Source organism: Escherichia sp. KTE159 (assembly GCF_000408805.1).
Taxonomy (GTDB): domain Bacteria; phylum Pseudomonadota; class Gammaproteobacteria; order Enterobacterales; family Enterobacteriaceae; genus Escherichia; species Escherichia marmotae.
Genome location: NZ_KE137293.1, coordinates 57,672 through 112,083, shown reverse-complemented (window position 1 = coordinate 112,083; position 54,412 = coordinate 57,672). Strand labels below are relative to the sequence as shown.

Sequence of the window (54,412 nt, the reverse complement as noted above, 5' to 3'; positions counted from 1 at the left end):
CCATTTTTTTACTTTTTTGAACGGAGCGTAAAAACAGGCTGCACTGGCCGCGCCGATCAAATGCCAAAAAATCCCCATCGTAATCGCGTTACTCATTTTCTTATCCTCATCATTTTTCGTCGCGTCACATCTCCGACGAGATGAGTGTAAAAATCGTGCAGTCGATTAACCTTTCGCCTGTTGCCGCCGTTGCCGATTTACTGGCAATCACGGCATTAAGTGGGTGATTTGGCTCACATCTCTGGCATTTTCCTGCAAAACCATATCCTTACGAAAAGTACGGCATTGATAATCATTTTCAATATCATTTAATTAACTATAATGAACCAACTGCTTACGCGGCATTAACAATCGGCCGCCCGACAATACTGGAGATGAATATGAGCTACACCCTGCCATCCCTGCCGTATGCTTACGATGCCCTGGAACCGCACTTCGATAAGCAGACCATGGAAATCCACCACACCAAACACCATCAGGCCTACGTCAACAACGCTAACGCGGCGCTGGAAAGCCTGCCAGAATTTGCCAACCTGCCGGTTGAAGAGTTGATCACTAAGCTGGATCAACTGCCAGCAGACAAGAAAACCGTTTTGCGCAACAACGCAGGCGGCCATGCTAACCACAGCCTGTTCTGGAAAGGCCTGAAAAAAGGCACCACCCTGCAGGGCGATCTGAAAGCGGCTATCGAACGTGATTTCGGTTCCGTTGATAACTTCAAAGCAGAATTTGAGAAAGCGGCAGCTTCCCGCTTTGGTTCCGGCTGGGCATGGCTGGTGCTGAAAGGCGATAAACTGGCGGTGGTTTCTACTGCTAACCAGGACTCCCCGCTGATGGGCGAAGCTATCTCTGGCGCTTCCGGCTTCCCTGTTCTGGGTCTGGATGTGTGGGAACACGCTTACTACCTGAAATTCCAGAACCGCCGTCCGGACTACATTAAAGAGTTCTGGAACGTGGTGAACTGGGACGAAGCAGCGGCACGTTTCGCCGCGAAAAAATAATCGCATATTGCCTGCTGCAATGAGGCGTTAACGCCATTTGCCAGCATAAAAAACAAACCATCGCAGATAGCGGTGGTTTTTTTGTGATCAATTTCAAAATAAAAACAATGATCCTATAAAAATAAAACAACGTTTCAATTGGTGTGGTTTTGATCACTTTTATTGCTCTGTTGAATGTCTATCTTCGTTTCCATCAACACTGATGCACCGTGAAGGACGTATGCATCAGCCTATAAAAATATGCCGATAGGTGATGAAAATGCAGATAAAACGCACGATAGAGAAAATCCCAGGGGGGATGATGCTCATCCCGTTGTTCCTTGGCGCACTGTGTCACACCTTCTCGCCAGGGGCGGGAAAATACTTTGGCTCATTCACTAACGGGATGATTACCGGCACGGTGCCGATTCTGGCGGTGTGGTTTTTCTGCATGGGGGCGTCGATCAAATTAAGCGCGACGGGAACGGTGTTGCGTAAATCCGGCACGTTGGTGGTAACCAAAATTGCTGTTGCATGGGTGGTTGCGGCAATTGCCTCGCGCATTATTCCCGAACATGGCGTTGAAGTCGGATTCTTTGCCGGACTTTCAACGCTGGCGCTGGTGGCGGCAATGGATATGACCAACGGCGGGCTTTACGCTTCGATCATGCAACAGTATGGCACCAAAGAAGAGGCCGGAGCGTTTGTGTTGATGTCGCTGGAGTCCGGGCCGCTCATGACGATGATTATTCTGGGAACCGCCGGAATTGCCTCGTTCGAACCGCATGTTTTTGTCGGTGCGGTATTACCTTTCCTCGTAGGCTTTGCGTTAGGGAACCTTGACCCTGAGTTGCGAGAATTTTTCAGCAAAGCAGTCCAGACGCTGATCCCGTTCTTTGCCTTTGCATTGGGCAATACCATTGATTTAACCGTGATTGCTCAGACTGGTTTGCTGGGGATCTTGCTGGGTGTGGCGGTGATTGTCGTGACCGGTATTCCATTGATTATTGCTGATAAGTTGATTGGTGGTGGCGATGGTACTGCCGGAATTGCGGCTTCCAGTTCTGCCGGTGCTGCGGTGGCTACGCCGGTACTGATTGCAGAAATGATCCCGGCCTTTAAACCTATGGCTCCAGCAGCAACCTCACTGGTGGCAACGTCGGTGATTGTGACTTCGATTCTGGTGCCGATTTTGACTTCTGTCTGGTCGCGTAAAGTTAAAGCCAGAGTGGCGAAGATCGAAATATTAGGTGCGGTGAAATAATCCCCCATCCATTTAAATCAAGGGGCCGGATGGTTTGTCGTCATCCGGCTTCTTGCGTTATCTGACAAAGACCTCGTCAATTGTTCGACATTCACTTTCGCTTAACTCGCCACCCGCATTGCGTGATACTCCAGTGCAATAACCAAACTTACGCGATACCACCGTCTTGATAGTAGTGACAAAATCCTCACCAATGGCGTAGATGGACATATAAGTGCCAATCTGTTGCTGAATCTCTTGTAAAGCCGCCAGGTCGCCGCGTTTGAAGGCTTCACGGGCTTCGACAAACAGTTCCGGCATAACGTTGTTCAGGCCGGATATTATCCCCGCGCCACCGGCTAGCAGATTAGGAATGTAATACTCGTCATAGCCCGAAAGTACAGCAAAATCAGAACGAACAGACTGTGTTGCCTGAATCATGCTGCGGGTGTGCGACTGGCAATCGACAGTGTCTTTAATCCCGGCAAAGTGAGGAAATTCACTCGCCAGCGTGGCGACCAGGTCTGGGGTTAAATCACAACCGGTCCGCGCCGGGAAGTTATATGCGAACCATTTTCCCCGTAACTCGCGACCCAGATGGCGGAAATAGCTTAATAATTGCTTCGCCGTCTGGCCGTAGTAGTAAGGCGGCAGGATCATCACTGCATCATAGCCTGTGCGATACGCTTCTTGTGCCATCACCAGTACATCGTGAGTGCATGTGGAAGAAACGTTAGCGACCATTTTTAATGTGCTCATGGTACGCGCCTCGCGGATAAGCATGAGTCTCTCTTCGAGGGTGAAAGAGGCAAATTCACCAATGCTGCCCATCAGCAATATCACATCAATGTTGGCTTCCGTTAATCGCTGCAGATGTCGCTTCAGCCCGTTAAGATCCACATTACCGTCTTTATCCATTGGCGTAATGGAAGGACACCAGACGCCAGAAAACTGTGTTTGCTCGGTCACGTTGAACACTCCTTATAATGAAATGGCGTTTCAAATTCATCTCATTGATAACATTTCTAAGGCGTCATCATGTGAACCGTGCTCTCATTTTGCGCGCCTGACGTAAAATAAATATGGTCTAATGGGGAAATTTCTCGGTGGAGAGGGAACAGATGCGATATCCAGTTGATGTATACGCAGGCAAGGTTCGGGAATATCCGGAAAGCCGTCCAAGTGCGATTGCGAAAATCCAGGTCGATGGCGAGTTGATGTTGACAGAGCTGGGGCTGGAAGGTGACGAGCAGGCAGAGAAGAAAATTCATGGCGGACCAGACAGGGCGCTGTGTCACTATCCTCGTGAACATTATCTTTATTGGGCGCGGGAATTTCCGGAACAGGCGGATTTGTTTGTTGCGCCTGCGTTTGGTGAAAACCTCTCAACCGACGGTCTGACGGAAAGCAATGTTTATATTGGCGATATTTTCCGCTGGGGCGAGGCTTTGATTCAGGTTACCCAACCGCGGTCACCGTGCTTTAAACTCAATTATCATTTTGACATCAGCGATATGGCGCAGTTGATGCAAAATGCCGGAAAAACTGGCTGGTTATATAGCGTGATTGCGCCGGGGTTGATATCTGCAGATGCGCCGCTGGAGTTGGTTTCCCGCGTCAGTGATGTCACCGTGCAGGAGGCAATAGCCATTGCTTGGCATATGCCGTTTGATGATGAGCAGTATCACCGTTTACTCTCCGCTGCCGGGCTGTCGAAAAGCTGGACGCGGACGATGCAGAAGCGCCGACTTAGCGGCAAGATTGAAGATTTTTCGCGGCGTTTGTGGGGAAAATAAAAAGCGGAGAGTAGGCCTGATAAGACGCAACCAGCGTCGCATCAGGCGTCCGCTCAAATGCCGGATGCGGCGTAAACGCCTTATCCGGCTTATAAAAGCTGCCCTGCGCGGTGTTTAGCTCCGCTTATACAGCGGCAGCCAAATTACCAGCCGTAAACCGCCCAGCGGACTGTCTTCAGCTTTCACCCAACCACGGTGCTGCTGGATGGCGGTTTCGACAATCGCCAGCCCCAGACCCGTACCGCCAGATTCACGATCGCGCGCTTCATCGGTGCGATAAAACGGACGGAAAATCTGTTCGCGATCTTCCGGGCTAACGCCAGGACCATCGTCATCCACCGTAATGGTGATACCGTCTTTATCTACCGCGAAGCCCACTTCAATCTTCGTATGGGAATAACGCAGGGCATTACGGACAATGTTTTCCAGCGCACTTTCCAGGGCATTTGGGTTGCCGTACAGCGGCCACGGCCCTGGCGGGAAGTTAACGGTAAACGACTTGCCCATCTGCTCCGCTTCGAACGCTGCGTTATCCAGCACTTCGCTCCACAACTGGTTGGCTTTGATGGTCTCGCTTACCAGCGCGTTTTTCTGCTGATTACGTGACATCACCAACAGGTCGTTGATCATGCTGTCCAGACGTTGTGCTTCGGTTTCAATGCGCTCCAGTTCCTTACTTTCGCCACTACGACGGCGTAGTAACGCCGTACCCAGTTGCAGACGCGTCAGCGGCGTGCGCAGCTCGTGAGAGATATCAGAAAGCAGGCGCTGCTGGGAGGTCATCATGCGTTCCAGCGCAGTCACCATCTGGTTAAAACTGGCACCTGCGGCAAGAAATTCTTGTGGCCCCGCTTCCAGTTCCGGGTGCTGACGTAAGTTCCCCTGAGCGACTTCATCGGCAGCGTTTTTCAGCTTGCGCGCCGGTTTTGCCAGACTCCAGGCCAACCACAACAGCAACGGCGTACTGACCAACATGGTGACAATTAACAGTAATAGCGGGCGGTCAAACAGTAAGTTGATGAAATCGGATTGAGAACTGCTGGCCGGGCGAATCAGATAGAGCTGGTAATTATCTTCACCGTCGCGCACAGAGAACGGCCCGACCAGTTCCACGCGACCATACTTTTTCTTCTGCGGGTGATCGGCGTTATCCGCCTGACCAATAAAGTTGCGAATGATCTGCATTTCGCTGCGTTCAGCACCGATCACGCGGCCTTCGGTGGTTACCAGTAATAAACGCTGACCAGGTGGTGCCCATTTATCAATGGCACGGAACAGGCGACGCCACCACATTAAATCGTTGGGGGGATCGTTCGCCAGTTCCGCTTCGACATGCTGCTCAATCATCAGCCCCTGACGCTGTTCGCTATCCAGAAGCTCGGTCATCTGGCGTGAATCGAGCTTGGGTAACATCAAAACCAGCATCAACACCAGCGCCAGCGTCAGCCAGAAGATGGCGAAGATGCGCGCGGTTAAACTGCCTATCATGAAGCAGAAACCATCAGATAGCCGCGACCACGCAACGTTTTAAACCACGGATGCCCGTCTTTGCGATCCGGCAGCTTACGGCGCAGGTTGGAGATGTGCATATCGATAGCACGGTCGAAAGGCGTCAGGCGTTTGCCCAGCACTTCCTGGCTTAAATGCTCGCGAGAAACTACCTGGCCCAGATGCTGCGCCAGCAAATAGAGCAGGGTAAATTCAGTACCGGTTAACTCCAACGTTTGTCCGTCGAAGCTGGCTTCCTGACGACCTGGATTCAGCACTAACGCATCTACTTCCAGCGTCGGTGAACCGTTGTCGCTATTTTGCTGTTGCTCGCTCCAGTGCGAACGGCGCAGGATCGCGCGAATACGTGCAACCAGCTCACGATCATTAAACGGTTTCGGGAGATAGTCATCCGCGCCCAGCTCAAGGCCAAGAACGCGATCAAGTTCACTGCCGCGCGCTGTTAACATAATGACAGGCGTCTGGTGTGTCTGGCGAAGTGCCTTCAATGTATCGATACCATTTTTCTTCGGCATCATCACATCAAGCAAAAGTAAATCAATGCTGTCGTCCAGAAGATCAAGCGCCTGTTCTCCATCATGGGCAACAATCACGTCGAAACCTTCCATCTCGAGCAGTTCCTTTAACAGGGACGTTAGCTCTCGGTCATCATCAACTAACAAGATTTTATTCATTCTTTAATTACCTCCGAGGCAGAAATTACGTCATCAGACGTCGCTAATCCATGACTTTACGTTGTTTTACACCCCCTGACGCATGTTTGCAGCCTGAATCGTAAACTCTCTATCGTTGAATCGCGACAGAAAGATTTTGGGAGCAAATGATGCGCATAGTTACCGTTGCCGTCATGGCCTCAACGCTGGCAGTCAGTTCACTAAGCCACGCTGCTGAAGTCGGTTCAGGCGATAACTGGCATCCGGGCGAAGAACTTGCGCAGCGCAGTACGCAGAGCCATATGTTCGACGGCATAAGTTTAACCGAACATCAGCGTCAGCAGATGCGAGATCTTATGCAACAGGCCCGGCACGAACAGCCTCCTGTTAATGTTAGCGAAGTGGAGACAATGCATCGCCTTGTCACCGCAGAAAATTTTGATGAAAACGCTGTGCGCGCTCAGGCAGAAAAAATGGCGAAAGAGCAGATCGCTCGCCAGGTTGAGATGGCTAAAGTCCGCAACCAAATGTATCACCTGTTAACGCCGGAGCAGCAAGCGGTTTTAAACGAGAAACATCAACAGCGAATGGAGCAGTTGCGCGACGTGACGCAATGGCAAAAAAGTTCATCGTTGAAGCTATTGAGTAGTAGCAACTCACGTTCCCAGTAGTAAACCCTGTTTTCCTTGCCATAGACACCATCCCTGTCTTCCCCCACATGATGTGGGGGTTTTTTTTATCAATCACTTACATACAATCAAAAGTAAAAACAGTCACTTATCGAAAGCTGTAAGGGTTTGGAGTGGTTTCAAAACTTCTTGAGTGTGGACACTATGTGGACACTCGGAAGGGAAAATTATAACGTCACTCCGCCTTTTAGAGGATTCAGCGCGACGGCATTCTGTAGGTAGTCCGGCGCAAGATGCGCGTAGGCCATCGTCTGCTGGATGCTCGCATGTCCCAGAATCTGTTGCAGTGCAATTATATTGCCCCCATTCATCATGAAATGGCTTGCGAATGTATGCCGCAGGATGTGGGTTGCCTGATTGGGTGGTATATCAGGTTTCACTCTGCGTAAAATCCCGCAAAACTTCTCATAATCAACTTTGAACAATTTGGCGCTGGCCTCCTCTTTAACTTTTTTCTCTAGTTCCTCAGAAATCGGCACGGTTCGCTTTTTACCGTTTTTGGTTTTCAAAAAGGTAACTCTACAACTTGTAATCTGCGCTGGTTTTAGCGTGGCAACTTCCGTCCATCTTCCGCCAGTGCTTAGGCATAAAAGCGCGACCAGTAAGTCATCACCAACCAAAACATTTAACAGTTTTTCGATTTCTGATTTTTCCAGAAACGTCATTTCCGGATTGGTCTCCGCCAGTGGCGGCAGTCCGTGAATTGGATGTTGCCCGGAAAATTCATCCAATTGAATTAATTTAGTGAACATGCCTGACAATCGGTACATGTCACGATTTATCGTTGCAGCACTAATGCCATCACGTAGCCGCACGGAGCGATAATCCATCAAAGCCCTTTTACTCATCCGGCTAACTGGTATATCACCTATTCCACTGATAGTTTTGAGCAGATGATTAAACTCTTTTGTTCCATGCTCATGGTTTTGTCCGTGATATTTCCACCAGATGTCCAATAACTCAGTCAACGTTCGGCGGTCTGCTCGCTGGCCTCCCCATTCTTTCTGGCTGGCATTGGCAATTGTGTATCGCTCAAATGCAACTGCTTCAGCCTTTCTCTCAAACTTCCTGCGGATGCGTTTTCCATCGCGACCGCGAGGTCTAATGTCCACTTCATAGCGACCATCATCGAGCTTCTTAATTGCCATAAGAAAGCCCTCCGGCGCTGTATTCACCATTCTGGAAGCAAATGGTGAAAATGTAATCTTTATATAGAGTTAGCCAATCCTTTTCGCGGAGAGGCTGGATTCTGTTGACTCTGGCCCAATGTGTGCGAGAGCCGGTGCGATTTGTCCTGCTTCCGGCGCTGTTTTATCTGTCATAAGCCATAGTGTGTATTTTTGAAACTGAGGTGTGTTGGTGACTTGCAACACAACTTGGATGCCTGGGTCTTGATGCCCTCCCTCGTAATTCTTTAGCGTCCCTAATGCTATTCCACTGATTTCACTGAATTTTGCTTGAGTTAGCCCTTCCGATTTTCTTATTGCTCTTAATTTCTGTGCGATATTCATTTGACATAGTCCTGACTTAATGACTATATTCCCCGAAAAAGGTCATTAATCCAGAACCTTTTCGGGCGCGAGTCCAGCGCCGCTTAAACGGTTTCAAGCGGTTTTTAAGGGGCTGGATCCTATGAGGGTAACATAGATGGAAGCGAATGATTATGTGATCAAGTACCCGCTCGATGCGGTACATGCGGAAAAATTTGCAGATTTATTGGGTAAACCAAAAACCGCAGTTACAGAAATGATCAAGGCTAACAAGCTACCGGTTATTGAGCTTCGAGATCCAAATAAGCCTAAGGCTCGTGCCGGTGAGAAATGGGTTTTCATTCCAGAGTTTAATCGCGCTGTACGTGAGGCGTTTTATAACCGGCCGGTTGAACAGCGTGATGCATGGCTTTTGTGGATGGGGTTGTGATTATGAGTGAACCGCGTTGTATTGCTCAGTTACTGCGTAACGAAAGCCCCAGGGCGATTGACTTCACCATCACCCACGGGAAGGGGCGCAAGGGAATCATTATCCGTACCAAAAAACAGAGTCCGTTAAAAAAGGCTCTGACCTTTCTGAAAAGCCGGAGGGTCTGGAAATGACAGTGATGACACTTAATCTCGTCGAAAAACAGCCAGCAGCTATGCGCCGGATAATTGGTAAGCATCTGGCCGTCCCTCGCTGGCAGGAGACATGTGATTATTATAATCAGATGATGGAACGTGAACGGCTAACGGTTTGCTTCCATGCGCAGTTAAAACAACGTCACGCAACGATGCGTTTCGAAGAAATGAACGATGTCGAACGTGAACGGCTGGTTTGTGCAATTGATGAATTGCGTGGGGCATTCTCAAAACGCCGTCAGGTCGGTGCAAGTGAGTATGCATATATTAGTTTTTTAACAGTCAGCCAGCGTCGTACTTTATTTATGCATGCACGACTGACAGAAAAAGAATTCAACCAGCCATACTGGCGAATTAATGAAGAATCATGTTACTGGCGTGATGCTTTATTCCGTGCATTACGTGAATTATTCAGTCTGTTTGAGTATGCACCGACAATTCTGACATCGGTAAAACCAGAGCAATATCTGCATTAAGTAATTAACCAGAGTTTTTAACGCACTTAATTGTGCGGGGCTTCTTTTTGCCTGGAGAAAGTCATGCATACAGTTTCTGAAAATCAGTGCGGTAAATACGCATTACTGCTGCAACAGGCCAGAACCGAAGCACAGGCCGATGCAGCGACGCGCTTTTTTTCTCATCTTGACGCCATGATTCGCCACATCACAAAGGCGGAGTTATCCCGCGTGGAGATAGTCGAGCTGCTCAGTCAGGAGTCGGAAAAATTTCACAACATCGGATTGTCTCGCGGGGAGGTGCTTTGATGTCCTGTTCTCGTTCAGTTGTTTTACTGAACAATGCCTTAAAAATCGCCGTTATGAAAAATGGCGATTTGTCTCTTATTCAACTTGGTCTTGATAAAGAAAAACGCGAAATAACTGAATCTGTTATCGCGATTTATCAGAGTGAATTAAACCTCCTGTCTGATGTGGTCAATTTACTTGTTAAACGCGCTGTATTCCACAAGCAAATTTCCTCCGTGGATGAACTGACGAAATTAACGACAGAAATCGCCAGCTATTGCGCTGATGAATTTAAAAAACTGAACGACAAAAGGAACTGGTAATGCCGGACAACGTAGATTTTATTCAGGAACAACAGGCTGAATTACTGGAGCGCCAGATTAACGCGGCAAGGGTAAAACATTGCGGTGCTTCTGCGCTGGTTTGCGAAGAGTGTGATGCGCCAATACCTGCTGCCCGTCGTGCGGCTTATCCGTCAGCCACGCGTTGTGTTTCCTGTCAGTCAGTCTTTGAAGCAAAAAACAAACATTACCGGAGAACGGCATGAGTATTCGTATTGAAATTGGCGAACGTTATGTCGTTACCAGTGACAGCTTTCAGTTTATTCTCCACGAGAAAAAGAGAGCGGAAAGCGGTAAAAACGCCGGTCAGGAATGGCTGGCGGTGGTTGGTTATTACCCGAAATTAAGCCAGCTCGTTTCCGGCCTGATGCATCACGATATTCTGACCGGAAGCGCAAAGTCTTTTGCTGATTTAAACGCGCAGGTTGAGCAACTCAGCAAGCGTTGCTCAGAGGCTTTTGGCTCATATGGCCGTTAAAGCCTCCGGGCGTTTTGTCCCTCCGTCAGCATTTGCCGCAGGCACCGGTAAGGCGTTTACCGGTGCTTATGCATGGAACGCGCCACGCGAGGCTGTCGGGCGCGAAAGACCCCTTACACGTGACGAGATGCGTCAGGTGCAAGGTGTTTTATCCACGATTAACCGCCTGCCTTACTTTTTGCGCTCGCTGTTTACTTCACGCTATGACTACATCCGGCGCAATAAAAGCCCGGTGCACGGGTTTTATTTCCTCACATCCACTTTTCAGCGTCGTTTATGGCCGCGCATTGAGCGTGTGAATCAGCGCCATGAAATGAACACCGACGCGTCGTTGCTGTTTCTGGCAGAGCGTGACCACTATGCGCGCCTGCCTGGAATGAATGACAAAGAGCTGAAAAAGTTTGCCGCCCGTATCTCATCGCAGCTTTTCATGATGTATGAGGAACTCAGCGATGCCTGGGTGGATGCGCATGGCGAAAAAGAATCGCTGTTTACGGATGAGGCGCAGGCTCACCTGTATGGTCATGTTGCTGGCGCTGCACGTGCTTTCAATATTTCCCCGCTCTACTGGAAAAAATACCGTAAAGGACAGATGACCACGAGGCAGGCGTATTCTGCCATTGCCCGTCTGTTTAACGATGAGTGGTGGACTCATCAGCTCAAAGGCCAGCGCATGCGCTGGCATGAGGCGTTACTGATTGCTGTCGGGGAGGTCAATAAAGACCGTTCTCCTTATGCCAGTAAACATGCCATTCGTGATGTACGTGCACGCCGCCAGGCAAATCTGGAATTTCTTAAATCGTGTGACCTTGAAAACAAGGAAACCGGCGAGCGCATCGACCTTATCAGTAAGGTGATGGGCAGTATTTCAAATCCAGAAATTCGCCGGATGGAGCTGATGAACACCATCGCCGGTATTGAGCGTTACGCCGCCGCAGAGGGTGATGTGGGGATGTTTATCACGCTTACCGCGCCGTCAAAGTATCACCCGACACGTCAGGTCAGAAAAGGCGAAAGTAAAACCGTCCAGCTAAATCACGGCTGGAACGATGAGGCATTTAATCCAAAGGATGCGCAGCGTTATCTCTGCCGTATCTGGAGCCTGATGCGCACGGCATTCAAGGATAATGATTTACAGGCCTACGGTTTGCGTGTTGTTGAACCACACCACGACGGAACGCCGCACTGGCATATGATGCTTTTTTGTAATCCACGCCAGCGTAACCAGATTATCGAAATCATGCGTCGCTACGCGCTCAAAGAGGATGGCGACGAAAGAGGAGCCGCGCGAAACCGTTTTCAGGCAAAACACCTTAACCGGGGCGGTGCTGCGGGGTATATCGCGAAATACATCTCAAAAAACATCGACGGCTATGCACTGGATGGTCAGCTCGATAACGATACCGGCAGGCCGCTGAAAGACACTGCTGCGGCTGTTACCGCATGGGCGTCAACGTGGCGCATTCCGCAATTTAAAACGGTTGGTCTGCCGACAATGGGGGCTTACCGTGAACTACGCAAATTGCCTCGCGGCGTCAGCATTGCTGATGAGTTTGACGAGCGCGTCGAGGCTGCACGCGCCGCCGCAGACAGTGGTGATTTTGCGTTGTATATCAGCGCGCAGGGTGGGGCAAATGTCCCGCGCGATTGTCAGACTGTCAGGGTTGCCCGTAGCCCGTCGGAAGACGTTAACGAGTACGAAGAAGAAGTCGAGAGAGTGGTCGGCATTTACGCGCCGCATCTCGGCGCGCGACATATTCATATCACCAGAACGACGGACTGGCGCATTGTGCCGAAAGTTCCGGTCGTTGAGCCTTTGACTTTAAAAAGCGGCATCGCCGCGCCTCGGAGTCCTGTCAATAACTGTGGAAAGTTCACCGGCGGTGATGCTTCGTTACCGGCTCCCACACCTTCTGAACACGCCGCAGCAGTGCTTAATCTGGTTGATGACGGTGTTATCGAATGGAATGACCAGGAGGTCGTGAGGGCGCTCAGGGGCGCATTAAAACACGACATGAGAACACCAAATCGTCAGCAAAGAAACGGAAGCCCGTTAAAACCGCATGAAATTGCACCATCGGCCAGACTGACCCGGTCGGAAAGAATGCAAATTACCCGTATCCGTGTTGACCTTGCTCAGAACGGTATCAGGCCTCAGCGATGGGAGCTTGAGGCGCTGGCGCGTGGGGCAACCGTAAATTACGACGGGAAAAAATTCACGTATCCGGTCGCTGATGAGTGGCCGGGATTCTCAACAGTAATGGAGTGGACATAATGGCAAAAATTCACGAGGTAAAGCTGCACGCAAAATATTTCGACCTTGTGCTGGAAGGACATAAACGTGCAGAGTTTCGGAAAAATGACCGTAATTATGAGCGCGGGGACACGTTGATTTTGCATGAATGGGTGCAGGGTGTGTATACGGGGCGAAAGGTTGAAGCCCGGATAACAGATGTTACTGACCTGTCAGACTGGCTGGAAGATTATGTCTTGCTAAGTATTGAGCGGCTTAATACAGGCGCATATGAGATTGTGAACTGGAAAGAACTTAGTGAGCGTGGTCTGGTATTCAGAATTAATCATGAAATTATGCATCAGCTCGGCCTTGCTGTTATGTATGAACCAGAGACGGGGATGTCTGGCGGGGCAATGGTTGCCACGGATGGAGCATGGAACTATTCAGATGAACAGATGGAGCGTGCACAGCAAAACGGGTGGCTTGGATAATGCACAGAATACCAGGCGAGATACCGCACCATAAAACTAAAAATATCAAGCTGATGGCTATTGTTCAGCGTTTACAGCGGATTATGGTCAACGAAAATCTGACGCCCGATGAGCTGGTCGTGTGTGCCGAAATAGTCCGGGATAATTACGGGCGGTTTAACCATATCGGTCAATCAAGAGTTACGCCACCACCACGCAGACGATAGAGAACGCCGCCAGTCGTGAAACTTGTTTTCAGGGCTGGCGGGGTTGAACAACGAGCGGAGCGAGGCGTTAGACTTCATCTGGAATTTCCATCATCATTCTTCTTTTTCATAACCTGCATTTATCTTGAGTGGAACACATGGCAACGCTTGATGAAGTCTTTTGGAAGTTCGGTTACACCTCAGAAGCTGCACAATTGTTGGAAGTTGAACTGATTAATGTCCTTATCGAACATGAAATGAAGCAAGGCGAAGACATTCCAACATTAAAAGAAAAATTCTTAAAATTTGATAAGTTAACATTAGGCAGACTAAGCAATTTATTGCGTAAAAAAGGGGTGGCAGATGATGAAACGCTACAACATGTAGAACTGGCTCTATCAGCTCGAAACTACTTGGCACATGATTTTTTTCGCGCTCATAATTTCGCCAAAGATACCCCAGCAGGACGGCAAAAAATGCTCGATGATTTACAAAAAACACACAACATTATTTTTGAGGCATACCGGAAAGTACTGCTAATTAGTGGCATCAAAATTCCACCTTTAGAAGATGATTAGCCGACGCCCGCAATAGTTGCATTATTCTGCATGGCTTTTAAGGGGCGGATCTACGTGACCACCGCCAGTACTGGTGCGTCTCCAGTGTGTTCGTGCACTTGCATTAAAATCGACCCATAAAGCGGGCAGGCGAGGCGGGGAAAGCACTGCGCGCTGGCGGTGGTGCTGATTTTATTTTTTCAGTGTCTGAGCGCGTCGTGATGGCGTTTAGATTGTGCGCTGGGGCGTTGCTGTGTCTGCGGGCTGTTTTGTGCTGTGGTGAGCGTGTGAGGGCGTGATGACGGGGTGTAAAAAAGCCGCCCGCAGGCGGCGATGTTCAGCCGTTGTCAGTGTCCAGTGAGTAGTTTTTAAAGCGGATGACCTCCTGACCGAGCCAGCCGTTTATCTCTCGGATCCTGTCCTGTAACGGGATAAGCTCATTGCGGACAAAGACCTTTGCCACTTTCTCAATATCACCCAGCGACCCGACGTTCTCCGGCTTGCCACCCATCAACTGAAAGGGGATGCGGTGCGCGTCCAGTAGGTCAGCGGCGCTGGATTTTTTGATATTAAAAAAATCGTCCTTTGTCGCCACTTCACTGAGCGGGATAATTTTGATGCCGTCTGGCTTTCCCTGTGGGGCATAGAGAAACAGATTATTAAAGTTATTGCGTCCTTTCGACTTGGCCATGTTTTCGCGAAGTGAGTCAATGTAATCGCGATCCTGCAATGCGTCGGTGATATACATGATATATCCGGCATGTGCGCCGTTTTCGTAATACTTGCGGCGGAACAGTGTGGCCGACTCATTCAGCCAGGCAGAGTTAAGGGCGCTGAGATATTCCGGCAGGCCGTACAGCTCCTGATTAATATCCGGCTCCAGCAGGTGAAACACGGAGCCGGGCGCGAAAGGTGTCGGTTCGTTGAAGGACGGCACCCACCAGTAAACATCCTCCTCCACGCCACGGCGGGTATATTTTGCCGGTGAGGTTTCCAGTCTGATGACCTTACCGGTGGTGCTGTATCGCTTTTCCAGAAACGCATTACCGAAGACCAGAAAATCCAGCACAAAGCGGCTGAAATCCTGCTGGGAAAGCCACGGATGCGGGATAAATGTCGAGGCCAGAATATTACGTTTGACGTAAATCGGTGAGCTGTGATGCACGGCAGCACGCAGGCTTTTTGCCAGACCGGTAAAGCTGACCGGCGGCTCATACCATCTGCCGTTACTGATACATTCGACGTAATCCAGAATGTCACGGCGGTCGAGTACCGGCACCGGCTCGCCAAAGGTGAATGCTTCCATTTTCGGGGCGCTGGCGGTGATTGTTTTTGCCGCAGGTCGAGGTGTTTTCCCTTTTTTCTTGCTCATCAGTAAAACTCCAGAATGGTGGATGTCAGCGGGGTGCTGATACCGGCGGTGAGTGGCTCATTTAACAGGGCGTGCATGGTCGCCCAGGCGAGGTCGGCGTGGCTGGCTTCCTCGCTGCGACTGGCCTCATAGGTGGCGCTGCGTCCGCTGCTGGTCATGGTCTTTCGGATAGCCATAAACGAGCTGGTGATGTCGGTGGCGCTGACGTCATATTCCAGACAGCCACGGCGGATAACGTCTTTTGCCTTGAGCACCATTGCGGTTTTCATTTCCGGTGTGTAGCGGATATCGCGCGCGGCGGGATAGAACGAGCGCACGAGCTGGAACACGCCGACACCGAGGCCGGTGGCATCAATTCCGATGTATTCGACGTTGTATTTTTCGGTGAGTTTGCGGATGGATTCAGCCTGGGTGGCAAAGTCCATGCCTTTCCACTGGTGACGCTCAAGTATTCTGAATTTGCCACCGGCCACCACCGGCGGTGCCAGCACCACGCATCCGGCGCTGTCGCCACGGTGTGACGGGTCGTAACCAATCCATACCGGGCGGGAGCCGAACGGATTGGCGGCAAAGGGTGCATAGTCTTCCCATTCTTCCAGCGTGTCGACCATGCAGCGTTGCAGCTCCTCGAACGGGAACACCGATGCCTTGTCGTCAACAAATTCACACATGAACAGGTTTTTAAAATCGTCGGCGCTGTTTTCGCGTTTAAGCTGCTCAATGTCGAACAGCGTGCAGCCACCTTTCAGGGCGTCCTCAATGGTGACAATCTGCCGCCACTGGCCGTCCGCACAGAGAAGACCTCCGGCAAGGGCGTTATGACTGACGTCGATTTCCACGCGTTCGGCGGCGCTGGCGCGTCCCCGGTTGAACAGTTCACCCGACCAGAACGGGTAGGCGTCGTGCGCCAGCGTGGACGGGGTGGAGAAATAGGTCGAGCGCAGGTGGCTCTGTGAGGCCATACCTGATGCCACCTTACGCAGTACCTGAAAATTCGGGATCCAGAAAATCTCGTCGACGTACAGGTCGCCGTTATGGCTCTGCGCGGTGTTGGAGTTGGTGCCGAGAAAAATCAGTTTTGCGCCGTTATTGCCCAGGACAATCGGGTCACCGGTCAGGTCAACGTCAACCAGACGGGCAAAGGCGATGATGTATTCGCGGAACACATACGCCTGCGTTTTACTGGCCGACAGAAAAATCTGGTTATGGCCGGTTTTCAGGGCGCGCAGCAGCGCCTCGCGGGAAAAATAAAACGTTGCGCCAATCTGGCGGGATTTCAGGATATCGCGGATGCGGTGCTCAAGCCCGGCGCGATACCAGTGCAACTGATAGTCGAAAGACTGCTCAAAGAAAATCTGCTCCAGCTTTTCGATGGCCTCGTCACTGAAAAAATTCTTTTTCGGTTTGCGACGCCCGCCTTTGTTGCGGTTAGCGACGTTCGGATTAAGGTCTGCCTCGTTGCCGGTCTGACTGTAGCGGTTGACCCGCGCCAGTCGTTCAATCTGGCGTCCCAGCAGGTCAATTTCCTTGAAGTCACCGCCGGTTTTCTGCGGTTTGATAATGAGCTGGGTCAGTCGCGCTTCCAGACTCATTTCGACACGGCTGATGGGGGCAACGCTGTCCCAGCCGTCGCGCTGTTTCCAGCTCTGCACCGTCGGGCGTTTCATCTGCAACATGGCGGCAATCTGCGGCACGGAAAATCCCTGCCAGTACAGCAGCGCCGCCTGACGACGCGGGTCGTGTAAAAGAGTGGTGTCTGTGGTGATGGTCATGAATACCTCGCCGTGATGAATACACGGCAAGGCTACTGAGTCGCGCCCCGCGATTCGCTAAGGTGCTGTTGTGTCAGTGATAAGCCATCCGGGACTGATGGCGGAGGATGCGCATCGTCGGGAAACTGATGTCGACATGTGACTCCTCTAATCACTATTCAGGACTCCTGACAATGGCAAAAAAAGTCTCAAAATTCTTTCGTATCGGCGTTGAGGGTGACACCTGTGACGGGCGTGTCATCAGTGCGCAGGATATTCAGGAAATGGCCGAAACCTTTGACCCGCGAGTCTATGGTTGCCGCATTAACCTGGAACATCTGCGCGGCATCCTGCCTGACGGTATTTTTAAGCGTTATGGCGATGTGGTCGAACTGAAGGCCGAAAAGATTGACGATGATTCGGCGCTGAAAGGCAAATGGGCGCTGTTTGCGAAAATCACCCCGACCGATGACCTTATCGCGATGAACAAGGCCGCGCAGAAGGTCTATACCTCAATGGAAATTCAGCCGAACTTTGCCAACACCGGCAAATGTTATCTGGTGGGGCTGGCCGTCACCGATGACCCGGCAAGCCTCGGCACGGAATACCTGGAATTCTGCCGCACGGCAAAACACAACCCCCTGAACCGCTTCAAATTAAGCCCTGAAAACCTGATTTCAGTGGCAACGCCTGTTGAGCTGGAATTTGAAGACCTGCCTGAAACCGTGTTCACCGCCCTGACCGAAAAGGTGAAATCCATTTTTGGCCGCAAACAGGCCAGCGATGACGCCCGTCTGAATGACGTGCATGAAGCGGTGACCGCTGTCGCTGAACATGTGCAGGAAAAACTGAGCGCCACTGAGCAGCGCCTCGCTGAGATGGAAACCGCCTTTTCCTCACTTAAGCAGGAGGTGACTGACAGGGCAGATGAAACCAGCCAGGCATTCACCCGACTGAAAAACAGTCTCGACCACACCGAAAGTCTGACCCAGCAGCGCCGCAGTAAAGCCACCGGCGGTGGCGGTGACGCCCTGATGACGAACTGCTGACCGGCGTCAGTCAGTCCGGGAAAACCTTCACGATTAACCCTTAATTTCAGGAAAAACTATGCGCCAGGAAACCCGCTTTAAATTTAATGCCTACCTGTCACGTGTTGCCGAACTGAACGGCATCGACGCCGGTGATGTGTCGAAAAAATTCACCGTTGAACCGTCGGTCACCCAGACCCTGATGAACACCATGCAGGAGTCCTCTGATTTCCTGACCCGCATCAACATTGTGCCGGTCAGCGAAATGAAAGGGGAAAAAATTGGCATCGGTGTCACCGGCTCCATCGCCAGCACCACCGACACCGCCGGTGGCACCGAGCGTCAGCCGAAGGATTTTTCGAAGCTGGCGTCAAACAAGTACGAATGCGACCAGATTAACTTCGATTTTTATATCCGCTACAAAACGCTTGACCTGTGGGCGCGTTATCAGGATTTCCAGCTCCGTATCCGTAACGCCATTATCAAACGCCAGTCCCTTGATTTCATCATGGCCGGTTTTAACGGCGTGAAGCGTGCCGAAACCTCTGACCGCAACAGTAATCCGATGCTGCAGGATGTGGCGGTCGGCTGGCTGCAGAAATACCGCAATGAAGCCCCGGCGCGCGTGATGAGCAAGGTCACTGACGAGGAAGGTCACACGACCTCTGAGGTCATCCGCGTGGGTAAGGGCGGTGATTATGCCAGCCTCGATGCACTGGTGATGGATGCGACCAACAACCTGATTGAGCCGTGGTATCAGGAAGACCCTGACCTTGTGGTGATTGTGGGGCGTCAGCTACTGGCGGACAAGTATTTCCCCATCGTTAACAAGGAGCAGGACAACAGCGAGATGCTGGCCGCTGACGTCATCATCAGTCAGAAACGCATCGGTAACCTGCCAGCGGTACGCGTCCCGTACTTCCCGGCGGATGCGATGCTCATCACGAAGCTGGAAAACCTGTCCATCTACTACATGGATGACAGCCATCGCCGCGTGATTGAGGAAAACCCGAAACTCGACCGCGTGGAGAACTACGAGTCAATGAACATTGATTACGTGGTGGAAGACTACGCCGCCGGTTGTCTGGTGGAAAAAATTAAGGTCGGTGATTTCTCCACACCGGCTAAAGCGACCGCAGAGCCGGGAGCGTAACCGATGACGAGTCCCGCACAGCGCCACATGATGCGGGTCTCGGCAGCGATAACCGCGCAGCGGGAAGCCGCCCCGCTGCGACATGCAACTGTCTATGAGCAGATGCTGGTTAAGCTCGCCGCAGACCAGCGCACACTGAAAGCGATTTATTCAAAAGAGCTTAAGGCCGCGAAAAAACGCGAACTGCTGCCGTTCTGGTTGCCGTGGGTGAACGGAGTACTGGAGCAGGGCAAAGGTGCACAGGATGACATTCTGATGACGGTCATGCTGTGGCGTCTGGATACCGGCGATATTGCCGGTGCGCTGGAGATTGCACGTTATGCCCTGAAGTATGGTCTGACCATGCCGGGTAAACACCGCCGCACCCCGCCGTACATGTTCACCGAGGAGGTGGCGCTCGCGGCCATGCGCGCCCACGCTGCCGGTGAGTCTGTGGATCCCCGCCTGCTGACGGACACCCTCGAACTGACCGCCACGGCTGACATGCCTGATGAAGTGCGCGCAAAGCTGCACAAAATCACCGGTCTGTTTCTGCGTGACGCTGGTGATGCCGCAGGGGCGCTGGCGCACCTGCAACGTGCGACACAGCTCGACTGTCAGGCAGGCGTCAAAAAAGAGATTGAACGACTGGAGCGGGAGCTGAAACCGAAGCCGGAGCCAAAAGCGGCCACCCGCGCCCCGCGTAAGACCCGGAGTGCGACACCGGCAAAACGTGGACGCCCGAAAAAGAAAGCCAGTTAACAACCGAATGCGCCCCGCGCCAGGGCGGCACGCCGGTCAGTGACGGTGAATCACCTGACACTGCACCGGCGTCCACCGCCCGACTTTTCAGAGGTAGTCATGATGACGCTGATTATTCCGCGAAAGGAGGCTCCTGTATCCGGTGAGGGTACGGTGGTCATCCCGCAACCGGCAGGCGACGAGCCGGTGATTAAAAACACGTTCTTTTTTCCCGATATCGACCCGAAGCGCGTCCGGGAACGTATGCGCCTTGAGCAGACCGTCGCCCCCGCCCGTCTGCGTGAGGCCATCAAGTCAGGCATGGCTGAAACGAATGCGGAGCTGTACGAGTACCGCGAACAGAAAATTGCTGCCGGTTTTACGCGTCTGGCGGACGTCCCGGCGGACGACATCGACGGTGAAAGCATCAAAGTTTTTTACTACGAGCGCGCCGTGTGTGCGATGGCGACCGCGTCGCTTTATGAGCGTTATCGCGGCGTGGATGCCAGTGCGAAAGGCGACAAGAAGGCCGACAGCATTGACAGCACCATTGATGAACTGTGGCGGGATATGCGCTGGGCGGTGGCGCGTATCCAGGACAAGCCGCGCTGCATCGTGAGTCAAATCTGATGAAGACCTTTGCGCTACAGGGCGACACGCTCGACGCCATTTGTGTCCGGTATTACGGGCGCACTGAGGGCGTGGTTGAAGCCGTGCTCGCCGCAAATCCGGGACTGGCTGAACTGGGTGCGGTGCTGCCACACGGCACCGCCGTCGAACTGCCCGACGTTCAGACCGCGCCCGTGGCTGAAACTGTCAATCTGTGGGAGTAACGCATGACAGCAGAAGAAAAAAGCGTCCTGTCGCTTTTCATGATTGGGGTGCTGATTGTTGTCGGCAAGGTGCTTGCCGGTGGTGAACCCATCACCCCGCGTCTGTTTATCGGGCGCATGTTGCTCGGTGGTTTTGTCTCGATGGTTGCCGGTGTTGTTCTGGTGCAGTTTCCTGACCTGTCACTGCCTGCGGTGTGCGGCATCGGCTCCATGCTGGGTATCGCCGGTTATCAGGTGATTGAGATTGCCATTCAGCGCCGCTTTAAGGGCAGGGGGAAACAGTAATGCCGGTAATTAACACGCATCAGAATATCGCCGCCTTTCTCGACATGCTGGCGGTGTCCGAAGGGACGGCGAATCATCCGCTGACGAAAAACCGGGGCTATGACGTGATAGTCACCGGACTGGACGGGAAGCCGGAAATTTTCACCGACTACAGTGACCACCCGTTCGCGCATGGCCGACCGGCGAAGGTGTTTAACCGTCGCGGTGAAAAATCCACGGCCTCCGGTCGCTATCAGCAGCTTTACCTGTTCTGGCCGCATTACCGCAAACAGCTTGCCCTGCCGGATTTCAGTCCGTTGTCACAGGACAGACTCGCCATTCAGTTGATCCGCGAACGCGGTGCACTGGATGACATCCGGGCGGGACGCATTGAGCGCGCCATTTCACGCTGTCGCAATATCTGGGCGTCCCTGCCGGGTGCCGGTTACGGTCAGCGTGAGCATTCACTGGAAAAACTGGTCACCGTCTGGCGTACCGCTGGCGGCGTACCGGCTTAAACGGAGTAAACACCATGAAGAAATTATCCCTTTCACTGATGCTGAACGTGTCGCTGGCGCTGATGCTGGCACTGTCCCTGATTTACCCGCAGAGCGTGGCCGTCAATTTTGTCGCTGCCTGGGCGATTCTGGCAACGGTTATCTGTGTGGTTGCCGGTGGTGTCGGCGTTTATGCCACTGAGTATGTGCTGGAACGCTACGGGCGGGAGCTGCCACCGGAGTCGCTGGCCGTGAAGATTGTCATGTCGCTGTTTTTGCAGCCGGTGCCGTGGTGCAGACGGGCGGCGGCTCTGGTGGTGATGGTGGCGACATTTATCTCGCTGGTCGCTGCCGGGTGGATTTTTACCGCGCTGATTTATCTTGTGGCGTCGGTGTTCTTCCGGCTGATACGTACGGCCTGCCGTCAACGTCTTGAGGAGCGGGAACCATGTCAAAGCTGATGATTGTGATGGTTGTGTTGTTATCGCTGGCGGTGGCGGGGCTGTTTCTGGCGAAGCATGAAAACGCCAGCCTGCGCGCCTCGCTGGACAGGGTGAACAACGTCGCCAGTGAACAGCAGACGACCATCACCATGCTGAAAAATCAGCTTCATGTTGCCCTCACCAGGGCAGACAAAAACGAGCTGGCGCAGGTGGCACTGCGTCAGGAACTGGAGAACGCCGCGAAGCGTGAAGCACAGCGCGAGAAAACCATCACGAGGTTACTCAATGAAAACGAAGATTTTCGCCGCTGGTACGGTGCTGACCTGCCTGATGCTGTGCGCCGGTTGCACCAGCGCCCCGCCTGCACCGACGCCAGTGATTGTCCCCAACGCCTGCCCGAAAGTGAGCCTTTGCCCGATGCCGGGCAGTGACCCGGAGACGAACGGTGATTTAAGTGCCGATATCCGGCAGCTTGAGAACGCGCTGGCACGCTGTGCCAGCCAGGTAAAAATGATTAAACACTGTCAGGACGAAAACGATGCTCAAACCCGACAGCCTGCGCAGGGCGCTGACTGATGCCGTCACGGTGCTGAAAACCAGTCCAGAGATGCTTCGGATATTCGTGGATAACGGGAGTATTGCCTCCACGCTGGCGACGTCGCTGTCATTCGAAAAGCGTTACACGCTCAATGTCATTGTGACCGACTTTACCGGTGATTTTGACCTGCTCATTGTGCCGGTGCTGGCGTGGCTGCGGGAAAATCAGCCCGACATCATGACCACCGACGCAGGCCAGAAAAAGGGCTTCACGTTTTATGCAGACATCAACAATGACAGCAGCTTTGATATCAGCATCAGCCTGATGCTGACCGAGCGCACGCTGGTCAGTGAGGTGGACGGCGCGCTGCATGTGAAGAATATCCCGGAACCTCCGCCGCCGGAGCCGGTCACCCGCCCGATGGAGCTGTATATCAATGGCGAACTGGTGAGCAAGTGGGATGAATGAGTTTAAGCGTTTTGAAGACCGGCTGACCGGACTGATTGAGTCTCTGTCACCGTCAGGGCGTCGGCGACTGAGTGCCGAACTGGCAAAACGTCTGCGACAGAGTCAGCAGCGTCGGGTGATGGCACAGAAAGCCCCGGACGGCACACCCTATGCGCCACGCCAGCAGCAGAGCGCCAGAAAAAAGACCGGTCGTGTTAAGCGAAAAATGTTTGCGAAACTTATCACCAGTCGTTTTTTGCATATCCGCGCCAGCCCGGAACAGGCATCAATGGAGTTTTACGGCGGGAAGTCACCGAAAATTGCGAGCGTGCATCAGTTCGGTCTGTCAGAAGAAAACCGGAAAGACGGTAAGAAAATTGATTATCCGGCGCGTCCTCTGCTCGGCTTTACCGGTGAGGATGTGCAGATGATTGAAGAGATTATCCTGGCTCACCTCGACCGTTAGTTGTGCCATTCCCGACACCTCATCGTCACATTGCCGCCGGTATGACCCGGCGGCATCCTTCCCGTTATGAACACTCTCGCAAATATTCAGGAACTCGCGCGCGCACTGCGCAACATGATTCGCACCGGTCTTGTCGTCGAAACCAACCTTAACGCCGGTCGCTGCCGTGTGCAGACCGGCGGCATGTGCACCGACTGGCTTCAGTGGCTGACCCATCGCGCCGGGCGTTCGCGCACGTGGTGGGCACCTTCCGTGGGGGAACAGGTGCTGATTCTGGCCGTGGGCGGTGAACTCGACACGGCGTTCGTTCTGCCGGGGATTTATTCCGGTGATAACCCCGCGCCGTCTGCGTCGGCGGATGCCCTGCATATCCGTTTCCCTGACGGGGCGGTGATTGAGTATGAACCCGAAACCAGTGCGCTCACGGTAAGCGGAATTAAAACGGCCAGCGTGACGGCTTCTGATTCTGTTACTGCCACGGTGCCGGTGGTCACGGTGAAAGCATCAACCCGCATCACCCTGAACACACCGGAAGTGGTCTGCACCAACAAGCTGATTACCGGCACGCTGGAAGTGCAGAAGGGCGGGACGATGCGCGGCAACATCGCGCATACCGACGGGAAATTCACGTCTAACGGCGTTCAGGTGGATGACCACGGTCACGGTGGTGTTAAGTCAGGAGACAACTGGACACAGGGGACAAAATGACAGCGCGTTATCTCGGAATGAATCGCAGTGATGGCCTGACTGTCACTGACCTTGAGCATATCAGCCAGAGTATCGGCGATATCCTGCGCACACCGGTCGGCTCACGGGTGATGCGTCGTGATTACGGCTCGTTGCTGGCATCAATGATTGACCAGCCGCAGACCCCGGCGCTTGAGTTGCAGATTAAGGTCGCCTGTTACATGGCAGTGCTGAAATGGGAACCCCGCGTCACCCTGTCATCCGTCACCACGGCGCGCAGCTTTGACGGGCGAATGACGGTCACGTTAACCGGCCAGCACAACGACACCGGCCAGCCACTTTCGTTAACCATCCCTGTGAGTTGAAACCATGCCGATTATCGACCTGAACCAGCTACCCGCACCGGATGTGGTCGAGGAGCTGGACTTTGAAACCATTCTCGCCGAACGCAAGGCGACACTGATTTCCCTTTATCCGGAAGACCAGCAGGAGGCGGTCGCCCGTACCCTGACGCTGGAATCTGAGCCTCTCGTCAAACTGCTGGAGGAAAATGCTTATCGTGAGCTTATCTGGCGTCAGCGTGTGAATGAGGCTGCACGGGCGGTGATGCTGGCCTGTGCAGCCGGTAATGACCTTGATGTGATTGGTGCCAATTACAACACCACACGCCTGATTATCACCCCGGCAGATGATTCGACCATCCCGCCGACACCGGCAGTGATGGAATCTGACACTGATTATCGTCTGCGTATTCAGCAGGCGTTTGAAGGTTTAAGCGTCGCCGGGTCGGTGGGTGCCTATCAGTATCATGGTCGCAGTGCCGACGGGCGTGTCGCGGATATCTCTGTCACCAGTCCGTCTCCGGCCTGCGTCACCATCTCTGTGCTGTCACGTGAAAATAACGGTGTCGCATCCGAAGACCTGCTGGCAGTGGTGCGTAACGCCCTTAATGGCGAGGACGTCAGGCCGGTGGCCGACCGAGTGACCGTGCAGTCTGCCGCCATTGTTGAATACCAGATAAACGCCACGCTGTACCTTTACCCTGGTCCCGAAAGCGAACCCATCCGCGCCGCCGCCGTGAAAAAACTGGAAGCATACATCACGGCACAGCACCGGCTGGGGCGCGACATCCGTCTGTCTGCCATTTATGCCGCTTTGCATGTGGAAGGTGTGCAGCGTGTCGAACTGGCTGCACCACTGGCCGACATCGTGCTCAACAGTACGCAGGCGTCTTTCTGTACCGAATACCGCGTCGTGACCGGAGGCTCGGATGAGTGATTCGCGCCTGCTGCCGACCGGCTCATCACCGCTTGAAGTTGCCGCCGCAAAAGCCTGTGCGGAAATTGAAAAAACACCGGTCAGTATTCGTGAGCTGTGGAACCCGGACTCCTGTCCGGCAAATCTGCTGCCGTGGCTGGCGTGGGCGTTTTCGGTCGACAGGTGGGATGAAAAGTGGCCGGAAGCGACAAAACGCGCCGTTATCCGCGATGCCTATTTCATTCATTGTCATAAAGGCACTGTCGGCGCAATCCGGCGTGTGGTGGAGCCGCTCGGCTATCTCATTAACGTAAAGGAATGGTGGGAGACAAACGACCCGCCCGGAACCTTCCGCCTTGATATCGGCGTACTGGAAAGCGGCATCACGGAGGAGATGTATCTGGAAATGGAACGGCTGATTGCCGATGCCAAACCCGCAAGTCGCCACCTTATCGGTCTGAACATTATCCAGGACATTCCCGGCTATCTGTATACAGGCGGTGTGGTCTGTGATGGTGATGTTATTACTGTTTATCCCGGATAAGTGAGAAACAATGAGCACGAAATTTAAAACCGTTATCACTACTGCCGGAGCCGCAAAGCTGGCAGCCGCCACTGTCCCCGGCGGGAAAAAAGTAAACCTGTCTGCAATGGCCGTGGGTGACGGTAATGGCAAATTGCCGGTGCCGGATGCCGGTCAGACGAAACTGGTGCATGAGGTCTGGCGTCACGCTCTGAATAAAGTCAGCGTGGATAATAAGAATAAAAACTATATCGTGGCTGAACTGGTTGTACCGCCCGAAGTGGGCGGCTTCTGGATGCGTGAGCTTGGTCTGTATGACGATGCCGGAACACTGATTGCGGTCGCTAACATGGCAGAAAGCTATAAGCCTGAACTGGCTGAAGGCTCCGGACGTGCGCAGACCTGCCGCATGGTCATTATTGTCAGTAACGTGGCGTCCGTTGAGCTGAGTATTGATGCCAGCACAGTGATGGCGACGCAGGATTACGTCGATGACAAAATCGCAGAGCATGAGCAGTCCCGCCGCCATCCTGACGCCACACTGACAGAAAAAGGTTTTACTCAGTTAAGCAGTGCAACAAACAGCACCAGTGAGTCATTGGCGGCAACGCCAAAAGCGGTCAAGGCAGCAAATGACAACGCAAATTCACGTCTGGCGAAAAATCAGAATGGTGCAGATATCCAGGATAAATCAGCTTTTCTGGAAAATGTTGGCGTTACCAGCCTGACGTTTATGAAAAACAATGGCGAAATGCCGCTTGATGCTGATCTGAATACATTTGGTCCTGTTAAGGCTTATTCAGGTATCTGGTCTAAAGCAACATCCACCAACGCAACACTGGAGAAAAATTTCCCTGAAGACGGTGCAGTCGGTGTGCTTGAGGTATTCAATGGCGGTAATTTTGCAGGAATGCAGCGTTATACCACCAGAACAGGCAATGTTTATATGCGCAACCTTTCTGGCACCTGGAATGGCTCAGACGGTCCGTGGAGTTACTGGCGTCAGATTCAGTCTGCAACACGCCCCCTGAGCACAACCATTGACCTGAACACGCTCGGAGGCGCAGAGCATCTTGGTTTATGGCGAAACAGTAGTGGCTCAATCGCTTCATTTGACCGCAACTATCCGGAAGAAGGAAGTTATGGTCAGGGACTCCTTGAAGTTCTTGAAGGTGGTGGTTACTCGCGAACGCAGCGTTACACGACCCGTCGTGGAAATGTTTATGTTCGCTGTCTTTCGGCCTCGTGGGATGCAGAGAACCCACAGTGGGAGCCGTGGTCAAGAGTGGGCTACCAGTCAGAAAGCCGTTATTACGACGGTGATTTGAATGATGTAACCTCACCAGGTATTTACAGCGTTACAGGTAAAGCGACCAATGGTCCAATACTGGACGGAAACGGCGTGACAGTCCTCGGTATTCTGGAAGTGTTGAGGCGCTTTGATGGTGTTAACGTATGGCAGCGTTATACAACTGCCGGAACAGGTGCAACCCTTAAAGGTCGCACGTTTGAGCGCGTCTATACCGGCAGCTCGTGGAGCGAATGGCGGGAAGTCTACACCTCGTATTCACTTCCCCTGAATCTGGGTATCGGCGGTGCTGTGGCAAAGCTCACCAGCCTGGACTGGCAGACCTACGACTTTGTGCCGGGCAGTCTGATAACCGTTCGGCTTGATAACATGACCAACATTCCCGACGGTATGGACTGGGGCGTCATTGATGGCAACCTGATAAACATCGCAGTGGGTCCGAGTGATGATTCCGGTACGGGGCGCTCAATGCATGTATGGCGCAGCACTGTAAGTAAAGCGAACTACCGCTTTTTTATGGTGCGTATTTCAGGAAATCCGGGAAACCGCACGATCACCACAAGACGTGTTCCAATTATCGACGAAGCCCAGACATGGGCAGCGAAACAGACATTCAGCGGTGGTCTTTCAGGCGAACTGTCCGGCAATGCTGCTACAGCGACAAAGCTGAAAACGGCAAGGACAATTAACGGCGTAAAATTTGACGGGTCGGCAAATATCGAAGCGTTTCCGCCAGGTGTTCCGTTGCCGTGGCCATCAGATACACCACCTGCGGGCTATGCAATTATGCAGGGGCAGACGTTCGATAAGGCTGCATATCCGAAACTGGCTATAGCCTATCCTTCAGGTGTTATTCCAGATATGCGCGGCTGGACAATCAAGGGCAAACCCGCCAGTGGGCGAGCCGTATTGTCACAGGAGCAGGACGGGATTAAATCGCATACTCACAGCGCCAGTGCGTCAAATACGGATTTGGGAACGAAAACGACCAGTTCATTTGATTACGGCACGAAGACGGTCAGTACGTTTAACCACGGCACAAAATCAACGAACAATACGGGCAATCATACGCACACTGTCGGTGGTGTTTATGGCGGCGACTCTGTCGGTGGAAAACAGCGTGTACAGGCTTCAGGAAACAATCAGGTGTCCAGCACAGCCGGAGCGCACGCCCATACGGTGGATATTGGTCAGCATAACCACACTGTAGGTATTGGTGCCCATGCACACACTGTGGCCTTGGGTGCGCACGGACACACCATCACGGTAAATGCTACGGGTAATACCGAAAACACCGTCAAAAACATCGCATTTAACTATATTGTGAGGCTTGCATAATGGCTTTCAGAATGAGTGCAGAAGCACAAACTATCCGCGTTTTCAATTTACTTGATGGAACCAATGAATTTATTGGTGAAAGTGACGCATATATTCCGCCGCATACAGGTCTGCCTGCAAACAGTACAGATATTGCACCGCCTGATATTCCTGCTGGTTATGCAGCCGTTTTCAATGCAGATGAAATGAAATGGGAACTGATGGAAGACCATCGCGGAAAGACTGTCTATGAAACGAAAACGGGAGCAGCCATTTATATTTCTGAACTTGGCGCATTACCTCCAGACGTGACAGCCATTTCCCCGGATGGGGATTATCAGAAATGGAACGGAAATGCGTGGGTGAATGATGAGAATGCAGAGCGTGATGCGCTTGTCAGAGCGGCTGACTCTCAGAAGAAAGAGCTGATTGCATATGCAGGTGAAATTATTGCCACGCTGCAGGATGCTGTCGATTTAGATATGGCTACCGAGGAAGAAAAGTTAAGCCTGACACACTGGAAAAAATACCGTGTGCTACTGAATCGCGTTCAGCCGGAAAATGCCCCGGATATTGAATGGCCGGAACTACCGCAATAAACACAGGCGGGCTGATTGCCCGCCTTTTCTTTACCGGTGGTTGTGCTGTTGATTAGCCAACCGGGACAAATAGCCTGACATCTCCGGCACAACTGAAAATACCACTCACCCATTAACCACGGAGTTAAACGGATGAGTGACTATCATCACGGCGTGCAGGTGCTGGAGATTAACGACGGCACCCGTGTCATTTCCACCGTATCCACCGCCATTGTCGGCATGGTCTGCACGGCCAGCGATGCGGATGCGGAAATCTTCCCCCTCAATAAACCGGTGCTGATTACCAATGTGCAGAGCGCAATTGCAAAGGCCGGTAAAAAAGGCACGCTGGCGGCGTCGTTGCAGGCCATCGCTGACCAGTCAAAACCAGTCACCGTTGTCGTGCGTGTTGAAGACGGCACCGGCGACGACGAGGAAACGAAACTCGCGCAGACCGTTTCCAATATCATCGGCACCACTGACGAAAACGGTCAGTACACCGGACTGAAAGCCCTGATGGGGGCTGAGTCGGTTACCGGCGTTAAACCGCGCATTCTTGGTGTGCCGGGGCTGGACACCAAAGAGGTTGCCGTCGCACTGGCATCGGTATGCCAGGAACTGAATGCATTCGGGTATATCAGCGCATGGGGCTGTAAAACCATTTCCGAGGTGAAAGCCTACCGCCAGAATTTCAGCCAGCGTGAGTTGATGGTCATCTGGCCGGATTTCCTCGCATGGGATACGGTCACCAGCACCACCGCCACCGCGTATGCCACCGCCCGTGCGCTGGGTCTGCGCGCTAAAATCGACCAGGAGCAGGGCTGGCATAAAACGCTGTCCAACGTCGGGGTAAACGGTGTTACTGGCATCAGCGCATCTGTATTCTGGGATTTGCAGAAGTCCGGCACTGATGCTGACCTGCTGAACGAGGCAGGCGTCACAACGCTGGTTCGCCGCGACGGTTTCCGTTTCTGGGGTAACCGTACCTGCTCCGATGACCCACTGTTCCTCTTTGAAAGCTACACACGCACCGCGCAGGTACTGGCTGACACGATGGCTGAGGCGCACATGTGGGCTATTGATAAGCCCATCACCGCAACGCTGATTCGCGACATCGTTGACGGCATAAATGCCAAATTCCGTGAACTGAAAAGCAACGGTTATATCGTGGATGGCACATGCTGGTTCAGTGAAGAAGCCAATGATGCGGAAACCCTCAAGGCCGGAAAACTGTATATCGACTACGACTATACCCCGGTGCCTCCTCTCGAAAACCTGACCCTGCGCCAGCGTATTACTTCAAGATACCTGGCAAGTCTGGTCACCTCGGTTAACAGCAATTAAGGAGCCTGACCGATGGCAATGCCGCGCAAACTCAAGTTAATGAACGTCTTTCTGAACGGCTACAGCTATCAGGGCGTCGCGAAGTCCGTCACGCTGCCAAAACTGACCCGTAAGCTCGAAAACTATCGCGGTGCGGGGATGAACGGCAGCGCACCGGTAGACCTCGGCCTTGATGACGATGCGCTGTCAATGGAGTGGTCGCTCGGGGGCTTCCCGGATTCGGTTATCTGGGAACTTTACGCCGCAACCGGTGTGGATGCCGTGCCGATTCGTTTTGCAGGCTCTTACCAGCGTGACGATACCGGCGAAACGGTGGCCGTCGAAGTGGTCATGCGTGGCCGTCAGAAAGAAATCGACACCGGCGAGGGTAAACAGGGAGAAGACACCGAGTCGAAAATCTCCGTGGTCTGCACCTATTTCCGGCTGACGATGGACGGTAAGGAGCTGGTCGAAATCGACACCATCAACATGATTGAGAAGGTGAACGGCGTCGACCGGCTGGAGCAACACCGCCGCAATATCGGCCTGTGATTTTCATCCGGTCAGCCTGGCTGACCGGTTAACCCTGATTCAGAAGTGAGAAAACCATGAACAAAGAAAATGTGATTACCCTGGACAATCCGGTCAAGCGTGGTGAGCAGGTTATCGAACAGGTCACGCTGATGAAACCCAATGCCGGGACGCTGCGCGGTGTCAGTCTGGCTGCGGTCGCAAACTCCGAAGTCGATGCACTGATTAAAGTGCTGCCGCGCATGACGGCACCGATGCTGACCGAGCAGGAAGTCGCCGCGCTGGAACTGCCTGACCTTGTGGCCCTGGCCGGTAAGGTGGTCGGTTTTTTGTCGCCGAACTCGGTGCAGTAACGTTTCCGAAAAATCTCTCGGTCGATGACCTGATGGCGGATGTGGCAGTGATATTTCACTGGCCGCCATCAGAACTGTATCCCATGAGCCTGACCGAACTCATCACATGGCGCGAAAAGGCGCTCCGGCGAAGCGGAAACACGAATGAGTAACAATGTAAAATTACAGGTATTGCTCAGGGCTGTTGACCAGGCATCCCGCCCGTTTAAATCCATCCGCACAGCGAGCAAGTCGCTGTCGGGGGATATCCGGGAAACACAAAAATCACTGCGCGAGCTGAACGGTCACGCATCCCGTATTGAGGGATTTCGCAAGACCAGCGCACAGCTTGCCGTGACTGGTCATGCACTTGAAAAGGCACGGCAGGAAGCCGAAGCACTTGCCACACAGTTTAAAAACACTGAACGTCCGACCCGTGCTCAGGCGAAAGTGCTGGAATCCGCAAAGCGTGCGGCGGAGGACTTACAGGCGAAATATAACCGCCTGACGGATTCCGTTAAACGCCAGCAGCGGGAACTGGCCGCTGTGGGAATTAATACCCGCAATCTTGCACATGATGAGCAGGGACTGAAAAACCGTATCAGTGAAACCACCGCACAGCTTAACCGTCAGCGTGACGCGCTGGCGCGTGTCAGTGCGCAACAGGCAAAACTTAATGCAGTAAAACAGCGTTATCAGGCCGGAAAGGAACTGGCCGGAAATATGGCCTCAGTGGGCGCTGCCGGTGTGGGGATTGCGGCGGCGGGAACGATGGCTGGTGTTAAGCTGCTGATGCCCGGTTATGAGTTTGCGCAGAAAAACTCAGAATTACAGGCCGTGCTCGGAGTGGCAAAAGACTCTGCCGAAATGGCCGCGCTCCGCAAGCAGGCGCGCCAGCTCGGCGATAATACCGCCGCCTCGGCGGATGATGCAGCAGCAGCTCAAATCATCGTGGCTAAATCAGGAGCGGATAAAAATGGCATCCTGGCACAAACACCGGCCATTTTGAATATGTCACTGGCAAACAAGAAAACGATGGAGGAAAACGCCACTTTACTTATTGGGACAAAATCGGCATTCGGGCTTGCTGACGATAAGGCTTCCCATATTGCTGATGTTATTTCAATGACGATGAATAAATCGCAAGCCACATTCGAGGGACTAAGTGATTCACTTACCTATGTCGGGCCAGTGGCAAAAGATGCAGGTGTCAGCCTGGAAGAAACAGCAGCAATGTTAGGTGCATTACACGATGCAAATATCAGTGGGTCTATGGCTGGCACAGGAAGTCGAGCAGTACTGAGTCGTTTGCAGGCACCAACCGGGAAAGCGTATGACGCTATTAAAGAGCTTGGCGTAAAGACAACTGACAGCAAAGGTAATACGCGACCTGTCTTTTCAATTCTGAAAGAAATTCAGCGGAGTTTTGAAAAAAATAAACTAGGAACAGGGCAGCGCGCTGAATACATGAAAACAATATTCGGCGAAGAGGCCAGCTCATCAGCAAGTGTATTAATGACAGCAGCAGCCAGCGGCAAGCTGGATAATCTGACCAGGTTGATTAAAGAATCTGACGGTAAAACAGAAGAACTGGTTAAGGTTATGCAGGATAACCTCGGCGGCGACTTTAAATCGTTTCAGTCAGCGTATCAGGCTGTTGGCACTGACCTGTTTGACCAGCAGGAAGGCGCACTGCGTAATCTCACGCAGACGGCCACAAAGTATGTGTTAAAACTCGACGGCTGGATCCAGAAAAACAAATCACTGGCGTCAACCATCGGCCTCATTGTCGGTGGTGCACTGGCGCTGATTGGTGTCATCGGTGCCATTGGCCTCGTAGCCTGGCCAGTTATCACCGGCATCAATGCCATTATCGCAGCAGCAGGCGCAATGGGGGCAATCTTCACGACGGTTGGCAGTGCCGTTATGACGGCCATCGGGGCGATTAGCTGGCCGGTAGTGGCCGTGGTGGCCGCCATTGTCGCCGGGGCGTTACTTATCCGTAAATACTGGGAGCCTGTCAGCGCATTTTTTGGCGGTGTGGTTGAAGGGCTGAAAGCGGCATTTGCGCCGGTGGGGGAACTGTTCACGCCACTTAAACCGGTGTTTGACTGGCTGGGTGAAAAGTTACAGGCCGCGTGGCAGTGGTTTAAAAACCTGATTGCCCCGGTCAAAGCCACCCAGGACACCCTGAACCGTTGCCGTGACACGGGCGTCATGTTCGGGCAGGCACTGGCTGACGCGCTGATGCTGCCGCTTAATGCGTTCAACAAACTGCGCAGTGGTATTGACTGGGTACTGGAAAAACTCGGTGTCATCAACAAAGAGTCAGACACACTTGACCAGACCGCCGCCAGAACTCAAGCCGCCACGTATGGCAGCGGTGGTTATATTCCGGCGACCAGCTCTTATGCAGGTTATCAGGCTTATCAGCCGGTCACGGCACCGGCTGGCCGCTCTTATGTAGACCAGAGTAAAAACGAATATCACATCAGCCTGACGGGTGGTACTGCGCCGGGGACACAGCTCGACCGCCAGTTACAGGATGCGCTCGAAAAATACGAGCGGGACAAACGTGCGCGCGCCCGTGCCAGCATGATGCATGACGGTTAAGGAGGTGACGAAAAATGATGCTCGCGTTAGGTATGTTTGTTTTTATGCGCCAGACGCTGCCACACCAGACCATGCAGCGTGAATCAGATTATCGCTGGCCGTCAAATTCCCGTATCGGTAAACGGGATGCCTACCAGTTTCTCGGTGTGGGTGAGGAAAACATGACGCTTGCCGGTGTGCTTTATCCCGAACTGACCGGCGGAAAGCTGACGATGACCACGCTCAGGCTGATGGCAGATGAAGGCCGGGCGTGGCCGTTGCTGGATGGCACTGGCATGATTTACGGCATGTATGTCATTAGCAAGGTGAGTGAAACAGGGAGTATTTTCTTTGCAGACGGCACACCCCGAAAAATTGATTTTACGCTGTCGCTCACCCGCGTTGATGAATCACTGGCCGCGCTTTATGGCGATATCGGTAAACAGGCGGAGTCGCTCATCGGTAAGGCTGGCAGTATGGCGACCAGATTCACAGGTATGACGGGGGCGGGATAATGCTGGATGCGCTGACATTTGATGCAGGCAGTACGCTGACGCCGGATTACATGCTGATGCTCGACAGCAGGGATATTTCCGGCAATATCAGCGACCGTCTGATGAGCATGACTCTGACGGATAACCGGGGCTTTGAGGCTGACCAGCTTGATATTGAACTGAACGATGCCGACGGGCAGGTCGAGCTGCCGATTCGTGGCGCTGTCCTGACGGTGTATATCGGCTGGAAAGGTTTTGCCCTGGTATGCAAAGGGAAATTTACCGTTGATGAGGTAGAACACCGGGGCGCGCCGGATGTGGTCACCATCCGCGCCCGGAGTGCAGATTTTCGCGGGACGCTCAATTCCCGCCGGGAAGGCTCCTGGCATGACACCACGCTCGGTACGATTGTTGAGGCGATAGCCTCCCGTAACAAGCTGGAAGCCAGTGTTGCTCCGTCACTGGCCGGAATTAAAATCCCGCACATCGACCAGTCGCAGGAGTCTGATGCAAAATTCCTGACCCGCCTTGCTGAACGCAACGGCGGTGAGGTGTCGGTAAAAATGGGAAAACTGTTATTTCTTAAGGCGGGGCAGGGGGTGACGGCCAGCGGTAAGAAAATCCCGCAGATTACCATAACCCGCAGCGACGGCGACCGCCATCATTTTGCGATTGCTGACCGTGGAGCCTATACCGGCGTAACGGCAAAGTGGTTACACACCAAAGACCCGAAGCCGCAAAAGCAGAAGGTAAAACTGAAACGCAAAAAGAAAGAGAAACACCTGCGCGCACTGGAGCACCCGAAAGCGAAACCAGTCACGCAGAAGAAAGCGCCAAAAGTACCGGAAGCGCGCGAAGGTGAATACATGGCCGGTGAGGCTGACAACGTTTTTGCCCTGACCACGGTATATGCCACGAAAGCACAGGCCATGCGTGCCGCCCAGGCGAAGTGGGATAAACTGCAACGGGGTGTGGCGGAGTTCTCCATCAGCCTGGCTACCGGTCGGGCAGATATTTACACGGAAACACCGGTTAAAGTGTCAGGCTTTAAGCGCGTCATAGACGAGCAGGACTGGACAATCACTAAGGTGACACATTTTCTGAATAATAGCGGCTTCACGACGTCCTTAGAGCTTGAGGTCAGGCTTTCTGATGTGGAGTACGAAACAGAAGATGATGAGTGATGTGTTTTATTTATCTGTTTGTTTTATAAGGGTAAATTAACTAAAATGGCACCATCAACACAACCGGAAGAGGTGCTCGCGATGTTTCATTGTCCTTTATGCCAGCATGCCGCACATGCGCGTACAAGCCGCTATATCACTGACACGACAAAAGAGCGTTATCACCAGTGTCAGAACGTGAATTGCAGCGCCACGTTCATCACTTATGAGTCGGTACAGCGATACATCGTGAAGCCGGGAGAAGTCCACGCCGTAAGACCGCACCCGTTGCCGTCAGGGCAGCAAATTATGTGGATGTAATTACAAACAGAAAGCCCCTCAGTCGAGGGGCTTTATCTTATTTGAGCTATTTACTTACCTGTGTAGGTATGAGTTTTGGATAACACCACTGTTTGTGCAGGTTTTTCCATTAACGGAGCGATTTCATTGCATGTGGTCAATGGGTCTTCAAAGGTATATCCAATAGACTTATATTGGTTAACTATATTGATTTCACTTACATTTTTTAAAAATGAAGAAGGAGCGTCATGTGTCCAAAGTGGGGTGCATACACCGGACATAATTAAATGATTATAGGCTTCAGATGTGATTTTTTTACCAGGGAGAACAACGGTAAGAGAGCTATCTTTTGTTGTGATTTCCAGTGGTTGCCATGGTTTCAGTTGTTTTTGAAGAGTTTTAATGTCATTCGTGTTTGCGTATGCATTGAGTGAAATTATTAAGGTGGTTATTGCCATTATTGATTTAAGAGTTGCCATAGAAAATCCTTAATAAACATTTGGTTGAGTAAATGTTATACATCTAAAAAAAGAAAAAAATAAAGCCCCATATGCTTGGGGCTTTCGGTAATCGATGTGGACGCTATGTGGACAGCGTTTGACATAAATCCATTTATATCATCAGGTTAGGTGCTTTTTTGTGACACCATCCCTGTCTTCCCCCACATGATGTGGGGGTTTTTTTTATCCTCAATTTGCCTGTTGCTTAATGCATTGCAGATGATTTGCTTCCGTTATACTACCGTCAGTTGATAGCGGGAGTATTTATGAATCAATCTTATGGACGGCTGGTCAGCCGGGCGGCGATTGCTGCGACGGCGATGGCTTCGCTGCTATTGCTGATTAAAATTTTTGCATGGTGGTATACCGGTTCGGTGAGTATTCTCGCCGCGCTTGTCGACTCGTTGGTGGATATTGGTGCGTCACTGACCAATTTATTGGTGGTGCGTTATTCGTTGCAACCGGCGGATGACGAACATACTTTTGGTCATGGTAAAGCGGAATCCCTGGCTGCGTTGGCGCAAAGTATGTTTATCTCTGGTTCGGCGTTGTTTTTGTTTTTAACCGGGATCCAACATCTGATTTCACCGACGCCAATGAATGATCCTGGTGTCGGTATTATCGTCACAATTGTCGCGTTAGTTTGCACCATCGTTCTTGTCTCGTTTCAGCGTTGGGTGGTTCGCCGTACACAAAGTCAGGCGGTGCGTGCAGATATGCTCCATTATCAGTCTGATGTTATGATGAACGGCGCGATTTTGCTGGCACTTGCATTATCCTGGTATGGCTGGCATAGCGCAGATGCCCTGTTTGCTTTGGGTATTGGCATCTATATTTTATATAGTGCGTTACGCATGGGGTATGAGGCGGTACAGTCATTGCTGGATCGCGCGTTACCCGATGAGGAGCGGCAGGAAATTATTGATATCGTGACTTCCTGGCCGGGAGTAAGCGGCGCTCACGATCTTCGCACGCGGCAGTCAGGGCCGACTCGCTTTATTCAGATTCATTTGGAAATGGAAGACTCTCTGCCTCTGGTTCAGGCGCATATGGTGGCTGATCAGGTAGAGCAGGCTATTTTACGGCGTTTTCCAGGCTCGGATGTCATTATTCATCAGGACCCTTGTTCCGTCGTGCCCAGGGAAGGTAAACGGTTTGAGCTATCATAATGCTTGCGAAAAGAGAGCCAGACCCGCATTTTGTGTATAAATTACCGCCATTTGGCCTGACCTGAATCAATTCAGCAGGCAGTGGTTGTTATACTATCTGCATATTCGTTTGGTGTTCGATATGCAGAATCGACTTCCGGCAACAGATTTCATTTTGCATTCCAAAGTTCAGAGGTAGTCATGATTAAGAAAATCGGTGTGTTGACAAGTGGCGGTGATGCGCCTGGCATGAACGCAGCAATCCGTGGTGTCGTACGTGCGGCGCTGTCGGAAGGTCTGGAAGTCATGGGGATTTATGACGGCTATCTTGGCCTGTATGAAGACCGTATGGTTCAGCTTGACCGTTACAGTGTGTCTGACATGATCAACCGTGGTGGTACATTCCTCGGTTCTGCGCGCTTCCCTGAATTCCGCGACGAAAACATCCGCGCGGTGGCTATCGAAAACCTGAAAAAACGTGGCATCGATGCGCTGGTTGTTATCGGCGGTGACGGTTCCTACATGGGGGCAATGCGTCTGACCGAAATGGGTTTCCCATGCATTGGTCTGCCGGGCACCATCGACAACGATATCAAAGGTACTGACTACACCATCGGTTTCTTCACTGCACTGAGCACTGTTGTAGAAGCGATCGACCGTCTGCGTGATACATCTTCTTCTCACCAGCGTATTTCAGTGGTGGAAGTAATGGGTCGTTACTGTGGCGACCTGACTCTGGCTGCAGCAATCGCCGGTGGTTGTGAATTTGTTGTTGTACCGGAAGTCGAATTCAGCCGTGAAGATCTGGTAAACGAAATCAAAGCGGGTATTGCGAAAGGTAAGAAACACGCGATTGTGGCGATCACTGAACACATGTGCGATGTCGATGAACTGGCGCATTTCATCGAGAAAGAAACCGGTCGTGAAACTCGTGCAACCGTGCTGGGCCACATCCAGCGTGGTGGTTCTCCGGTGCCTTATGACCGTATTCTGGCTTCCCGTATGGGCGCATATGCGATTGATCTGCTGCTGGCAGGCTACGGTGGTCGTTGCGTAGGTATTCAGAACGAACAACTGGTTCACCATGACATCATCGACGCTATCGAAAACATGAAGCGTCCGTTCAAAGGTGATTGGCTGGACTGCGCGAAAAAACTGTATTAATGATATCGGGAAAAGGCAGCTTTCTTTTGCCTGAAACCGATGACAAAAGCAAAAATGCCTGATGCGCTTCGTTTATCAGGCCTATATGAATTCTGCAATTTATTGAATTTGCAAATTTTTGTAGGCCGGATAAGGCGGTTACGCCGCATCCGGCATGAACAAGCGTACATTGTCAGCAATTTGAGGCGGATTCATTCCGCCTTTTTTACTCCCCCATATATACCCTCAGGTTATATACAATCTTTTTTTATTCTTTAATGTTTGATTCACGTTCTGGCACGCTTTGCTTATCACAACACAACATAAGAGAACCGGGCGATGAACAAGTGGGGCGTAGGGTTTACATTTTTGCTGGCGGCGACCAGCGTTATGGCAAAGGATATTCAGCTTCTTAACGTTTCGTATGATCCTACGCGCGAGTTGTACGAACAATACAACAAAGCGTTCAGTGCCCACTGGAAGCAGCAAACGGGCGATAACGTAGTGATTCGTCAGTCGCACGGCGGCTCAGGTAAACAGGCAACGTCGGTGATTAACGGCATAGATGCTGATGTAGTGACGCTGGCGCTGGCTTACGACGTGGATGCGATTGCTGAACGTGGTCGAATTGATAAAAACTGGATCAAACGTCTGCCGGATAACTCCGCGCCGTACACCTCCACCATTGTCTTCCTGGTGCGCAAGGGTAATCCGAAGCAAATCCATGACTGGAACGACCTGGTTAAGCCCGGTATTTCAGTGATCACGCCTAACCCGAAAAGCTCTGGTGGCGCACGCTGGAACTACCTGGCAGCGTGGGGATACGCGCTGCATCACAATAATAACGATCAAGCGAAAGCACAGGATTTCGTGCGGTCGTTGTATAAAAACGTTGAAGTTCTGGATTCCGGCGCGCGTGGCTCTACTAATACTTTCGTCGAACGTGGTATTGGTGATGTGCTGATAGCCTGGGAAAACGAAGCACTGCTGGCAACGAATGAATTGGGGAAAGATAAATTCGAAATCGTCACGCCGAGCGAGTCTATTCTCGCGGAACCGACGGTGTCGGTTGTCGATAAAGTGGCGGAGAAAAAAGGCACCAAAGAGATCGCAGAAGCCTACCTGAAATATCTCTATACCCCAGAAGGTCAGGAGATTGCAGCCAAAAACTATTACCGTCCGCGCGATCCGGAGATAGCGAAAAAATATGAAAACGCTTTTCCGAAGCTGAAATTGTTTACCATCGATGAAGAGTTTGGCGGCTGGACGAAGGCGCAAAAAGAGCATTTTTCTAACGGTGGTACGTTCGACCAAATCAGCAAACGTTAATTTTGTTGAAGGTAACCAGGCCCGGAGGCATCTTGCGACCGGGTTTTTTATTTGTCACGATTTTGCGTTACCCTTGCATCTCTTTGAGGTACAGGGAAAAAACGATGAAAAAAACGGTTATTTTCATTTTGGTGATGATAGTTATCGCCGTTGCTGCGGGTTTCGGCTACTGGAAATTTACCGGTGATTCGGAGGTATTACGTAAGATTGTCCTTGAGCAATGTTTGCCCAATCAGCAGCAAAACCAAAACCCTTCGCCATGTGTGGAGGTAAAACCTAATGCCGGGTATGTGGTTTTAAAAGACATTAACGGCCCACTGCAATATCTGTTGATGCCAACGTATCGTATTAACGGTACTGAAAGCCCTTTGTTGACCGATCCTTCAACGCCTAACTTCTTTTGGTTGGCCTGGCAGGCGCGTGATTTTATGAGCCAAAAATACGGTCAGCAGATTCCCGATCGTGCGGTATCTCTGGCGATTAACTCCCGCACCGGGCGCACGCAAAATCATTTTCATATTCATATTTCTTGTATTCGTCCAGATGTACGCGAACAACTGGATAACAATCTGGCGAACATCAGTAGTCGTTGGTTGCCGCTGCCGGGCGGATTACAGGGGCATGAATACCTGGCGCGTCGGGTAACTGAAAGCGAATTAGTACAACGTAGTCCGTTTATGATGTTAGCGGAAGAAGTGCCTGGGGCACGGGAACATATGGGAAGTTACGGGCTGGCGATGGTACGACAGAGTGATAACTCGTTTGTATTGCTGGCGACGCAACGAAATCTCCTGACGCTGAATCGTGCTTCAGCCGAGGAAATTCAGGATCATCAGTGTGAGATTTTGCGTTAAGGCGAGTTAAGTGCCGGATGTGATATCCGGCACCTGTCAGACTTAAGCCTGTTTAGCGGCTTCTGCAGCTTTAACGATCACTGCGAAGGCGTCGGCTTTCAGAGAAGCACCGCCAACCAGTGCGCCGTCGATGTCCGGCTGAGCGAACAGTTCGGCGGCGTTAGAGGCGTTTACAGAACCGCCGTACTGGATGATCACTTGTTCAGCGATGTTAGCGTCAACTTTAGCGATGTGATCACGGATGAATTTGTGAACAGCCTGAGCCTGCGCTGGAGTTGCAGATTTGCCAGTACCGATTGCCCATACGGGTTCGTAAGCGATTACTGCACCTTCGAATGCAGCAGCACCCTGAGTTTTCAGCACCGCGTCGATCTGACGTGCGCACACTTCTTCAGTTTTGCCCGCTTCGTTTTCAGCTTCGGTTTCACCGATGCACAGAACCGGAGTCAGACCCTGCTCTTTCAGCACAGCGAATTTTTTCGCGATCAGTTCGTCAGACTCTTTGTGGTAAGTACGACGTTCAGAGTGACCGATGATGATGTACTGTGCGCCGATGTCTTTCAGCATAGCGGCAGAGGTTTCACCGGTGAATGCGCCGGACAGGTTCAGATCCACGTTCTGCGCGCCCAGCATGATGTGGCTGCCTTCAGCTTCACGCTTCGCCATATCGATGTACATTTCCGGTGGTGCGATTGCAACCGCACAGCCAGCAACACCTGCCAGCTCTTTACGCAGGTTAGAAACCAGCTCGTGAACCATGTGGCGGCTGCCGTTCAGTTTCCAGTTACCCATCACTAAAGGATGTCGCATTTTAATTCTCCACGCTTATAAGCGAATAAAGGAAGATGGCCGCCCCGCAGGGCAGCAGGTCTGTGAAACAGTATAGAGATTCATCGGCACAAAGGCTTTGCTTTTTGTCATTTATTCAACCCTTCAAGCGATTCAGATAGCGCCAGCTTAATCGGTTCAACAGCGAAGGTTAGCCCTTTTTCGCCGTTGTCCGCGACAACATAGCGCAATGCGCCTTCTGTCTCGGTGTAATAACGTTTGTTTTTCCCCGCAGTAAGGAGTGATTGCAGCTTTTTTTGGCTCTGTGTTTTGGTCATCAGCGGGGTAAGCGTGCGGATCATTGCCGCCATGTATTCCTGGGCTTTTGCTTTAGCGGCTTTTTGCTCTGGTCCCTGGATTGGTAGCCAGGTAATTTGAATACTTTTGATTTTTAAAGTGCCGCGCTCCAGCGCCGTAGAGGCATACAAGTTCTCGTTAATTTTACTGGCGGCGCGAGTCAGGTTGGCTTTGTCGGGGCTGCTGTCGATGGCGCGAAATTCGTTCAGTGGCAGATTGGGATTCTGGCTGTTAAAGTTTTCTCGAAACTGGCTGATGGAGAGATCGAAAGTGGGGGCACCAGCCAGCAGGTAGGGCGCTGTCGTTGCCGTGCCAGGCGATTGTGCGTGCACCGTTGCACTAACGGATAACACAACAGATAAGAGAAAAAACAGTGAACACCCTGACTTCATCGGCAGTACCTTTTGTTATGACTGGGTTCGATTAAAACGATATCTGTCGTCCTTGTCAAAAGGGTAGAATCCTGGAAAAGACAACCATCAAGGAACTTACATGACCATACAGCAATGGTTATTCTCGTTTAAAGGGCGTATTGGACGCCGTGATTTCTGGATTTGGATTGGCCTCTGGATCGTTGGGATGCTGGTGCTTTTCTCACTGGCAGGTAAAAAATTACTCGATATCCAGACCGCCGCGTTTTGCCTTGTGTGCCTGTTATGGCCGACAGCGGCAGTGACGGTGAAACGGCTGCACGATCGCGGCCGTTCTGGCGCATGGGCATTTTTGATGATTGTAGCGTGGATGCTTCTGGCGGGTAACTGGGCGATTTTACCGGGCGTCTGGCAATGGGCGGTAGGGCGTTTTATTCCGACGTTGATTCTGGTGATGATGCTTATTGATCTTGGCGCATTTGTCGGCACGCAAAGCGCAAATAAATACGGAAAAGACACCCAGGACGTAAAGTATAAGTCCGAGAATAAATCAAGCCATTAGTCCTTAATATATCTCTTATTGCTATTTTTATCCGGGATCGTTATTTCCACGTTGCAAATGACGATGCCCGGAAAATCTTCTTCATTTCCTCATCTTAAGCAATATCAAAAAAAATGGTAATCCATAAGATCATTACTTGTTTGTTCTTCTCTTAACGGCGCATTATTCTTAAGTGGCAATCGACAGAGAGGCGAATATACAGAGGTGCCCTATGAAAGATGTCGTAGATAAATGCAGTACTAAAGGATGTGCGATTGATATCGGTACGGTTATTGATAACGATAACTGTACCAGCAAACTTTCGCGCTTTTTTGCCACCCGCGAAGAAGCAGAGTCCTTTATGACTAAACTGAAAGAGCTTGCTGCTGCCGCATCCTCTGCGGATGAAGGGGCCAGCGTGGCTTATAAGATTAAAGATCTGGAGGGGCAGGTTGAGCTTGATGCGGCCTTCACCTTCTCATGCCAGGCCGAGATGATTATTTTTGAGTTATCACTGCGTTCACTTGGTTAATGGAGTTAAACATGGCTTATAAACACATTGGCGTGGCAATTTCCGGGAATGAAGAAGATGCCTTACTGGTGAACAAAGCCCTGGATCTCGCCAGACATAACGATGCCCACCTGACGTTAATTCATATCGATGATGGCTTAAGCGAGTTGTATCCGGGTATCTACTTTCCGGCAACAGAAGATATTCTTCAACTGTTGAAAGATAAGTCGGATAACAAACTGTATAAACTGACGAAAAATATTCAGTGGCCGAAGACGAAACTGTGCATTGAGCGCGGAGAAATGCCAGAAACACTGCTGGAAATTATGCAAAAAGAGCAGTGCGACCTCCTTGTCTGTGGTCATCACCACTCGTTTATCAACCGTTTGATGCCAGCATATCGCGGAATGATCAATAAGTTGAATGCGGATCTACTCATCGTGCCGTTTATCGATAAGTAACCGCTTACCAGTAATGCTCCGCTGTCATGTGGCCCGGTCGACGACGTAAATGTTTCGTCATCTGCCGGGTCTCTTTCAGCAGTTGCTGCGTATCACGCACCATCTGCGGATTGCCACACAGCATCACATGGCTGGTCTCTTTGTTCATTGGCAGGCCAACCGCATTTTCCAGTTCACCACTTTCAATCAACGCCGGTATCCGGCCGGTAAGTGAACCCGCTACCGTTTCCCGGCTGACCACCGTCTGAATGCGCAGTTTTCCCTCGTAGCGTTTTTCCAGTTCCTGCATAAGAGGCAAATAACTTAAGTCGGCGGCATAACGTGCGGCGTGAACCAGTACCAGATTTTTGAAGCGATCTAAATCTTTGCCCAATTGTAGAATCGATAAATAGGGGCCAATCGCCGTACCGGTCGCCAGCATCCAAAGTGTTTCGCAATCCGGCACTTCATCCAGCACAAAGAACCCTGCCGCCTCGCTAACGACCTGCACTTCGTCACCCGGTTTTAGCGCCGCCAGTCGCGGGCTTAATTTGCCATCGGGGACGGTGACCAGATAAAACTCCAGATCGGGATTGTCGGGCGAGTTCACATAGGAGTAGGCACGCTGAACGCGTTCGCCATCAATTTCAAGGCCAAGTTTGGTGAATTGCCCGGCGGTAAACGGAAGCACGGGAGCGTGAACGGTGAGACTAAACAGGGCGTCGGTCCAGTTCTGCACTTTAGTGACTTTGCCTGTTACCCAATCAGCCATGTTTTTCTCCTGTTTTGATTGACTTGCCTTATCTTCGTTCTCCGAACAAAAAAATTCCAGTCCCGAAGGACTGGAAGGCTCAATCGATCAAATCGATCAGAGAATATGCACCTGCATTTCCGGGTCTTTACGATCCAGATAATGAATCGACTGAATGCGACGAATGGTACGTGACTTACCACGGATCAGCAGCGTTTCAGTGGTGGCAATATTGCCTTTGCGGCTAATCCCTTCCAGCAGATCGCCTTTGGTGATGCCGGTGGCAGAGAAGATGACGTTATCGCTACGCGCCATATCGCCCAGACGCAGCACTTTACCGGCTTCAATACCCATTGCTTTGCAGCGTGCCAGTTCCTGTTCGCCAATGCGGCGATTTTCCAGGTTATCACCTTTGACATCATGGCGTGCCAGCAGACGGCCGTTCATATCGCCATCTAATGCACGGATCACCGCCGCAGAAACCACACCTTCTGGCGCACCGCCAATGCCGTACAGCACATCAACTTCGCTATCCGGCATACAGGTAAGAATGGAGGCGGCGACGTCGCCATCCGGAATAGCAAACACGCGCACGCCGAGTTGTTGCATTTCTGCGATAACCGCGTCGTGGCGTGGTTTCGCCAGAATCGTTACCGTCAGTTCGCTTAACGGTTTGCCGAGTGCCGTTGCAACATTGCGCAGGTTATCCGCCAGCGGCAGATTCAGGTCGATGACGCCTTTGGCACCAGGTCCGACGATCAACTTCTCCATATACATATCCGGTGCATTGAGGAAGCAGCCTTTATCGCCTACAGCCAGCACTGCCAGCGCGTTAGCCTGGCCCATCGCTGTCATTCGCGTACCTTCAATCGGATCCACAGCAATATCCACCGCATCACCGCGACCAGTACCGACTTTTTCACCAATGTAGAGCATCGGCGCTTCGTCGATTTCACCTTCACCAATGACGATGGTGCCGTCAATGTTGACCTGGTTGAGCATGATACGCATGGCATTTACTGCCGCACCGTCAGCGGTATTTTTATCGCCGCGTCCTAACCATTTGTAGCCAGCCAGCGCCGCAGATTCAGTGACGCGGGAAAATTCGATGGCAAGTTCTCGTCTCATAGCAAACTCTAAGCAGTAAGGAATGGCGCGAAGTGTAGCACAGGGGAGGGGGCGGATTATTGATGTGTGCGGGGATTGCCTCCGCACGGAGCCATAGTCTGCGACATGCCGGATGCGGCGTGAACGCCTTATCCGGCCTACACAAAATGGCATCGGTTCGTAGGCCTGATAAGACGCGTCAGCGTCGCATCAGGCAATCAGCATCAGGCAATCGGTCAGATGCCTGACATTACTCCTCGTGTTCTTCCCACGCCATCGCACGTTTAACCGCTTTTTTCCAGCCTGCGTAACGGTAATTACGCTCGGTAGTTTCGATGCCTGGACGGAACTCGCGTTCAATCACCGCTTTCTCTTGCAGTTCGTCGAGATTTTGCCAGAAGCCAACCGCCAGACCGGCGAGATACGCCGCACCTAAGGCGGTAACTTCGCGAACTTCCGGACGCTCAACGCGAGTGCCAAGAATGTCCGACTGGAACTGCATCAGGAAGTTATTCGCCACCGCGCCGCCGTCCACGCGCAGGGCGTGCAGGCGAATACCGGAGTCAGCCTGCATTGCTTCCAGCACATCGCGCGTCTGATAGGCAATGGATTCCAGTGTCGCGCGGATAATGTGATTAGCGTTCACGCCACGAGTCAAACCGAAAATCGCCCCGCGTGCATACGGATCCCAGTACGGTGCGCCCAAGCCGGTAAAGGCCGGAACGACATATACACCGTTGGTGTTTTGTACTTTGGTCGCAAAATATTCGGAATCGTCGGCGTCGCTAATCAACTTCATCTCATCGCGCAGCCACTGAATGGATGCCCCCGCCATAAACACCGCACCTTCCAGCGCATAGTTCACTTCCCCGCCTGGGCCACAGGCGATGGTGGTCAGCAGGCCGTTTTCTGATTTCACCGCTTTATCGCCGGTGTTCATCAGCATAAAGCAGCCGGTGCCGTAGGTATTCTTCGCCATCCCTTCTTTCACGCACAACTGACCGAATAGCGCCGCCTGCTGATCACCCGCGATCCCAGCGATCGGAATACGAGTGCCGCCTTTGCCGCCAATGTTGGTCTGGCCGTACACTTCAGAAGAGCGACGCACTTCTGGCAGCATCTCGCGCGGGATATCCAGCGCGTCGAGCATTTTGTCGTCCCAGTCCAGAGTATGGATGTTGAATAACATGGTACGGGATGCGTTGGTGTAATCGGTCACGTGAACGCGGCCCTGAGTCATTTTCCAGATAAGCCAGGTATCAACCGTACCGAACAGCAACTCGCCACGACGTGCACGCTCGCGAGAGCCTTCCACATGGTCAAGGATCCACTTCACTTTGGTGCCGGAGAAGTATGGGTCAATGACCAGACCGGTGTTATTACGAATGTACTCTTCCATGCCATCGCGCTTGAGATGCTCGCAGATCTCGGCGGTACGACGGCACTGCCAGACGATGGCGTTATAGATCGGTTTGCCGGTTTCTTTTTCCCAGACGATAGTGGTTTCACGCTGGTTAGTAATACCAATAGCTGCAATTTGATCGGAACTGATATCGGCTTTCGCCAGCACTTCCACCAGCGTGGAGCTTTGGGTGGCCCAGATTTCCATTGGGTCGTGTTCTACCCAGCCTGGTTTTGGGTAGATTTGCTCAAATTCGCGCTGCGACACGCTAATGATATTGGCATCGTGATCCATTACGACCGCGCGGGAGCTGGTGGTGCCCTGGTCGAGCGCAACGATATATTTTTTTTCAGTCATGTTTAATTGTCCCGTAGTCATATTACAGCGAAGCTTTTTGTTCTGAAGGAGTTGTGGTCTCCTTTTCTTCCACAACACAGATATCGCAAGGCAAATGGCGACCAATCAGTTTGCGGTAGGCAAATGCACCTACAATCGCGCCAACGATAGGGCCAAAAAGCGGCACCAGGAAGTAAGGAATGTCTCTGCCGCCGGTAAAGGCGACATTGCCCCAGCCCGCCAGCCAGGCAAAGACTTTCGGACCGAAGTCACGCGCTGGGTTCATGGCAAAACCCGTCAATGGGCCCATAGATGCGCCAATGACCGCAATCAGTAGACCAATCAGCAAGGGAGCCAAAGGGCCGCGTGGTACACCGTTGCCATCGTCCGTTAACGCCAGGATCAGCCCCATCAGAATAGCGGTAATCACCATCTCAACTGCGAAAGCCTGCACAAAATTGATATGAGGATTAGGGTAAGTAGAGAAAGTGCCTGCCAGATCAACACTTTCAACGCTGCCGCGAACAATGTGATGAGTCTGCTCGAAGTCGAAAAATAAATTGTAGTAAAGCCCGTAAACTAAAGCCGCAGCACAGAAAGCGCCGGCAACTTGTGAAACGATAAAAGGAATAACTTTGCGCTTGTCGAAACAGGCAAACAGCCACAATGCAATGGTAACAGCGGGATTAAGATGCGCGCCGGAAACCCCTGCGGTCAGGTAGATGGCCATTGCCACCCCCAGTCCCCAAATGACACTGATTTCCCACTGACCAAAAGACGCACCAGCGACTTTTAGTGCTGCAACGCAACCCACACCGAAAAAAATCAACAACCCGGTACCGAGGAATTCAGCAATGCACTGGCCTTTCAAGGTTGATGTTTGACTCATAATCGGATCCTGAAGAGTTAATGTTTGTTGTATGCGTGAAAGTCACGGACCTCCACGATGCTTGTAGGCATGCTGTAAACTTATCGTTAACGAGCAAAAACGAGAAATATCGAACTTAAAATGTGTGTGCTTCGTCATAAAATGAGCGTTATCGCGCCATTTATTCCATCTGATTGTACATGATGCATGTTTGTTAGATCATTCGCGCAACAAATTTATTAACATTTTCGATTGGTGTGGATTATGTCACCAGGAGAAGGATGAAAAGTGTGGCAAACCGTAATCTGCAAGGCGTGCCGCTGGACAGCGATGGCGCGGCTTCATACAATCGGAGCTAACTAAAGTGCGCTCGTATTTATTAAGGCGTCACCGATAATCGGGACGAGGATTTTTATCCATCAACGCCTTGCAATTCAGGAGAGGTATGACAATGTCATTAGAAGTGTTTGAGAAACTGGAAGCAAAAGTACAGCAGGCGATTGATACCATCACTCTGTTGCAGATGGAAATCGAAGAGCTGAAAGAAAAAAATAACTCACTGTCGCAGGAAGTTCAGAATGCCCAGCATCAGCGCGAAGAACTGGAGCGTGAGAACAACCATCTGAAAGAACAGCAGCACGGCTGGCAGGAACGTCTGCAGGCACTGCTGGGTCGCATGGAAGAGGTTTAATCTCTTCCACGCAGAGGCGCCGCAAGGCGCCTTATTTTTTACTTCACTGTATTTTTAGCAGACAACATAATCTCCATCGCCTGTTGGCGATATTTATCTGCCGTATCTGGCTCCATTAATGCAATGATCCCCACAGCCCTGGGGGTGTCTTCAAGATAAACACTGATGGTTCTTTTCTGCTGACCATCAAAATTTATCAACACATCCTGATACTTACAGGTGAAATGTTTGGCATTACAATCATGAAACTGGAAGGTTTCTTCATTGTATTGATCCTTGAGATTGTCTCGCTGCATCTTCTTTAACTCTTCCAGCGAGTCATCGGCGCTACGTCCTGCGGGCAGGCGGAAAGCAGAAATAAAGACGCTATTATCTTCACTTCTTATATCAATGGTTTTATCAGTACTAATAGAAACCGTATTCCAGTGTCGGTTTGGGACAGTCACGGAAATAGCTGCCTTCTCAAACGTATAGTGCCACGGGGTGAACAGACGAAACGTATTGCCGACGTTGGATAAAAGCAGGACTCCCAATACCCAACAGCACCCGCGAGTAAAACTGGCGAAGTTACGCGTTTTTTTAGTGAATGTGCACAGAATACCTGACACAAGCACGGGAAGTAATAACGGCCCAAGAAGTACTGAACCGATATACTCGCCAACCATCCCAGGATCTCCAGTAAGCAAGTTACTGTGCTGAAGATGACTAAGAAAAACAGTTATTATCCATAGTATTAATAAGATAACGTATCTCATATCAATCCATTATTATTAACATGCACATCAGATCATTGACGAGCAGAAAGCATCATTTTCATTACTTCTTCTTGATATTCGTCCAAATAATCTGGGTCGATAGCTGCGACCAGTTGTATCAAATTAGTGTTATCCAGTAGGGTCATGAAAATAGCATGTCTTACTTTGCCATCACTCATTGTTTGCACTCCTTCCTGATAAGCGCAGGCAAATCCCTGAACATCACAAACATGCATTTTTGCAGTTCCGTTTTGAGTCGCGGTAAGTTCCTCGATTGAATGCACACCGAGTTCATTTTGTGAGAAGGCAACAATAGCTAAAATAGCATGGGCATCCCGGGTCACCAGGGTTGGTCCTTGTTTTACTATATTGGCAACCCACTGTTTGCTCGGAACCGTGACGGTGATACCTGGCTCCGGGAAAGTATAATCCCATATGCTGTGTCGTTCCCACACCGTATAGCTGCTATAGATAAGAAATAATCCCATTAACCAACAAGTGCCGCGAATAAAGCTGCGGCTGCTTCTTTTTTTTATCGTTATACAGATGATTGTGGCGATAATAAATGATAAGGCAAGTGGGTTAAAAAATACGTTAGCGAAATATAAAATCATTTCACCCGCGTTGCCAGATAAAAGAAATTTGTAGCGGAAATGGTTAACGGCTATAAGTAATAAATATATAAATAAAAGAATAATCTTCTGCATGAATGCGTCCATGTATAAAAAAGGGGAATTTAATTCCCCTTTTAACGCATGGCAGATACTTATTCAATATCCAGCGGATCTTCTGAAAGAATAATCCCGGTATTGTCGGCATAGAGATGGTCACCGGAGAAGAAGGTGACGCCGCCAAAATTGACGCGGACATCGCTTTCACCAATGCCTTCGCCAGTGGCACCGACCGGAATTGCGGCCATCGCCTGGATGCCGATATCCAGCTCTTCCAGATCATCTACCTGGCGCACTGCACCATAAATGACCAGGCCTTCCCATTCATTTTGTACCGCCAGACGCGCCAGTTCAGCATCGACCAGTGCGCGACGAACAGAACCACCGCCATCGACGACAAGAACACGACCACGGCCATTCTGTTCGAGCAGATCGTACAGCAACCCGTTGTCCTCGAAACATTTTACCGTGATGATTTGTCCGCCAAACGACGCCCGTCCACCAAAGTTGGAGAACAGCGGTTCCACGACGTTGACATCTTCTTGATAGATGTCACAAAGCTCGGAAGTATCGTATTTCATAGGCTTAACATTCAGTTGCTGCGAGAATTTTCAGTATATCGCGCTATGTGGGTTGTTGGCAAAATCATCAATTGTTAATTGATATTTGTCAGTTATGCTGCCCACTGGCTTAGGAATATCCCCAAAACAAACAGCAGGTTAGTCAGTAATGCCCCTTTAACAGTGCGTTCCAGCATCGGACGCATCGCCATCGGGTCCATTTCACGCATCACATAACGGGTTTGTTTCACTAACAACGGTGCCGCCAGCAGGAACAGCCAACCCCACAGGCTGTGCAGCGAAAAGAGATTAAACAGTGCCAGGCACACCAGTGACCCCATCAGCAGACAGGCATGGTAACGGCGTGCGTTCACTTCACCTAAGCGTACAGCCAGCGTGTTCTTGCCATTCTCGCGGTCGCTATTGATATCACGCAGATTATTAATGTTCAGTACCGCAGTAGCCAGCAGGCCACATGCTGTAGCCGGAAGGATCAACGCCGGAATCAGGGTATGCGCCTGCAAATACCAGCTCCCCATCACGCTTAACCAACCAAAGAACACCAGTACGGAAATATCGCCAAGGCCAATATAACCATAAGGACGATTGCCCACGGTGTAGGTGATAGCGGCAATGATCGACAACCCGCCAAGAATCAGGAAACCGACAAAATCGGCCAGCGTATGGCACGCCACTGCAACCAGTGCCAGCCCGGAGAGACAGATGAGCACGACGGTAATAATGAGCGCCCGTTTCATCTCTTGCTGGGTAATGACCCCTTTTTGCATCCCGCGTAGTGGTCCGATACGGTCAGGTTTGTCGCTGCCTTTAACGGCATCACCGTAATCATTGGCGAGGTTAGAGAGGATCTGTAACAGCCCGGCGGTAATCAGTGCCAGCAGAGCGACCAGCGGATCGAAGTGACCTTGCCACCATGCCAGCGCCGTCCCGACGATAATTGCAGCAAAGGCGAGGGGGAGGGTTTTAGGTCGTAAACTTTCCAGCCACGCCTGAGTTCGGCTAATTTGTTGTTCAGTCATAATACGCGCCAATAAAAATGGGGCCTTTCAGCCCCATCAAACAATGATGAAAATGATTGAACGCGATTATAGGATAAAACGGCTCAGATCTTCATCTGCCACCAACGCATCCAGATGTTTGCTCACATAATCTGCGTCAATGATGATAGTTTGACCGCTTAAATCGCTGGCGTCGTAGGAGATCTCCTCCATCAAACGCTCCAGAACGGTATGTAAACGACGTGCACCGATGTTTTCGGTAGATTCGTTCACCTGCCATGCGGCTTCCGCGATGCGCTTAATACCGGAGTCGGTGAACTCAATGTTTACGCCTTCAGTCGCCATCAGTGCTTTGTACTGCACGGTGATAGAGGCATTCGGTTCGGTCAGAATACGCTCGAAGTCGCTGGTGGTCAGTGCCTGCAGCTCAACGCGGATCGGCAGACGACCTTGCAGTTCCGGGATCAAGTCAGACGGTTTAGCAATCTGGAACGCACCAGAAGCGATAAACAGAATGTGGTCAGTTTTGACCATCCCGTGTTTAGTAGAAACGGTGCAACCTTCTACCAGTGGTAGCAGGTCGCGCTGAACGCCTTCACGAGAAACATCCGGACCGGAAGATTCGCCGCGCTTACAGATTTTGTCGATTTCGTCGATAAACACGATCCCGTGTTGTTCAACGGCATCGATAGCGTCTTGCTTCAGCTCTTCCGGGTTCACCAGTTTCGCCGCTTCTTCTTCAATCAGCAGCTTCATGGCGTCTTTGATTTTCAGCTTACGCGCTTTTTGCTTCTGACCACCCAGGTTCTGGAACATAGACTGCAACTGGCTGGTCATCTCTTCCATTCCCGGAGGTGCCATAATTTCAACGCCCATCGGTGCTGCGGCAAGATCGATCTCGATTTCTTTGTCATCGAGCTGGCCTTCACGCAGTTTTTTGCGGAATGCCTGACGTGCTGCAGACGGTTCCTGCTGCTGTTCGGTCTGTCCCCAGTTGTTTTTGGCCGGAGGGATTAGCACGTCGAGAATGCGCTCTTCTGCCAGTTCTTCAGCGCGATAACGGTTTTTCTCGATAGCCTGGACGCGTACCATTTTCACGGCGGCATCGGTCAGATCGCGAATAATAGAATCCACTTCCTTACCGACATAGCCCACTTCGGTGAATTTGGTGGCTTCAACTTTGATGAACGGCGCATTCGCCAGCTTCGCCAGACGACGGGCGATTTCAGTTTTACCGACGCCGGTCGGGCCGATCATCAGGATGTTTTTTGGGGTCACTTCATGGCGCAGCTCTTCGTTGAGCTGCATGCGACGCCAGCGGTTACGCAGTGCAATCGCCACAGAACGCTTAGCGTTATCCTGGCCGATGATGTGCTTATCCAGTTCGCTGACGATTTCGCGTGGGGTCATTTCAGACATGGGAGATCCTTACGCTTTGTAGCTTAATTCTTCGATGGTGTGGAAATGGTTGGTATAGATGCAAATGTCGCCTGCAATATCCAACGCCTTTTCAGCAATTTCACGGGCGCTAAGTTCAGTGTTTTCTAACAGCGCGCGCGCCGCCGCCTGGGCGTAAGGGCCGCCGGAGCCGATAGCAATAAGATCGTTTTCTGGCTGCACAACGTCACCGTTACCGGTGATGATAAGCGATGCAGTTTCGTCCGCGACCGCCAGCAGTGCTTCAAGTTTGCGCAACATGCGATCGGTACGCCAGTCTTTTGCCAGTTCAACGGCAGCTTTAACCAGATGGCCCTGATGCATTTCCAGCTTACGTTCAAACAGTTCGAACAGCGTAAAAGCATCCGCAGTACCGCCCGCAAAGCCCGCGATGACTTTGTCGTTGTACAGACGGCGGACCTTTTTCACGTTGCCTTTCATTACGGTATTGCCCAACGTGGCCTGGCCATCACCAGCGATGACCACATGGCCGTTACGGCGTACGCTTACTATAGTTGTCACGAGCTGACCCCTTGGTTACGAATACAGAGTACAAACCCCGTACAAAAGTACGGGGCATAATGCAATTATAGATGGGGGATATTTTGAGGGTTTCAACCCCCGGTGGCGAGCCGAATACAGTTTGTGTGACCCGCCATCTTCAAACGATTGAGGGTGTTGTCTGCGTTTTCTTTGCCTTTCACCGGGCCAATGACCACACGATTCCAGCCATTGTTGGTGGTAATTTTCGAGTCAAAACCTTCGAACGCCAGTTGAGCACGCACCGTCTCTGCCTGTTCCGCGCCTCTGAACGAACCGCACTGTACCATCCAGCGGCGTTCATCTTTTTTCTCTGCCGTCGGTTTTGGCGCGTCTGCGGCACGAGCAACGGGCGCAGCCTGCTGTGGTTTCGGCTGTGC

At 51.7% G+C, this 54,412-nt stretch carries 71 protein-coding genes (2 of these 71 only partly in view); 49 read left to right on the top strand and 22 right to left on the bottom strand.

The window, feature by feature from the left end:
* Positions 1–96: the beginning of an L-rhamnose/proton symporter RhaT gene (gene rhaT, locus A31E_RS04470; protein ID WP_001517487.1), read on the bottom strand. 939 nt of this gene lie to the left of the window's left edge; the window shows 96 of its 1,035 coding nt (coding positions 1–96); its start codon is at positions 94–96; its stop codon lies off the left edge, out of view.
* 284 nt (positions 97–380) lie between these two features.
* Here rhaT and sodA point away from each other — a divergent pair, with 284 nt between their 5' ends.
* Both sodA and kdgT read left to right on the top strand, forming a co-directional pair.
* Entirely contained in the window at positions 381–1,001 is a 621-nt protein-coding gene (gene sodA, locus A31E_RS04475) for a superoxide dismutase [Mn] (RefSeq protein ID WP_010350891.1), read from the top strand.
* Between the two features lie 259 nt (positions 1,002–1,260).
* Positions 1,261–2,244, top strand: a complete 984-nt coding sequence (kdgT, locus tag A31E_RS04480; protein WP_010376485.1) for a 2-keto-3-deoxygluconate transporter — start codon at positions 1,261–1,263, stop codon at positions 2,242–2,244.
* Between the two features lie 57 nt (positions 2,245–2,301).
* Here kdgT and A31E_RS04485 read toward each other — a convergent pair whose 3' ends face one another.
* On the bottom strand, positions 2,302–3,192 hold the full coding sequence (locus A31E_RS04485; protein ID WP_000139749.1) for a dihydrodipicolinate synthase family protein: 891 nt from the start codon (positions 3,190–3,192) through the stop codon (positions 2,302–2,304).
* A gap of 152 nt (positions 3,193–3,344) precedes the next feature.
* Between A31E_RS04485 and yiiM the strand changes: the two genes are divergently transcribed.
* Positions 3,345–4,019, top strand: coding sequence for a 6-hydroxyaminopurine reductase (gene yiiM / locus A31E_RS04490; protein WP_001270231.1), 675 nt, complete (start codon positions 3,345–3,347; stop codon positions 4,017–4,019).
* 114 nt (positions 4,020–4,133) lie between these two features.
* Here the strand turns inward: yiiM and cpxA are convergent, their stop codons facing one another.
* On the bottom strand, positions 4,134–5,507 hold the full coding sequence (gene cpxA, locus A31E_RS04495; protein WP_000580416.1) for an envelope stress sensor histidine kinase CpxA: 1,374 nt from the start codon (positions 5,505–5,507) through the stop codon (positions 4,134–4,136).
* The gene (gene cpxR / locus A31E_RS04500) at positions 5,504–6,202 is read right to left on the bottom strand and encodes an envelope stress response regulator transcription factor CpxR (protein ID WP_001033718.1); all 699 of its coding nucleotides are present in this window, start codon (positions 6,200–6,202) and stop codon (positions 5,504–5,506) included. The genes cpxA and cpxR overlap by 4 nt, the downstream gene beginning before the upstream one ends.
* Positions 6,203–6,351: 149 nt before the next feature.
* Between cpxR and cpxP the strand changes: the two genes are divergently transcribed.
* The gene (gene cpxP, locus A31E_RS04505; RefSeq protein ID WP_001517491.1) at positions 6,352–6,852 is read left to right on the top strand and encodes a cell-envelope stress modulator CpxP; all 501 of its coding nucleotides are present in this window, start codon (positions 6,352–6,354) and stop codon (positions 6,850–6,852) included.
* Positions 6,853–7,037: 185 nt separating this feature from the next.
* On the opposite strand, the gene A31E_RS04510 is transcribed toward cpxP, so the two are convergent.
* Both A31E_RS04510 and A31E_RS04515 read right to left on the bottom strand, forming a co-directional pair.
* Entirely contained in the window at positions 7,038–8,018 is a 981-nt protein-coding gene (locus tag A31E_RS04510) for a phage integrase (protein WP_016249395.1), read from the bottom strand.
* Positions 8,019–8,087: 69 nt separating this feature from the next.
* A complete protein-coding gene (locus A31E_RS04515) occupies positions 8,088–8,381 on the bottom strand; it encodes a helix-turn-helix domain-containing protein (RefSeq protein WP_016249394.1) in 294 nt (97 codons plus the stop codon).
* Between the two features lie 136 nt (positions 8,382–8,517).
* On the opposite strand from A31E_RS04515, the gene A31E_RS04520 reads away from it, so the two are divergent.
* The 11 genes from A31E_RS04520 to A31E_RS04560 all read left to right on the top strand — a co-directional run bounded on the left by A31E_RS04520 (position 8,518) and on the right by A31E_RS04560 (position 14,036).
* Entirely contained in the window at positions 8,518–8,790 is a 273-nt protein-coding gene (locus A31E_RS04520) for a Cox family DNA-binding protein (protein ID WP_016249393.1), read from the top strand.
* Entirely contained in the window at positions 8,766–8,963 is a 198-nt protein-coding gene (locus A31E_RS26130; protein ID WP_001333116.1) for a hypothetical protein, read from the top strand. The genes A31E_RS04520 and A31E_RS26130 overlap by 25 nt, the downstream gene beginning before the upstream one ends.
* Positions 8,960–9,460 (top strand): hypothetical protein, encoded by a 501-nt coding sequence (locus tag A31E_RS04525; protein ID WP_000217679.1) that lies wholly within the window; start codon positions 8,960–8,962, stop codon positions 9,458–9,460. The genes A31E_RS26130 and A31E_RS04525 overlap by 4 nt, the downstream gene beginning before the upstream one ends.
* Before the next feature lie 63 nt (positions 9,461–9,523).
* On the top strand, positions 9,524–9,748 hold the full coding sequence (locus A31E_RS04530; protein WP_001749227.1) for a DUF2732 family protein: 225 nt from the start codon (positions 9,524–9,526) through the stop codon (positions 9,746–9,748).
* Positions 9,748–10,050 (top strand): DUF5405 family protein, encoded by a 303-nt coding sequence (locus A31E_RS04535; protein WP_001277961.1) that lies wholly within the window; start codon positions 9,748–9,750, stop codon positions 10,048–10,050. The genes A31E_RS04530 and A31E_RS04535 overlap by 1 nt, the downstream gene beginning before the upstream one ends.
* On the top strand, positions 10,050–10,274 hold the full coding sequence (locus A31E_RS04540) for a TraR/DksA C4-type zinc finger protein (protein ID WP_001113264.1): 225 nt from the start codon (positions 10,050–10,052) through the stop codon (positions 10,272–10,274). The genes A31E_RS04535 and A31E_RS04540 overlap by 1 nt, the downstream gene beginning before the upstream one ends.
* Positions 10,271–10,546 carry a DUF5405 family protein gene (locus A31E_RS04545; RefSeq protein WP_000027664.1) on the top strand — a complete coding sequence of 92 codons (276 nt, stop codon included), beginning with the start codon at positions 10,271–10,273 and terminating at the stop codon, positions 10,544–10,546. Before A31E_RS04540 ends, A31E_RS04545 begins: the two co-directional genes overlap by 4 nt.
* The gene (locus tag A31E_RS04550; protein WP_016249392.1) at positions 10,536–12,821 is read left to right on the top strand and encodes a replication endonuclease; all 2,286 of its coding nucleotides are present in this window, start codon (positions 10,536–10,538) and stop codon (positions 12,819–12,821) included. Before A31E_RS04545 ends, A31E_RS04550 begins: the two co-directional genes overlap by 11 nt.
* Positions 12,821–13,273 carry a DUF3850 domain-containing protein gene (locus A31E_RS04555; RefSeq protein ID WP_016249391.1) on the top strand — a complete coding sequence of 151 codons (453 nt, stop codon included), beginning with the start codon at positions 12,821–12,823 and terminating at the stop codon, positions 13,271–13,273. The genes A31E_RS04550 and A31E_RS04555 overlap by 1 nt, the downstream gene beginning before the upstream one ends.
* A complete protein-coding gene (locus tag A31E_RS26480; RefSeq protein WP_071790973.1) occupies positions 13,273–13,479 on the top strand; it encodes a hypothetical protein in 207 nt (68 codons plus the stop codon). Before A31E_RS04555 ends, A31E_RS26480 begins: the two co-directional genes overlap by 1 nt.
* A gap of 137 nt (positions 13,480–13,616) precedes the next feature.
* Entirely contained in the window at positions 13,617–14,036 is a 420-nt protein-coding gene (locus A31E_RS04560) for a hypothetical protein (RefSeq protein WP_016249390.1), read from the top strand.
* A gap of 316 nt (positions 14,037–14,352) precedes the next feature.
* Here the strand turns inward: A31E_RS04560 and A31E_RS04565 are convergent, their stop codons facing one another.
* Both A31E_RS04565 and A31E_RS04570 read right to left on the bottom strand, forming a co-directional pair.
* Positions 14,353–15,387 carry a phage portal protein gene (locus tag A31E_RS04565; protein ID WP_016249389.1) on the bottom strand — a complete coding sequence of 345 codons (1,035 nt, stop codon included), beginning with the start codon at positions 15,385–15,387 and terminating at the stop codon, positions 14,353–14,355.
* Complete coding sequence (locus A31E_RS04570) at positions 15,387–17,159, bottom strand: terminase ATPase subunit family protein (protein WP_000156861.1); 1,773 nt, start codon at positions 17,157–17,159, stop codon at positions 15,387–15,389. The genes A31E_RS04565 and A31E_RS04570 overlap by 1 nt, the downstream gene beginning before the upstream one ends.
* A gap of 173 nt (positions 17,160–17,332) precedes the next feature.
* Between A31E_RS04570 and A31E_RS04575 the strand changes: the two genes are divergently transcribed.
* From A31E_RS04575 to ogrK, 26 genes are all read left to right on the top strand, one after another.
* Positions 17,333–18,187 carry a GPO family capsid scaffolding protein gene (locus A31E_RS04575; protein WP_016249388.1) on the top strand — a complete coding sequence of 285 codons (855 nt, stop codon included), beginning with the start codon at positions 17,333–17,335 and terminating at the stop codon, positions 18,185–18,187.
* 58 nt (positions 18,188–18,245) lie between these two features.
* Positions 18,246–19,319 carry a phage major capsid protein, P2 family gene (locus A31E_RS04580; protein ID WP_001774099.1) on the top strand — a complete coding sequence of 358 codons (1,074 nt, stop codon included), beginning with the start codon at positions 18,246–18,248 and terminating at the stop codon, positions 19,317–19,319.
* Between the two features lie 3 nt (positions 19,320–19,322).
* The gene (locus A31E_RS04585) at positions 19,323–20,060 is read left to right on the top strand and encodes a phage terminase small subunit (protein ID WP_016249387.1); all 738 of its coding nucleotides are present in this window, start codon (positions 19,323–19,325) and stop codon (positions 20,058–20,060) included.
* Positions 20,061–20,159: 99 nt separating this feature from the next.
* On the top strand, positions 20,160–20,669 hold the full coding sequence (locus A31E_RS04590) for a head completion/stabilization protein (protein ID WP_000988633.1): 510 nt from the start codon (positions 20,160–20,162) through the stop codon (positions 20,667–20,669).
* Positions 20,669–20,872, top strand: coding sequence for a tail protein X (locus A31E_RS04595; protein WP_000846399.1), 204 nt, complete (start codon positions 20,669–20,671; stop codon positions 20,870–20,872). Before A31E_RS04590 ends, A31E_RS04595 begins: the two co-directional genes overlap by 1 nt.
* 3 nt (positions 20,873–20,875) lie before the next feature.
* Positions 20,876–21,157, top strand: a complete 282-nt coding sequence (locus tag A31E_RS04600; protein ID WP_000123124.1) for a phage holin family protein — start codon at positions 20,876–20,878, stop codon at positions 21,155–21,157.
* Positions 21,157–21,654, top strand: a complete 498-nt coding sequence (locus A31E_RS04605; RefSeq protein WP_001144101.1) for a glycoside hydrolase family 24 protein — start codon at positions 21,157–21,159, stop codon at positions 21,652–21,654. The genes A31E_RS04600 and A31E_RS04605 overlap by 1 nt, the downstream gene beginning before the upstream one ends.
* A 14-nt stretch (positions 21,655–21,668) precedes the next feature.
* Positions 21,669–22,094, top strand: coding sequence for a DNZ54_00345 family protein (locus A31E_RS04610; protein WP_016249386.1), 426 nt, complete (start codon positions 21,669–21,671; stop codon positions 22,092–22,094).
* The gene (gene lysB, locus A31E_RS26475; protein WP_000040681.1) at positions 22,082–22,507 is read left to right on the top strand and encodes an Rz-like lysis system protein LysB; all 426 of its coding nucleotides are present in this window, start codon (positions 22,082–22,084) and stop codon (positions 22,505–22,507) included. Before A31E_RS04610 ends, lysB begins: the two co-directional genes overlap by 13 nt.
* Positions 22,407–22,652, top strand: a complete 246-nt coding sequence (gene lysC, locus A31E_RS26275) for an Rz1-like lysis system protein LysC (protein ID WP_238584823.1) — start codon at positions 22,407–22,409, stop codon at positions 22,650–22,652. The genes lysB and lysC overlap by 101 nt, the downstream gene beginning before the upstream one ends.
* On the top strand, positions 22,615–23,082 hold the full coding sequence (locus A31E_RS04625; protein WP_001406878.1) for a phage tail protein: 468 nt from the start codon (positions 22,615–22,617) through the stop codon (positions 23,080–23,082). The genes lysC and A31E_RS04625 overlap by 38 nt, the downstream gene beginning before the upstream one ends.
* Positions 23,075–23,527 carry a phage virion morphogenesis protein gene (locus A31E_RS04630; RefSeq protein ID WP_001001780.1) on the top strand — a complete coding sequence of 151 codons (453 nt, stop codon included), beginning with the start codon at positions 23,075–23,077 and terminating at the stop codon, positions 23,525–23,527. The genes A31E_RS04625 and A31E_RS04630 overlap by 8 nt, the downstream gene beginning before the upstream one ends.
* Positions 23,528–23,593: 66 nt before the next feature.
* Positions 23,594–24,235 (top strand): phage baseplate assembly protein V, encoded by a 642-nt coding sequence (locus A31E_RS04635; RefSeq protein WP_016249385.1) that lies wholly within the window; start codon positions 23,594–23,596, stop codon positions 24,233–24,235.
* A complete protein-coding gene (locus tag A31E_RS04640) occupies positions 24,232–24,579 on the top strand; it encodes a GPW/gp25 family protein (RefSeq protein ID WP_000127163.1) in 348 nt (115 codons plus the stop codon). The genes A31E_RS04635 and A31E_RS04640 overlap by 4 nt, the downstream gene beginning before the upstream one ends.
* Before the next feature lie 4 nt (positions 24,580–24,583).
* On the top strand, positions 24,584–25,492 hold the full coding sequence (locus A31E_RS04645; protein WP_001121474.1) for a baseplate assembly protein: 909 nt from the start codon (positions 24,584–24,586) through the stop codon (positions 25,490–25,492).
* Entirely contained in the window at positions 25,485–26,015 is a 531-nt protein-coding gene (locus A31E_RS04650; RefSeq protein ID WP_016249384.1) for a phage tail protein I, read from the top strand. The genes A31E_RS04645 and A31E_RS04650 overlap by 8 nt, the downstream gene beginning before the upstream one ends.
* A gap of 10 nt (positions 26,016–26,025) precedes the next feature.
* Positions 26,026–28,641, top strand: coding sequence for a phage tail-collar fiber domain-containing protein (locus A31E_RS04655; protein WP_016249383.1), 2,616 nt, complete (start codon positions 26,026–26,028; stop codon positions 28,639–28,641).
* Entirely contained in the window at positions 28,641–29,219 is a 579-nt protein-coding gene (locus A31E_RS04660) for a tail fiber assembly protein (RefSeq protein ID WP_016249382.1), read from the top strand. Before A31E_RS04655 ends, A31E_RS04660 begins: the two co-directional genes overlap by 1 nt.
* Positions 29,220–29,351: 132 nt before the next feature.
* Entirely contained in the window at positions 29,352–30,542 is a 1,191-nt protein-coding gene (locus A31E_RS04665) for a phage tail sheath protein (protein WP_016249381.1), read from the top strand.
* Positions 30,543–30,554: 12 nt separating this feature from the next.
* Positions 30,555–31,073, top strand: coding sequence for a phage major tail tube protein (locus A31E_RS04670; protein ID WP_001251408.1), 519 nt, complete (start codon positions 30,555–30,557; stop codon positions 31,071–31,073).
* Positions 31,074–31,129: 56 nt separating this feature from the next.
* Positions 31,130–31,405 (top strand): phage tail assembly protein, encoded by a 276-nt coding sequence (locus A31E_RS04675; RefSeq protein ID WP_001031303.1) that lies wholly within the window; start codon positions 31,130–31,132, stop codon positions 31,403–31,405.
* A 32-nt stretch (positions 31,406–31,437) separates the two neighbouring features.
* The gene (locus A31E_RS24735; protein ID WP_000785970.1) at positions 31,438–31,557 is read left to right on the top strand and encodes a GpE family phage tail protein; all 120 of its coding nucleotides are present in this window, start codon (positions 31,438–31,440) and stop codon (positions 31,555–31,557) included.
* Positions 31,550–33,997, top strand: coding sequence for a phage tail tape measure protein (locus tag A31E_RS04680; RefSeq protein ID WP_016249380.1), 2,448 nt, complete (start codon positions 31,550–31,552; stop codon positions 33,995–33,997). Before A31E_RS24735 ends, A31E_RS04680 begins: the two co-directional genes overlap by 8 nt.
* A 14-nt stretch (positions 33,998–34,011) precedes the next feature.
* Positions 34,012–34,491, top strand: a complete 480-nt coding sequence (locus A31E_RS04685) for a phage tail protein (protein ID WP_016249379.1) — start codon at positions 34,012–34,014, stop codon at positions 34,489–34,491.
* Positions 34,491–35,654 carry a phage late control D family protein gene (locus tag A31E_RS04690; RefSeq protein ID WP_016249378.1) on the top strand — a complete coding sequence of 388 codons (1,164 nt, stop codon included), beginning with the start codon at positions 34,491–34,493 and terminating at the stop codon, positions 35,652–35,654. Before A31E_RS04685 ends, A31E_RS04690 begins: the two co-directional genes overlap by 1 nt.
* Positions 35,655–35,735: 81 nt before the next feature.
* A complete protein-coding gene (gene ogrK, locus A31E_RS24730) occupies positions 35,736–35,954 on the top strand; it encodes a prophage transcriptional regulator OgrK (RefSeq protein ID WP_000468308.1) in 219 nt (72 codons plus the stop codon).
* 50 nt (positions 35,955–36,004) lie between these two features.
* Here the strand turns inward: ogrK and A31E_RS04700 are convergent, their stop codons facing one another.
* Positions 36,005–36,412: a hypothetical protein gene (locus A31E_RS04700; protein ID WP_016249377.1), complete on the bottom strand. Its 408-nt coding sequence runs from the start codon at positions 36,410–36,412 to the stop codon at positions 36,005–36,007.
* 287 nt (positions 36,413–36,699) lie between these two features.
* Here A31E_RS04700 and fieF point away from each other — a divergent pair, with 287 nt between their 5' ends.
* The 4 genes from fieF to cdh all read left to right on the top strand — a co-directional run bounded on the left by fieF (position 36,700) and on the right by cdh (position 40,907).
* Complete coding sequence (fieF, locus tag A31E_RS04705) at positions 36,700–37,602, top strand: CDF family cation-efflux transporter FieF (protein WP_001076732.1); 903 nt, start codon at positions 36,700–36,702, stop codon at positions 37,600–37,602.
* Positions 37,603–37,782: 180 nt separating this feature from the next.
* On the top strand, positions 37,783–38,745 hold the full coding sequence (pfkA, locus tag A31E_RS04710; RefSeq protein WP_001517511.1) for a 6-phosphofructokinase: 963 nt from the start codon (positions 37,783–37,785) through the stop codon (positions 38,743–38,745).
* 318 nt (positions 38,746–39,063) lie between these two features.
* A complete protein-coding gene (gene sbp / locus A31E_RS04715; RefSeq protein WP_016249376.1) occupies positions 39,064–40,053 on the top strand; it encodes a sulfate/thiosulfate ABC transporter substrate-binding protein Sbp in 990 nt (329 codons plus the stop codon).
* 104 nt (positions 40,054–40,157) lie between these two features.
* The gene (gene cdh / locus A31E_RS04720; RefSeq protein WP_010376556.1) at positions 40,158–40,907 is read left to right on the top strand and encodes a CDP-diacylglycerol diphosphatase; all 750 of its coding nucleotides are present in this window, start codon (positions 40,158–40,160) and stop codon (positions 40,905–40,907) included.
* A gap of 42 nt (positions 40,908–40,949) precedes the next feature.
* Here the strand turns inward: cdh and tpiA are convergent, their stop codons facing one another.
* Complete coding sequence (tpiA, locus tag A31E_RS04725; protein WP_001216325.1) at positions 40,950–41,717, bottom strand: triose-phosphate isomerase; 768 nt, start codon at positions 41,715–41,717, stop codon at positions 40,950–40,952.
* A 107-nt stretch (positions 41,718–41,824) separates the two neighbouring features.
* Positions 41,825–42,424, bottom strand: a complete 600-nt coding sequence (locus A31E_RS04730; protein ID WP_016249375.1) for a YiiQ family protein — start codon at positions 42,422–42,424, stop codon at positions 41,825–41,827.
* Between the two features lie 100 nt (positions 42,425–42,524).
* Between A31E_RS04730 and A31E_RS04735 the strand changes: the two genes are divergently transcribed.
* From A31E_RS04735 to uspD, 3 genes are all read left to right on the top strand, one after another.
* Positions 42,525–42,965, top strand: a complete 441-nt coding sequence (locus A31E_RS04735; protein WP_000155271.1) for a DUF805 domain-containing protein — start codon at positions 42,525–42,527, stop codon at positions 42,963–42,965.
* A gap of 211 nt (positions 42,966–43,176) precedes the next feature.
* Positions 43,177–43,476, top strand: coding sequence for a DUF406 domain-containing protein (locus tag A31E_RS04740; protein ID WP_000655993.1), 300 nt, complete (start codon positions 43,177–43,179; stop codon positions 43,474–43,476).
* 11 nt (positions 43,477–43,487) lie between these two features.
* Positions 43,488–43,916: a universal stress protein UspD gene (uspD, locus tag A31E_RS04745; protein ID WP_016249374.1), complete on the top strand. Its 429-nt coding sequence runs from the start codon at positions 43,488–43,490 to the stop codon at positions 43,914–43,916.
* A gap of 4 nt (positions 43,917–43,920) precedes the next feature.
* Here the strand turns inward: uspD and fpr are convergent, their stop codons facing one another.
* The 4 genes from fpr to glpF form a co-directional block, all read right to left on the bottom strand.
* Positions 43,921–44,667, bottom strand: a complete 747-nt coding sequence (gene fpr, locus A31E_RS04750) for a ferredoxin--NADP(+) reductase (RefSeq protein WP_000796325.1) — start codon at positions 44,665–44,667, stop codon at positions 43,921–43,923.
* A 96-nt stretch (positions 44,668–44,763) separates the two neighbouring features.
* Entirely contained in the window at positions 44,764–45,774 is a 1,011-nt protein-coding gene (glpX, locus tag A31E_RS04755) for a class II fructose-bisphosphatase (protein ID WP_001250656.1), read from the bottom strand.
* 229 nt (positions 45,775–46,003) lie between these two features.
* Positions 46,004–47,512 (bottom strand): glycerol kinase GlpK, encoded by a 1,509-nt coding sequence (glpK, locus tag A31E_RS04760; RefSeq protein ID WP_001517514.1) that lies wholly within the window; start codon positions 47,510–47,512, stop codon positions 46,004–46,006.
* Between the two features lie 22 nt (positions 47,513–47,534).
* Complete coding sequence (gene glpF / locus A31E_RS04765; protein WP_000084268.1) at positions 47,535–48,380, bottom strand: glycerol uptake facilitator protein GlpF; 846 nt, start codon at positions 48,378–48,380, stop codon at positions 47,535–47,537.
* A gap of 424 nt (positions 48,381–48,804) precedes the next feature.
* Here glpF and zapB point away from each other — a divergent pair, with 424 nt between their 5' ends.
* Positions 48,805–49,050, top strand: a complete 246-nt coding sequence (gene zapB / locus A31E_RS04770; protein ID WP_077627654.1) for a septal ring assembly protein ZapB — start codon at positions 48,805–48,807, stop codon at positions 49,048–49,050.
* Positions 49,051–49,088: 38 nt separating this feature from the next.
* Here zapB and A31E_RS25455 read toward each other — a convergent pair whose 3' ends face one another.
* The 7 genes from A31E_RS25455 to ftsN all read right to left on the bottom strand — a co-directional run.
* The gene (locus A31E_RS25455) at positions 49,089–49,715 is read right to left on the bottom strand and encodes a hypothetical protein (protein ID WP_000232687.1); all 627 of its coding nucleotides are present in this window, start codon (positions 49,713–49,715) and stop codon (positions 49,089–49,091) included.
* 122 nt (positions 49,716–49,837) lie between these two features.
* Positions 49,838–50,512: a hypothetical protein gene (locus A31E_RS04775; RefSeq protein WP_016249373.1), complete on the bottom strand. Its 675-nt coding sequence runs from the start codon at positions 50,510–50,512 to the stop codon at positions 49,838–49,840.
* 59 nt (positions 50,513–50,571) lie between these two features.
* On the bottom strand, positions 50,572–51,057 hold the full coding sequence (gene rraA, locus A31E_RS04780; protein WP_016249372.1) for a ribonuclease E activity regulator RraA: 486 nt from the start codon (positions 51,055–51,057) through the stop codon (positions 50,572–50,574).
* A gap of 92 nt (positions 51,058–51,149) precedes the next feature.
* Positions 51,150–52,076: a 1,4-dihydroxy-2-naphthoate polyprenyltransferase gene (gene menA, locus A31E_RS04785; RefSeq protein ID WP_016249371.1), complete on the bottom strand. Its 927-nt coding sequence runs from the start codon at positions 52,074–52,076 to the stop codon at positions 51,150–51,152.
* Between the two features lie 66 nt (positions 52,077–52,142).
* Positions 52,143–53,474 (bottom strand): HslU--HslV peptidase ATPase subunit, encoded by a 1,332-nt coding sequence (hslU, locus tag A31E_RS04790; protein ID WP_001293343.1) that lies wholly within the window; start codon positions 53,472–53,474, stop codon positions 52,143–52,145.
* Between the two features lie 9 nt (positions 53,475–53,483).
* Positions 53,484–54,014, bottom strand: coding sequence for an ATP-dependent protease subunit HslV (gene hslV, locus A31E_RS04795; RefSeq protein ID WP_000208242.1), 531 nt, complete (start codon positions 54,012–54,014; stop codon positions 53,484–53,486).
* A 92-nt stretch (positions 54,015–54,106) separates the two neighbouring features.
* Positions 54,107–54,412, bottom strand: the final stretch of a protein-coding gene (gene ftsN, locus A31E_RS04800; protein ID WP_000068823.1) for a cell division protein FtsN. Its footprint extends 654 nt past the window's final position; only the last 306 of its 960 coding nucleotides appear in the window; the start codon falls outside the window, past its right edge; the stop codon is at positions 54,107–54,109.

Coding starts and splice junctions, on each gene's coding strand:
- sodA (WP_010350891.1), top strand. CDS start 381: ATGAGCTACACCCTGCCATCCCTGCCGTATGCTTACGATGCCCTGGAA.
- kdgT (WP_010376485.1), top strand. CDS start 1,261: ATGCAGATAAAACGCACGATAGAGAAAATCCCAGGGGGGATGATGCTC.
- yiiM (WP_001270231.1), top strand. CDS start 3,345: ATGCGATATCCAGTTGATGTATACGCAGGCAAGGTTCGGGAATATCCG.
- cpxA (WP_000580416.1), bottom strand. CDS start 5,507: ATGATAGGCAGTTTAACCGCGCGCATCTTCGCCATCTTCTGGCTGACG.
- cpxR (WP_001033718.1), bottom strand. CDS start 6,202: ATGAATAAAATCTTGTTAGTTGATGATGACCGAGAGCTAACGTCCCTG.
- cpxP (WP_001517491.1), top strand. CDS start 6,352: ATGCGCATAGTTACCGTTGCCGTCATGGCCTCAACGCTGGCAGTCAGT.
- A31E_RS04510 (WP_016249395.1), bottom strand. CDS start 8,018: ATGGCAATTAAGAAGCTCGATGATGGTCGCTATGAAGTGGACATTAGA.
- A31E_RS04515 (WP_016249394.1), bottom strand. CDS start 8,381: ATGAATATCGCACAGAAATTAAGAGCAATAAGAAAATCGGAAGGGCTA.
- A31E_RS04520 (WP_016249393.1), top strand. CDS start 8,518: ATGGAAGCGAATGATTATGTGATCAAGTACCCGCTCGATGCGGTACAT.
- A31E_RS26130 (WP_001333116.1), top strand. CDS start 8,766: ATGGCTTTTGTGGATGGGGTTGTGATTATGAGTGAACCGCGTTGTATT.
- A31E_RS04525 (WP_000217679.1), top strand. CDS start 8,960: ATGACAGTGATGACACTTAATCTCGTCGAAAAACAGCCAGCAGCTATG.
- A31E_RS04530 (WP_001749227.1), top strand. CDS start 9,524: ATGCATACAGTTTCTGAAAATCAGTGCGGTAAATACGCATTACTGCTG.
- A31E_RS04535 (WP_001277961.1), top strand. CDS start 9,748: ATGTCCTGTTCTCGTTCAGTTGTTTTACTGAACAATGCCTTAAAAATC.
- A31E_RS04540 (WP_001113264.1), top strand. CDS start 10,050: ATGCCGGACAACGTAGATTTTATTCAGGAACAACAGGCTGAATTACTG.
- A31E_RS04545 (WP_000027664.1), top strand. CDS start 10,271: ATGAGTATTCGTATTGAAATTGGCGAACGTTATGTCGTTACCAGTGAC.
- A31E_RS04550 (WP_016249392.1), top strand. CDS start 10,536: ATGGCCGTTAAAGCCTCCGGGCGTTTTGTCCCTCCGTCAGCATTTGCC.
- A31E_RS04555 (WP_016249391.1), top strand. CDS start 12,821: ATGGCAAAAATTCACGAGGTAAAGCTGCACGCAAAATATTTCGACCTT.
- A31E_RS26480 (WP_071790973.1), top strand. CDS start 13,273: ATGCACAGAATACCAGGCGAGATACCGCACCATAAAACTAAAAATATC.
- A31E_RS04560 (WP_016249390.1), top strand. CDS start 13,617: ATGGCAACGCTTGATGAAGTCTTTTGGAAGTTCGGTTACACCTCAGAA.
- A31E_RS04565 (WP_016249389.1), bottom strand. CDS start 15,387: ATGAGCAAGAAAAAAGGGAAAACACCTCGACCTGCGGCAAAAACAATC.
- A31E_RS04570 (WP_000156861.1), bottom strand. CDS start 17,159: ATGACCATCACCACAGACACCACTCTTTTACACGACCCGCGTCGTCAG.
- A31E_RS04575 (WP_016249388.1), top strand. CDS start 17,333: ATGGCAAAAAAAGTCTCAAAATTCTTTCGTATCGGCGTTGAGGGTGAC.
- A31E_RS04580 (WP_001774099.1), top strand. CDS start 18,246: ATGCGCCAGGAAACCCGCTTTAAATTTAATGCCTACCTGTCACGTGTT.
- A31E_RS04585 (WP_016249387.1), top strand. CDS start 19,323: ATGACGAGTCCCGCACAGCGCCACATGATGCGGGTCTCGGCAGCGATA.
- A31E_RS04590 (WP_000988633.1), top strand. CDS start 20,160: ATGATGACGCTGATTATTCCGCGAAAGGAGGCTCCTGTATCCGGTGAG.
- A31E_RS04595 (WP_000846399.1), top strand. CDS start 20,669: ATGAAGACCTTTGCGCTACAGGGCGACACGCTCGACGCCATTTGTGTC.
- A31E_RS04600 (WP_000123124.1), top strand. CDS start 20,876: ATGACAGCAGAAGAAAAAAGCGTCCTGTCGCTTTTCATGATTGGGGTG.
- A31E_RS04605 (WP_001144101.1), top strand. CDS start 21,157: ATGCCGGTAATTAACACGCATCAGAATATCGCCGCCTTTCTCGACATG.
- A31E_RS04610 (WP_016249386.1), top strand. CDS start 21,669: ATGAAGAAATTATCCCTTTCACTGATGCTGAACGTGTCGCTGGCGCTG.
- lysB (WP_000040681.1), top strand. CDS start 22,082: ATGTCAAAGCTGATGATTGTGATGGTTGTGTTGTTATCGCTGGCGGTG.
- lysC (WP_238584823.1), top strand. CDS start 22,407: ATGCTGTGCGCCGGTTGCACCAGCGCCCCGCCTGCACCGACGCCAGTG.
- A31E_RS04625 (WP_001406878.1), top strand. CDS start 22,615: ATGCTCAAACCCGACAGCCTGCGCAGGGCGCTGACTGATGCCGTCACG.
- A31E_RS04630 (WP_001001780.1), top strand. CDS start 23,075: ATGAATGAGTTTAAGCGTTTTGAAGACCGGCTGACCGGACTGATTGAG.
- A31E_RS04635 (WP_016249385.1), top strand. CDS start 23,594: ATGAACACTCTCGCAAATATTCAGGAACTCGCGCGCGCACTGCGCAAC.
- A31E_RS04640 (WP_000127163.1), top strand. CDS start 24,232: ATGACAGCGCGTTATCTCGGAATGAATCGCAGTGATGGCCTGACTGTC.
- A31E_RS04645 (WP_001121474.1), top strand. CDS start 24,584: ATGCCGATTATCGACCTGAACCAGCTACCCGCACCGGATGTGGTCGAG.
- A31E_RS04650 (WP_016249384.1), top strand. CDS start 25,485: ATGAGTGATTCGCGCCTGCTGCCGACCGGCTCATCACCGCTTGAAGTT.
- A31E_RS04655 (WP_016249383.1), top strand. CDS start 26,026: ATGAGCACGAAATTTAAAACCGTTATCACTACTGCCGGAGCCGCAAAG.
- A31E_RS04660 (WP_016249382.1), top strand. CDS start 28,641: ATGGCTTTCAGAATGAGTGCAGAAGCACAAACTATCCGCGTTTTCAAT.
- A31E_RS04665 (WP_016249381.1), top strand. CDS start 29,352: ATGAGTGACTATCATCACGGCGTGCAGGTGCTGGAGATTAACGACGGC.
- A31E_RS04670 (WP_001251408.1), top strand. CDS start 30,555: ATGGCAATGCCGCGCAAACTCAAGTTAATGAACGTCTTTCTGAACGGC.
- A31E_RS04675 (WP_001031303.1), top strand. CDS start 31,130: ATGAACAAAGAAAATGTGATTACCCTGGACAATCCGGTCAAGCGTGGT.
- A31E_RS24735 (WP_000785970.1), top strand. CDS start 31,438: ATGGCGGATGTGGCAGTGATATTTCACTGGCCGCCATCAGAACTGTAT.
- A31E_RS04680 (WP_016249380.1), top strand. CDS start 31,550: ATGAGTAACAATGTAAAATTACAGGTATTGCTCAGGGCTGTTGACCAG.
- A31E_RS04685 (WP_016249379.1), top strand. CDS start 34,012: ATGATGCTCGCGTTAGGTATGTTTGTTTTTATGCGCCAGACGCTGCCA.
- A31E_RS04690 (WP_016249378.1), top strand. CDS start 34,491: ATGCTGGATGCGCTGACATTTGATGCAGGCAGTACGCTGACGCCGGAT.
- ogrK (WP_000468308.1), top strand. CDS start 35,736: ATGTTTCATTGTCCTTTATGCCAGCATGCCGCACATGCGCGTACAAGC.
- A31E_RS04700 (WP_016249377.1), bottom strand. CDS start 36,412: ATGGCAACTCTTAAATCAATAATGGCAATAACCACCTTAATAATTTCA.
- fieF (WP_001076732.1), top strand. CDS start 36,700: ATGAATCAATCTTATGGACGGCTGGTCAGCCGGGCGGCGATTGCTGCG.
- pfkA (WP_001517511.1), top strand. CDS start 37,783: ATGATTAAGAAAATCGGTGTGTTGACAAGTGGCGGTGATGCGCCTGGC.
- sbp (WP_016249376.1), top strand. CDS start 39,064: ATGAACAAGTGGGGCGTAGGGTTTACATTTTTGCTGGCGGCGACCAGC.
- cdh (WP_010376556.1), top strand. CDS start 40,158: ATGAAAAAAACGGTTATTTTCATTTTGGTGATGATAGTTATCGCCGTT.
- tpiA (WP_001216325.1), bottom strand. CDS start 41,717: ATGCGACATCCTTTAGTGATGGGTAACTGGAAACTGAACGGCAGCCGC.
- A31E_RS04730 (WP_016249375.1), bottom strand. CDS start 42,424: ATGAAGTCAGGGTGTTCACTGTTTTTTCTCTTATCTGTTGTGTTATCC.
- A31E_RS04735 (WP_000155271.1), top strand. CDS start 42,525: ATGACCATACAGCAATGGTTATTCTCGTTTAAAGGGCGTATTGGACGC.
- A31E_RS04740 (WP_000655993.1), top strand. CDS start 43,177: ATGAAAGATGTCGTAGATAAATGCAGTACTAAAGGATGTGCGATTGAT.
- uspD (WP_016249374.1), top strand. CDS start 43,488: ATGGCTTATAAACACATTGGCGTGGCAATTTCCGGGAATGAAGAAGAT.
- fpr (WP_000796325.1), bottom strand. CDS start 44,667: ATGGCTGATTGGGTAACAGGCAAAGTCACTAAAGTGCAGAACTGGACC.
- glpX (WP_001250656.1), bottom strand. CDS start 45,774: ATGAGACGAGAACTTGCCATCGAATTTTCCCGCGTCACTGAATCTGCG.
- glpK (WP_001517514.1), bottom strand. CDS start 47,512: ATGACTGAAAAAAAATATATCGTTGCGCTCGACCAGGGCACCACCAGC.
- glpF (WP_000084268.1), bottom strand. CDS start 48,380: ATGAGTCAAACATCAACCTTGAAAGGCCAGTGCATTGCTGAATTCCTC.
- zapB (WP_077627654.1), top strand. CDS start 48,805: ATGACAATGTCATTAGAAGTGTTTGAGAAACTGGAAGCAAAAGTACAG.
- A31E_RS25455 (WP_000232687.1), bottom strand. CDS start 49,715: ATGGTTGGCGAGTATATCGGTTCAGTACTTCTTGGGCCGTTATTACTT.
- A31E_RS04775 (WP_016249373.1), bottom strand. CDS start 50,512: ATGCAGAAGATTATTCTTTTATTTATATATTTATTACTTATAGCCGTT.
- rraA (WP_016249372.1), bottom strand. CDS start 51,057: ATGAAATACGATACTTCCGAGCTTTGTGACATCTATCAAGAAGATGTC.
- menA (WP_016249371.1), bottom strand. CDS start 52,076: ATGACTGAACAACAAATTAGCCGAACTCAGGCGTGGCTGGAAAGTTTA.
- hslU (WP_001293343.1), bottom strand. CDS start 53,474: ATGTCTGAAATGACCCCACGCGAAATCGTCAGCGAACTGGATAAGCAC.